Genomic DNA, 57671 nt, shown 5'->3' with positions numbered 1-57671 from the left:
CAACCAATGCCTTCGACCAGTCGCTCGGTATTTGACTAGATTGACTCGCGATCGAGCTGGCAGATTGAGCCTGTGACTCAAAGGTACTTACATTCAGGAATACAGTCGCGAGCAAAACAGCTAAGCAGGATTGTCGAGTCATGCTGGATTTGGACTTATTTCAACCAAGATCAGCGAACAAAAATGCCGAGACGCTGCGCTTGATCAAGAATTTTTCCTCTTCATTCATGGATTTGTCTCCGTGTCTGTCTTAACGGCGCTGACCGCTAGCGGAAATGCGCGCGCAGCAGCACAACGCCGTGACTGGGAACAAGAGTGGAGTACTCTTCCTTTTGAGCCGGGAGATCACTGTGTTTCCAGAGATCCCGCACCTTCAGCTTCTTGGGCGCCTGCTGAACGCCGACCTGCGTCCAGTTGAATGAGACTTCCGCATCGTTGTCGGCTCGATTAAACAGACCGATAGCCTTATCGCCGTTGGCAAGTTCGCGAACCCAAACTTCCTGGCCACCTGTTTGAGAAACACGCGTAGCCTGTTTTCCGGCCTTGTCCTGGTCAATTGCGATCACTTCGCGATCAGTCAGGATGTCGCGCGTGGCCGGTGTCATATTCCGAATGTCATTACCAGCCAGCAATGGCGCTGCCAGCAATGACCACAAACTCATATGCGTCTTGTATTCGGTGTCCGTCATGCCGCCGTTGCCCACCTCCAGCATGTCCGGATCGTTCCAATGTCCCGGGGAGGCGAATGGTGCAAGGTCCGCCTGGTTGAATCCAATCTTCGACATCGAATCCCAGGTGTCACGAATATCGCCTGTAGTGCGCCAGAGATTTCCGCCGACTGCAGGTCCCCATTTCCAGACATCGTTTCGTCCGTATTGACAAAGGCTGTAGATGATCGGGTGTCCGCTGGCGAGGAGCGCATCGCCCATCTTTTGGTAGACGGCTTGCATTTCCTCGTCACTGTAGAGGTTTCGGGCGCCGCACCAGTCGTATTTCAAGTAGTCAATGCCCCACTTCGCGTATGTCTTCGCGTCCTGCGCTTCGTGCGCGTAACTACCTTCGTATCCGGCGCAGGTGTTGGGTCCGGGCGAAGAATAGATACCGAGTTTCAGCCCTTTGCTGTGGACGTAATCCGCGAGAGCCTTCATGTCGGGAAACTTCCTGTTGCTCTCAATATTTCCTTCGGCGTCACGGCCGGCTTCCCATGTATCGTCAATATTGATGTACTGGTAGCCGGCATCCCGCATACCGCTGCTCACCATCGCATCGGCAATTTCGCGTACCACCTGGTCATCCACGCGGCTCTTGAAGTAGTTCCAACTGTTCCAGCCCATCGGCGGAGTTCTCGCCAGGCCGTTGTCGCGGACAGGATGGAGCGAGGGAGGATCGATACGGGGAGGCATAGCGCCCTCTCCAGCTTCCGTTCGATGTGCGACTAACTCGGTGAGAGGGGCATCGGGCCGCCGCCGAGTCGAAAGATGAAGTTCGTCGCCCACCAGCTTCCCCTCGTAAACGACATGACGTTCGTTTCTCCCGTCTTTCATGGTTCCGGTGATCGTGAAGTTATCGGAGTTTCCGGAACTCTCAGCGATTGTGTAGAAGAACTGCGTTACGCGAATGGAGCCGCTAATCCGATCACCCTCTTGCTTGAGGTTGAAATATGACTTCTGAACCGTCCCGTCGTTTCGTGGTGACTCAACCACCCAATTTCCAGTCACATCAGCCGCGAAACAGGAAGCTCCAAGAAGCAAAGAAAGAAATAGCTGTTTCATTAACTCAGTCCGCTCGTGAAAATTATTCTGTTGTTTCGACAGCAGACCGTGCGGGAAGCTCCAGCTTCTGTGGGGCGAAATTTGTAGGCACGATTCTGCAGGTTCAAACGCGACTGGCGCACCTTACACGATCGATCACCTCATTTCAATATAGAAAAATTTCAGTTCACATAGTGAAATATGTTTTAAGAGCGGACGCGTACGATGTTGGCGGCTGGTCCGCTGACCGCCGTAGAAGCCTTCGACAGGTCTCCACCATCGATCACAACCGCGGAGCCGTCGTTGCCCTCTGCCTGCAAGAAGACCTTGGCGGGCGTTAGCAGGCGAACCGAACTCAGAAGAACGTCGCGAGTGCCGATGAACCTGAGCACGGACTCCTCTTCTTTCGTCCCTTGCACGCTCAGGCCGTTGATGCCGGCATCCACGACGTGATCAAAAACGATCGCGGGTCTGGCTTCGGCGGCCGCTATCTCGAATCGCACGTTCTGCAACGATAGTGCACGCACATTTCGCGCAAAGAGCGCGTAAGACGGAAATATCCCGGCAGCATAGTATTCGCCAACTATCTTCGGAACGTCGCGAACGGCGGCTTCTTCCGCAGTGCCGCCGCCCGGAAAGACGAGGTGAACGTCATTGAGAGTGATTCGCTCAAGCGTGCCTTCCACCGCATTCAGCCCGATACAGGACTTGATCTCGCCTGGGTTATAGCGGCTCACGAATGTAACGTCCGGCAGAGGCTCGGGCACAACCACAGTCCCGTGGATTCCCGAGAACAAAATGTTCCGCACGATCCCCGGCTCCCGATTCTCTTCGCTGTCCTGAGAACCCTGTCGCCGAAATCCTGGTCCAATCTGAATCGAAATAGGGCCAGTTACATTCCGCATCACGATGTTGGAAAAGATCATGTTCTCAAAACGGGATCCCGGCCCGCAGCGCATCTTGATTGGGCAACCGTAGGTCTCGTTAATTACACAATTCGATACGACGATGTTCTCGGCAATCCCTCCTCCAAAACGGAACACTGACCATCGCGTACTGAATGTAGAGTTTGTAACCGTCACCCATTTGCAGCTTCCGAACAGTGCACATGCATCGTCCTGGCTCTGTACGTCACAGTTGTCCACATGAACGTACTCACAACTAATGAAGTGAAATCCGTCATTGTTATGGTTCACGCGGTTGTAGATATGCAAACCTTCGAACTTCGCATATGAGGACTGGATGACTCGAATCGAATGGAATGCGCTGGCTTTGAGAAAGATGTCACGAACCGCGAGATTCCTACACCGATAGAAAAGCAGATGGTACGGACGCTGAGCGCCGCCTCGGCCGGACGGCGGCGGAACACCACGCTCCGGGCTACGGAACTGTTCACCCTGGCCATCAATCGTGCCGTTTCCGTCAATCGTGATGTTCTCGGCTTCAACTGCGAATATCAGCCCAACGTTGCCATCTCCAAGCGTCGAATCACCACGCAGCGGGATCGCGTCTGCGGCGTAATACTGCTTCCCATCCGCGCTGCCGGTAATCTGCGCCGAAGCGGCAAGATGCAGCCTGACATTACTCTTCAACTGCACCGTACCGATAATGTAGCTCCCCGCAGGAACCAGCACGGTACCGCCCATCTCGCGATTACACGTATCAATCGCTTTCTGGAACGCCGCAGTGTCGAGGACCTTGCCGTCACCCTTGGCGCCAAAGTCGCGAACATTGTAGGTACGGGCGCCGGCTGTCTCATCATTGCCTGCGCTGGGAGTTTGAGCTTCTGCGCTCCGCAGACCCATCAATCCCGAGCCAATCGATGCGGCTGCAGCGGAGACCATCCACTTGCGACGCGAAACAGTGTTGTCATTCGATGAAGACATCGGGGCCTCTACGTTTTAAAATATGAAATCAATATTTTCTTGATTGAACTGTTCGATTCAGTTGTTATACCGTATTTGTCGTTTCATCGTATGTGCCGGACCCTTTCCCTAGTAATTCTTCCGCGGCCTTGTTCTCATCTTTATTCACCTACTTTTGTATCCACCAACCGACGGCGCTCCGTGCGCTTCAAGAGCTCACGTCGATTCATCAGACACACTCTTTCACTACGTTTGCCGGTCGGTCAGTGGAGGCCGTCTGCCACTCAGATCAGTCTGCCGGACCATCTTGTTTGCAAACCATGTTGTTTCGGAGGAAATTGGCAATGAGAAGCAATCAAGCGCAGGTCACACTGGGAGTCATGATGCTCCTACTGGGAACAGCCAGTCTAATAGCTCAAACTTCTTCCTGGGCCGTTTTGGGAACTGATAATCGTCTGCATTACGGAGCTGATGCGAACGGCAACCGAATCATGGATTTCTCCTCTGCGGGTTACGGCGGAGGGGGCGTTCAAATACCCAACGCTCCGGTCCGTGTCACGGTTGCTCCAACTGGAGCAGACGACACGGCTGCAATTCAATCCGCGATCGACAGCGTCTCGGCATTGCCGCTGGATAACAAAGGCTTCCGCGGTACAGTGCAGCTCGAAGCAGGGAATTACAACGTGAGCAGCACGCTCAACATTGCAGCAAGTGGAGTGATACTCCGCGGCTACGGCAGTGGCGATGGCGGGACTACTTTCACCATGACGGGTCCTCCGTTCTTATTCCTAAAAATTGCGGGTTCGGGCTCAGCGCAAGCCGTGGGCAGCTCGGCTTCCATCACCGACGCGTATGTCCCGGCAGGAGCCACTTCATTCGACGTGAATGACGCCTCAGGTTTCAGCGTCGGAGATACTGTGCTCATCAAGCGCATCGTGACCGCCGCCTGGATTCATTTCATGGGTATGGACACGCTCGTCCGCAGCGGTCAGCCGCAAACCTGGATCTCGCCCGGTACGAGCATCACGACCGACCGCGTGATCGCGGCGATAAATGGCAACCACATCACGCTCGATGTCCCGCTCACCGATAACCTTGACTCGCAGTTCGTGAATCCCCCGGGCGTAACCGTCACCAGGTACACCTTCCCGGGACGCATATCGCAGGTTGGAGCGGAGGGCTTTGCCGTCATCGCTCATCCACAGAACGTCGACATCACCAAGCCGCAATACAACGGTCTGAACATGAGCGCTGTCTTGAACGGATGGTTGCGCGACATCATCTTCAAGGACACCCAGAACACGATTACGGTCAGCGGCAACGTTAAGCAGGTGACTTTCGATCGGGTGAATGTTCAGCATACGGTTACTCACACCGGCGACGGTCCAGCAGACTTTGCGGTTAGCGGCACCCAGATTCTCGTGAACAAGTGTTCCGTTACGGGAAAGGGAGGCACTTGGGCGGCGGTGACGCAATCGCACGTCACAGGACCGGTGGTGCTGCTGAATTTCTTTGCCGACGATCGCGGCTTCGATCCGCATCAGCGATGGGCGACCGGTCTGTTGTGCGATAACTGCACGTTCAGCAACTCCCATACCGCCGATAAGGCGGGAGTTGCGTATTCCGATCGCGGCAATCTCGGGTCCGGCCAAGGTTGGGATGCAGGATGGAGTGTCGCTTGGAACGTGAACTCCACTACTTTTCTAATCCAGCAGCCGCCTGGAGCCAATAACTTCTGCATCGGATGCGTGGGGACGATCCTGACCGAGGCAGAACCGGGTAGATCGTCACCACCAGTTCCGAATGGGATCTACGATTCCTATGGCGTTCGAGTGAGGCCTTCGAGCTTGTACCTGGAGCAACTTTGTGAGCGCCTGGGACCGGACTCGGTAGCGAAGATTGGATACGGAGGAAGCTGCGCTCCTGGCGATTGGGCACAAGCTACTCAATGAATTTGCTCCGCTCTTCGGCGGAATGGAGACCACAAGTGCCCTCGTCCTTCGATGTACGCCACCATGCCGCAATAGAGACCGAGTAGCGGGATCTGTATTGTTCCGACTGCAAATCATTGCGTCGATCACGGCGTTTGATGCCGCTTCGCGTTTGCGTTGCAGCAATCCTCGGCAAAAAAAAAATGTGCAAATTTGGACGCCGGACTAGCGATAGTTATGCATTCTGCCGCTGGAGGATCTCCAGCACATCCTTGGGGTGTCGTGAGACATCCGCCGCCCACATTCCGAAACCGCCGTGTGTGTTCACGGCGGTCACCCACTCCGCAAGAAATTGCCGTTTCGTTTGTTGTTGCTGATCGTCTTGTCCCTTCACTTCAAGAATCAGCATTTTCCCATTGGTGAGCTTCACCAGATAATCCGGTCTGAATTTGTGAATCACACCTTTAAATGAATAGGTGATCTCAAAGTTGAGATGGTCGTTCTTCACCCACGCGCGCACGTTGTTGTTGCGATCGAGTTCGATCGCTTCGTTGGCCTCCCAACGGCTGTCGTAAACGCACATGTTTATGTGTGAGCGTTTGGTGTGTTCGCAGGCTTTGCCGGTATACCAGGGCAGCATGTCGCTCGTGGATCGGATGGGCACGACGACGCGCGGCGTCTTCACCAAACCAGACTCGATGGCATCATTGAGACCGAAGTCGCTCACGATCCAGCCGAACAGCGTTTCTTCTCCGCTCTTGCGACCCGTAGGAGCGAAAGGGGTCGCGGTCATGTCGTAGCACATGAGAATGCCTCGAGCGCTGTGGATGCGATCGAGTCCACCAACCCACTTCGTGGCTTCTTTTAACTCATCCTTCGAAATGCCCGCGATCTTCACTTTTGGTGGTACACGCCAGGCGTGATGCGCTTCATCATTGATGACGAGAATGTTCTCCGCAGTCGCCATCTCCCCTAGAACTTCGCGAACGTAAGCCTCGTCGCTGAGAGCCCCGCGCTTATCGACGCTACGACGTTTGGCTATTTGTTCGTCGCTCTCCCAATCCAGCTTGTGCCAATTACGAACAAGCACGCGGCAGCTTTGCCCTTGCCGCAGCTTGTCTTCGAGACCCGGAGGTACGATTTGGAATTCAGCATAGTAATTTCCGGAGCTGCCGGGGACGAGCACTTCCAACCGATTCCTCACCGTCAGGCCGGGCGCAATCACGAGAATGTTTTTCGAGAAGCGCTTGTCCTGCGGATAGGTGACCTTTTCAGCACCTGCCAGGCGATCAGCATCGACATCAGGATGGTTTTTCCTGATCCGGTTGCCATCTTGGCGCAGAGGCGAGTAAATGGCCCACCGTCGCCGGGAATCTTGATGCCAACGCGCTCGGACTCAGGCGATTCGGCGAGCCACATGAGCGTTTCGATCGCCTCAAGCTGACAAAAGAAGAATCGACGGAAGCTCTCGCGCTGCTCGCGATCGCGCCAGTGCTTCAGTAAGCGCTTTGTAATGCCGGTCGCGCCGGGATAGTCGGCCTCGCGCCACGCTTTCACGCGTGGACCAATTTGGTTGACGAGCGGCAGCTCGATGAATTCGCCGGGATCGTCAAAGGACTTCGACGCTTCCGAAGCACGTACATAACCAGCGGGACGGCGCCCCGGCTCGCGCGTAAACCTGCGCGTCTCGCGATCGTATTTCCAATGCTCGGTCGGCTCCTCGTACGGAGAAGTAATGATGAGCTGATCGATCGTCGCACTTGCTGCTGACGTGGCCGTAGTCATCCGCTGATGAGCCTTAATTCTCAAACAACTTTGTCATCCTGAGCCAAGGAGCGAAGCGACGCCGGCGAAGGACCTTGTGTTTGCTTTTGCCGTTGCTTTTGCTTTTGCAAAAAACAACCGCAACCCCAACCGCAAGGTGCTTCGGCATTCGCCTCAGCATGACAAAGTTTTATTTAGTTCACGTCTACTTATTTAGTTCACGTTTTTTTATTTAACTACACACACTTTGTTTTATTTAACTCACGCTTTGTCATCCTGAGCCAAGGAGCGAAGCGACGCCGGCGAAGGACCTTGTGTTTGCTTTTGCGGTTGCATTTGCCTTTGGTTTTGTTGTTGCCTCGCTCTGCCCTCATACGGCGGAATCGGCACAACAAAGTCGAGCCCGTATTTCTCTTCCCACTCCGCCATCAGATCGCGCCATTTCGGATTAATCGTCTCTACCAAAGCATTCTTCTTCGCCCGCGTCCATCCCTTGATCTCCTTCTCCCGGCGAATGCAGAGATGGACATCGGCGAACTCCTCGTAATATACGAGTCGAAAAGCGCGATACTGCGCAGTAAAGCTGCGCTTGTCCTCCCGCGACCGATGCTCATTCACGCGATCAATCACGCAGTTCGTCATGCCGGTGTAAAGCGCTCGACGAGAACTGCTGTTCAGCATGTAAACGAAAAAGCGATAGTCGCGCATAAAAACCAAAACCAAGCCCAACGGCAACAGCGACCACAACTGCAACCACAACTGCAACCGCAACCGCAACTGCAACTGCAACCACAAGGTGCTTCGGCATTCGCCTCAGCATGACAAAGTTTTATTTAGTTCACGCCTTTTTATTTAACTCACGCTTTGTCATCCTGAGCCAAGGAGCGAAGCGACGCCGGCGAAGGACCTTGTGTTTGCTTTTGACGTTGGTTTTGCTTTTGCTCTTGCTCCTGCAAAACCAACAACACCTCAGCACGGTTATTTAATTTCCACCACCTTCAAACTCTCAATGCCGCGATCGTCGATCACCTTCACCGCAATGCGCTTGTAATCTCCAGCTTCGAACGGCAACGACACGGTCTTGCGATATTGCTCGATCAGCTCGGGATCGATTTCAGCCTTTAAGTTCCGCGCCAACTTAGCCCAGCCCTCGTCGTCTGCTGCCATGGGAAAGAACACCTGCCGAGGATAGAGGCTGCGCCCGTCGTAATCGGTGTCGAGCAGCCACATGGCAATCTTCGAAGTGTCGCCGGAATCGATCGTGCCAGTGCGCGTGTTGTAGTAGTCGAAGCCGTGTACTTCCACTTCCCATTTGCCTTTTTGCTCGCCGCTGTTGATCGGTCGCAGTTCCACATCGGGACGTCCGACGAACCAGAAGCCCTGATTGCTGGCGCGCTTCTTCTTGAGGTCTTCGGTGAGCAGGTCGGCATTCATCTGCGCCGTAAGGAAAGTCATGCCGGTTTTTTCTTTCGTCAGCTCGTCGATGTCCTTGGCGGCTTCAGGATCGAACTCGAAGGCGGCAAAGACGATGATTGCCGGTTTGGGAATCAGCGTACGCGCCTCTTCCCACGCAAGCTCCACCTGACGTTGTTCGAGCAGGCTGTACGCCGGCCCGAAGGAGATCACGACGCGCTCAGGTTTCGCTCCTTTGGTTTCAGCATCGGCATGGAGCCAGCGCGTGTACCTCTGATGTTTAGGAGAACGAATGAGTTAATCACAGATTCGCGCGTTAGGAAACATCAGGATCGTTGCGATTCTTTTGAAGATTCAAGAGATCAAGATTCCAGAGAAGAGAAGTTGCAGGCGGCGGCAGCTCTCGATTTCTCGGTTGGCGGTCTGGGATTGGAGAGAGAATGGATGCCGGAGGATTTCAGACATGGCACAAGATGTTTCGAAAGGTCCGTCGTCGGAGCGCAGCACAGGTCAGGGAAACCAGAAACTCAACTTCCGTTGTGCCGACGTTGGCGCTAAGGATTGCACTTGGCAGACGAGCGGGAGCAGCGAAAGCGAGATCCTGAAACAAGCGGAACAGCATGCTCGCCAGGCTCACAACATGACCATGGACGAGAACACGCGGAATAAAGTGCGGTCGGCGATTCGTCCACAGGCGGCGTAAAGAAGCCGCGAAGCCGCGGAGTTACGAAGCTTCGGAGCTTAACGGCAACAGCAAGAGCAACGGCAAAACCAGCAAGACCGTCTTCAGCCTCCAGACGCCCCATCTGCAGTGGGGCGTTTTGCTTGTGGGGGAAGAAACGGCTCTTCGCAAAGGCAACAATAAAACAAAGCTTCCGGCTATCCGCCATGGGCTTGCCAAAACAACTCAAGAATCGAGCCGCCAATCCATGTTAATTAACGAACCGTTCTCACGTCTCGAACGTATATGGCGGGGAGAGCTGCTAGCTACTAGCTGCCAGCCAAAGCAACGACAGGAAACCGGCATTCAGCAGTCGGCAATCAGCATTCCCTGAGTCCCGGTAGGTGTCACACTCTTTTATTCATGTCACGGAAGGCATCGAGACGTGTCGTCCCTCTAAGACTCGAATCATTTGAGCTCTCTACCCAGGAATTCGTCCTGGGCTTTCACATTTCGTGCCTCCGGCACTTGGGCGCTGCGGCAGCCAGCAAATCGGCTAAAGCGCCGCGGAAAAAGTGGGGGCGCACAGTCACAATTTGTGACAGACTTTCGCTGCTCTTTCCGCTGTTACCGGCGTCGGCTCGGCAGAAAATGGCTGCAAACCGCTGATGGGAATGCAGTTGGACTCATTTTCCCGGACATCGCTGTTTTTTCGCTGGTCCGCGGGCAAAATTTGCAGATTTTGGGCGGAATTCGATGATTTTGCGTTTTCGTTCTTTCGAATTCGCTGTAAATTTCGCTGTTCGGCGAACAAGCTGCCAACTGCTGGCCGCTAGCTACTGGCGCAGACAACGGCAACGGGAAAGAAGTTACCGGCGGTCGGTACCGGCTGCCGGTCAACCATATCGCTGACCTTTGCGATTGTCCGTTCGCTTTTCGCGAGTCGAACCGGCCTGATGATCGTCTTTGACAAAGCCGGGAGGCTCGTCTAGTTTCCTGTACATTCAAAAAATGAAAACGGTTTCAGTTAAAGGGTGTGAATGGGGGATCTGAAGAAACTGCGCGAGGAGGTGCTGGAGGCGAATCTTGACCTGGTTCGTCAGGGGCTGGTGCTGTACACGTTTGGGAATGTGAGCGGCGTCTCTCGCGAGGATGGCGTGGTGGTGATCAAGCCCAGCGGGGTGCCGTATGAGAAGCTGCGTCCGGAGGACCTGGTCGCGACCGATCTCAAGGGGAAGGTGCTGGGGGGAACGCTGCGGCCGTCTTCCGATTTACCGACGCATATCATCTTGTACAATGCTTTTCCCGGTATTGGCGGGGTGGCGCATTCGCATTCGGCGTATGCGACTTCGTGGGCCCAGGCGCGGCGTCCGATTCCGTGCTTTGGCACGACCCATGCCGATTATTTCCACGGCGCGGTACCCGTTACCGAGTCGATGACCGAGAGTGACATCTCGGCCAATTACGAGGAAAATACCGGACATACGATCGTAAAAACATTCAGGGGCATTGACCATGAATCAATCCCCGCCGTTCTCGTGGCAAATCATGGTCCTTTTGCGTGGGGGCCTGACGCAAAATCCGCAGCTCACAATGCCGTGATTGTGGAAGCCGTGGCGCGTATGGCCTATTTCACAATCGGCATCAATCCCGATGCGCAATCCATCGGCCGCGGGCTGCACGACAAGCACTTCTTCAGAAAACACGGACGCCATGCCTACTATGGGCAGGTACGCAATTCGAACGAAGGACAATAAATGAACCCAATTCCGGCGATGTTTGTCGCTGAGCGATTGGTGCGCCTGTCGGGTGTCGATCTGGCCATCATCGCGATTTACTTCCTGCTGGTCCTGGTCATCGGCTTTTACCTGAAGCGCTTCGCCAACACCGGCGAAGACTTCTTCCTTGCCGGACGCGAGATGACGTCGTGGGTCGCAGGATTGGCGTTCGTCTCCGCAAACCTCGGCTCGCTGGAACTGCTGGGCTGGGCCGGATCGGCGTACCAATACGGGATCATGGCGGCGCACTGGTACTGGATCGGCGCCATTCCCGCTATGGTCTTCCTGGGATTGGTGATGATGCCGTTCTACTACATCTCCAAGACCCACTCCGTGCCGGGATATCTGCAATTGCGTTACGGCTCTGCTGCCAGTGGATTGAGCGCGATTACGTTCGCCTTCATGACCATTCTCATGTCGGGCGTAAATATGTACGCCATGGCCGTGGTCATGAAAGTAGTTCTGGGTTGGGACATTCACTTCAGCATTTGGGTTTCGTCATTGACCGTAGGCATTTACGTTGCGGCCGGTGGATTGTTCTCCGCAATCTTCAACGAAGTTCTACAGTTTTTCCTGATCTGGTTCGGCGCATTGCTGATTCCTATTTTGGGATTAGTCGAGAGCGGTGGATGGGCGGGCATGGTGGCGCGTATCCATCAGAACTTCCCAGGACAGAATTTCACCCACATGTGGGGACCGATGGGGTCGCCTGCCAATAATCCCATGGGCATTTCCTGGATCGGCATTGTCTTCGGACTGGGGGCGGTGCAATCGATGGGCTACTGGACGACCGATTTTCTGGTTGTTCAGCGCGTGCTTTCCGCGAAAGACATTCGTTCAGCGAAGATGGCTCCCATTATCGGTTCGTTTTTCAAGATGGCGGTGCCGTTGATCGTCATTGTTCCTGGATTGCTTGGCCGCGCGGTGTTGCCCATGCACCTGGTTCCTGCGAGTGCTGTGCAGGCGGGGCAGTACAGCTATAACGAAGTGCTTCCGCTCATGCTCGCGCGCTATTGCGGACCGGGTCTTCTCGGATTGGGAATCACCGCGTTGGTTGCTGGTTTCATGGCGGGAATGGCGGGCAACGTGAGCGCGTTCGCTACGGTTTGGACGTATGACATCTACCGTCCATTCCTTAACAAGACTGCCCCCGATCAACACTATGTTTCGATGGGACGTTGGTGCACGATCATTGGCCTCATCATAAGTATCGGCACCGCCTATCTGGTGATGGGTTTCGCCAGCATCATGGATTACGTTCAGGCGCTGTTCGGATTTTTCATTGCGCCACTCTTCGGGACCGTGCTGTTGGGCATGTTGTGGAAGAGGGTCACGGCTGCGGCTGGATTTTGGGGATTGCTGGCGGGAACAGTCTCGTCGGTCACCATGTTCTGCCTTATGAAGTTCGATCCGACCCACTGGGTACGCGTCTTTGCACTATCACCTTTGGCTCAGGCCTTAGCGCAGGACATGTATCAGGCGCTATGGTCTTGTGTGACGTGCGTTGTTGTGACTGTATTGGTGACTTTGGTGACAAAACCGAAACCCGACGAGTCACTCCGCGGACTGGTGTACAGCCTTACAGAAAAAGCGCACGAGGAGCATGTGAGCATGCTGCACCGTCCTTTCGTCTGGGGCATGGTCGCGCTGGCTGTGCTCGTAATTCTGCAAATCATTTTCTGGTGAGAATATGGCGACGGAAAAACATCGCATCATTCCGGTCTGGTTTTTTGTGGGACTCCTCCTCTTTATTTATGGAGTGCTCATCTTGGTTAGCGGGCTTACAGAATGGTCTCATCCTCCCGACACAGTGCTCTCGAATTTGCACGCGGCTGTCTGGTGGGGCGCGCTGCTCATTGTTCTGGGTGGCATCTACTGTCTGATGTTCCGTCCGAAGGACAACACCTAAGTCAGTACCGCCCGCGGTAGCGGGTGGGTGAGTGACTGACCCGTCTGCTACCGCAGACGGTACTGACCGCACGGGGCTCACTGATGTCCATCGTAGCTGGAGTCGATTTTGGAACACTGAGTGTCCGCGTGTCGCTGGTAGATAGCGAGCGCGGATTACTCGACTCGGCAATTGCCGAATATCCGCTGCACCGCCGCCGCGACGATCCCGAATACGCGACGCAATCGCACGAGGATCATCTGCGCGCCCTGGCTTCAGCGATGCGCGATGTGCTGAAGAAAGCCGGCGTTTCTGGGGATCAGGTTGCAGCCATCGCGCTCGACACCACGGGCTCCTCCGTCATTCCTGTCGATAAAAACATGCAGCCCCTCGGTGAGTACTACTTGTGGTGCGACCATCGCGCCAAAGGCGAAGCCGAGGAGATCACCAATGCTGCGCACCGCGAAAAGCTGAAGGCAATTGAGTGGTGCGGCGGCGTCTACTCGTCGGAGTGGGGATTCTCAAAGCTCCTGCACTGGCTGCGCCACAATCCTGACAAGCGCGCGCAGTTCGCTTCCGCATTCGAGCATTGCGACATGATCGCCGCCACGCTGTGCGGCATTACCGATCCAGCCAAGGTCAAGCGCAGCATCTGTGCCATGGGTCACAAGTGGCTGTGGAATGCCGATTTGGGAGGACTGCCGCCGGAAGAGTTTCTCGTAAAAGTCGATCCGCTGCTCGCCGGAGTCCGCGGAAAACTGCAGGGCGAGTACGCTACTTCCGATCAGATCGAGGGCAAGCTCTCGCCGCACTGGGCAGAGAAGCTGGGTCTCAAAGCAGGAATTCCCATTCCGGTCGGGGCCTTCGACGCGCACTGGGATGCCATTGGCGCGGGATGCCGCACTGACGACATGGTGAACGTGGTCGGCACATCTACCTGCATCATCGGCATCACGCCATCGGTGAATTTGGTACCCGGAGTTTGCGGAGTTGTGCAGGGTAGCGTCCATCCCGGTCGGACTGGCATTGAAGCGGGGCTGTCTGCTGTTGGCGATATTTTCAATGCAATTGCAACCCGGGCGGGCACAGATGTCGCCACGCTCACCAAAGGACTAGAGAGTTATCGCGCCGGACAGACTGGTCTGCTCCGCCTCACGTGGGACAACGGAGATCGCACCGTCCTGGTGAATCCCAATCTTCGCGGTATCACGCTGGGCTGGAACCTGCAAAGCACGGCGGCAGACGAATTGTTTGCTGCGATTGAAGGCACAGCCTTCCACACGCGCGTGATCCTTGATCGTATGGCAAAGCACGGCGTAATGATCAAGCGTGTAATCAATGCCGGCGGCATTCCGCAGAAGAATGATGTGCTGAATCGCGTGTATGCAAACGTTCTCGGACGGCCCGTCCTAGTGCCGGCGAAGTCGGTTGTGAGCCTCGGCTCTGCTATCTTTGCGTTTCTCGCTGCTGGGACGTTCAAGACAGTGGAGGAGGCGCAGGATAAAATCTGTCCGCCGAACAAAGTATTTGAACCCGATCGCAGCGAGCAGCCCTTTTACGAGCGTCTGTACAAGGTCTACAGCAGACTTTATTTCGACTTCGGACAACGCAGCGGCGTCTTCGGCGACGTGCTGCCGGCGCTGATCGAAGTCGCAGCTTCGCAGTCCAAAGCAGAACCGAAACGCAGTTCAGCCACTACGGAGAGCGCAAACTAATGCCAGTCTTTTTCAAAACAACTTTCGGGATGTTACTTTGCTTAACTATGTGCGCCGCTACCCTGGAAGCAAAGACCAGCGTCATAAAAAAGCCATTCGGCAAAATGCCCGACGGCACTCAGATCGATGCCTATACCCTCAGTGAAGGCAAGATTGAGGCGCGCATCATTACTTATGGCGGAATCGTGGTGTCGCTCAAAACTCCGGATAAGTCAGGAAAAGTGGATGACATCGTTCTCGGCTTCGACACTCTCGACGAATATGTGAAAGTGAGCAACGCCCCGGGAAATCCATTCTTCGGAGCGCTGATTGGCCGCTATGCTAACCGCATTGCCAACGCGGAATTCAAGCTAGAAGGTAAGGAGTACCACGTTCCAGCGAACGACGGGAAGAACTCGCTGCATGGCGGTCCACATGGATTCAACAATCAGGTGTGGAAAGGCAAAGAGATCCCCAACGGCGTCGAGCTTACCTACCTGAGCAAGGACGGCGAAGCCGGCTATCCTGGCAATCTCTCGGTCACAGTGCGCTACACGCTGAGCAACTCGGCGCTCCACATCGATTACTCTGCGACGACCGATAAACCGACTGTACTGAACCTGACCAACCACTCATATTTCAATCTCGCCGGACAAGGCAATGGCGACATTCTCAATCACGAGTTAACGCTACATGCTTCCAAGTTCACGCCTGTCGATTCCACGCTCATTCCGACCGGAGAGCTTCGCCCAGTTGCGAATACGCCATTTGATTTTTTGAAACCTCATCGTGTAGGCGAGCGCATCAATGTTGATGACGAGCAACTGAAGATTGCCAAGGGATACGACCACAATTGGGTCATCGACTCTCAAGGTGCAGGCAAACTCACCACCGCTGCCGAAGTTTATGAGCCGACCACCGGTCGCGTGCTGCGCGTATCGACCACACAGCCCGGCGTCCAGTTCTACACCGGCAACTTTCTTGATGGAACGTTAAAGGGGAAAGGCGGAAAAACATACGTTCATCGTGGCGGACTTTGCCTGGAAACGCAGCACTTTCCGGATTCGCCGAATCACCCGAAGTTCCCGACGACGGAGCTTAAGCCGGGACAGCGATTCCACCAGGTGACCGTGTTTAGCTTCTCGACGCGGTGAATCCGAAGAAGTTTCAGAATCGGCCAGGGATGCACATGAGAAGTCCCGAAGCGGATCCTGCTGGTCTTGAAGGACGAGTCTTAGCGGATCCCTACGCCCGGCCTGCGCCACACGATCTGCAGCTTTTCGGCTTCGACGATCTTCTGGATTTGTCCGCGGGCGTAGTTGGACCACGCGCCTACTGGGTCCATCTTCACATAGGCGCGCCAGTGGGGAAGGGCTTTGCGCGACCGGCGCAGGCGTTCGTAGGCTAGCGCGAGATTGTAGTGAGCGTCGGCGTAACTGGGTGAGATCAGGATTGCGGTGCGATATGCTTCGACCGCTTCGTTAAGCCGTCCGGTTTCGTCGAGGACATTGCCGAGATCGAAATAAGCGAGCGCGTAGCGGGAATCGATCTCGATCGCACGGCGGTAATGGCGTTCGGCTTCGCGGTAGTTCTGCTGGTTGTAGTAGATCGTTCCCAAATTGATACAGGCGGCCGCGTGTTTGGGATTGAGTTCGAGCACTCGCTTGTACATCTCGAGCGCTTCCTGCTGCCGCTCTGGGCTTTCCTCCATCGCGACTGCAGCGACAAACAGATCAGCAGGATTCTCCACCAGGCGTGGCTGATTAATCCGTGCTTCGACCAGTTTGGGACGATCGAAATCGAGGAGAAATTGTCCGGCCAATGGATCGAGTTCGTGTCCTTGATGCCGGAACGTCAGGCGCGATCCGTGCGAGGAGATACCAGCCTCAAGGAGAGGATTCTCCATGCCGGAAACCTGGCGCTGCATAGCGTCGATCGATGCGCGAATCGTACCCGGACGAACTTTCTTGGCGCGCAGCTCGCTCAATTTTTTGATTTGAAGAAGGTCGTAAAAGGAATAGCTTTCCGCTGCTGCGATCAGCCCCGCCCGCTCCCATCCTGCTAACTGGCGCGGAGTGATGCGCAAGATACGAAGCACTTCAGCTCGAAGATATCGTTCCACGTCTCTGGTCGATTCGCCTCTTTGGGGTTGGTCTCACGTTGCGTCTCGAGTTGACGGTTCGCCTTCTTTTCACTCGAATTATCGACGCGCTGAAGACGAATATCAAGTGGAAAATCAGCCAGTTACCAAGAAAGTATGAGGAAAAGTCGGGCGAAATTGATCGGCGAGGCGGGAACGGCAAGATTGAACACGGAGGACACGGAGGGAACGAAGGGCTTGTGGTTACTTTCCTCCGCTCCCTCCACCGCCTCCGTGTTCGATCGACTACTAGAACGCGCTGGTGTTCAGCGTGATTGAAGCTATGCAAAGCGATGCTAGAATCCGAGCATCTTCCCCTCTATGTTGTCTTTTGGAATCGCGAACAAACTGCGCAAGATTGTCGGATCCGACGCCGTACTTGATCGTCCGGAGGACCTCATGCTCTATGAGTACGACGGCTCCTTGGCGCGCGGCGCGCCCCGCTACGTGGTGTTTCCGCAAAGTACGCAACACGTCTCCGAAATCGTAAAGCTGGCGAATCGTGAAGGTCTGACCATCGTTCCGCGTGGAGCAGGCACTGGCCTGAGCGGTGGATCGATTGCCCGCAAAGGCGGAATCATCCTGGCCTTCGCGCGCATGAATCGCATTCTCGAGATTGATGTTCCAAACCTGCGAGCCACTGTGCAGCCGGGAGTCGTGAACCTTGAGCTCAGCAACGCTCTCATGCCGCATGGATTCTACTTCGCTCCTGATCCATCGAGTCAGAAGGCATGCACGATCGGCGGAAACGTTGCCGAGAACTCGGGAGGGCCGCACACTCTTGCGCTTGGCGTAACGGTCAATCACATCATGGGACTTGAGGTTGTGCTCCCCGATGGGCGCATTGCGCAGCTCGGCGGCAAAGCTGCAGCCGCACCTGGATATGACCTCACCGGATTCTTTGTGGGTTCCGAAGGTACGCTCGGCATTGCGACGGCGATAACTGTGAAAATCACGCGATTGCCGGAAGCAGTCGCGACTTTGCTCGCCATCTACAACGATGTCCAGGATGCGGCGAATACGGTCGTAGCTCTCACCAGCGAAGGAATTACTCCTGCAGCGATCGAAATGCTCGATGGCTGGACGCTGCGCGCTGTCGAAGCCGCAGTTCATGCCGGGTATCCACTTGATTCCGCCGCGGTGCTGCTGATCGAACTCGAGGGTCTGCGCGAAGTCGTGGATGAGCAGGCAGAGACTGTTTCAGAACTCTGTCGCAGGAGTGGCGCACGTGAAGTGAAGCGCGCGAGAGACGACAATGAACGCCAGCTCCTGTGGAAGGGACGCAAGACCGCATTCGGCGCGATCGGACGCATCTCGCCTTCATACTACGTTCAGGATGGTGTGATTCCGCGGACGCGCATTCCCGAAACGCTGCGCAAGATCGAAGAGGTTGGCAAAAAATATTCCCTGACCATCGGAAATATCTTTCATGCAGGCGATGGCAACCTGCATCCGCTGATTCTTTTCGATGCTCGCAACGAAGAGGAAACGCGGCGCACTCTCGAGGCTGGACGCGAGATTCTCGAATTCTGCATCGGCGTTGGAGGGTCGATCACGGGCGAACATGGAGTCGGGATGGAGAAGCAGGATCTGATGTGCACGCTCTTCAGCGACTCCGAACGTGAAGTGATGCATCGCCTGCGCAATGCCTTCAATCCCGATTCGGTACTCAATCCGCAGAAGATCCTCCCTGGAGTGCGCACCTGCCGCGAGGCCGTCGCTCCCGGTCACTCTAGTGTCGAAGCTCCTGTTCTCGCGAGTGCGGAGCAGCGGTGACTCAGGCGACGGGAACCCAGGGGGATATCGCATCGCGCCTCGAGCGGCTGCTCGGCGCCGATGCCGTCATTGGTGATCCTGAACGCTTGCAGAAGTACTCGATTGATGGCGGCGCTCCCGAAACGGTCCTCCTGCCCAATTGCCCCGAGCACATTGCGGCTGCGCTCAGAGTCGCTAACGAAGAGAACTGGTCGGTGGTTCCATTCGGCGGCGGTACGCGACAGCACGTCGGCCGCTCGGTGGAAGGAGTAGATGTTGTTATTTCCACCGAGCGCCTCAACCGAATCGAGGCGTACGATCCCGGAGACCTGACGATTTCACTGCAGGCTGGCGCAACCGTTTCTCACGTTACGGCAGAATGCGCGCATCACCGGCAGCTTCTGCCGATCGAGAGCTTTCCCGGCTCGACCATCGGTGGAGCTTTAGCGACTGCATCCTCCGGTCCGCTGCGCGCTGGCTTCGGAGGCTTGCGCGACTTCTGCATCGGTATCAGCTTCATCACCGCTGACGGCCTCAGCGGACGCGGCGGCGGACGTGTAGTGAAAAATGTCGCCGGCTACGATCTCATGAAGCTGATGATCGGCAGCTACGGCACCTTAGGCGTAATCACGTCCGCAAATTTCAAGCTCTTCCCATCTCCTCAGCAGACGCTTACGTGCGTGTGCCAATTTGAAACGCTGGGCGAGGCATTCAAGTTTCGTGATTGGCTGCTGAAATCTCCGCTTTCGCCGATCTCCGTGGAGTTCATCGGACCGGAAGCAGCCGAGTACCTGCACGATTCCCAGCCGCGCGATCCTGATGAATGGGCGCCCGACGCCAGAGTCACGAGCGAAAAACGCATTTGGGAAATCGCCGTGCGATTCGCGGGTAGCGACCGCGCGCTGGCCCGCTCTCGATCGGAGTTAGGTTTCCAAGTCGCTCGAGAAATCAGCGAAAAACATGAAGTCGATTTCTGGAACCGGCTCACTGGCTTCGAGCAGCGCCTGACCAGCCGACATCACAATCCAATGATCTTCGAGTTCGAAGTACCACCGGCTGAATCGGAAAAGGCGATCGCTGCGACATATGAGTCCGCGAGCGAGTACAACTTCGTGGCTGCAATCGTCGGGAGAGCGACGATGGGATCGTTTGTCGTTGGATTCATCCCGCTGGCGATCGATCCGCCTGCAGTCACGCAGTTCGCCGGCGCGGCTTCGGCTTTTCGCGGGCGACTTTCAAAAGATTCCTCCGCGGTTGTAGTCCGCTGCCCTAGAGAGGCGAAGCAGCACTTCGATGTCTGGGGTTCAACTCCCACCGATACTGCTCTCATGCAAGAAGTGAAGCGCGCGCTTGATCCCAAAGGCATACTGAATCGAGGACGCTTTCTCGTCGGATGACACCCTATACCAACATCGAAACAGAGCAGACCGCTGTCACCGGGCACACCCTGCAGATGGGCCAATCGAACTTCGCCGGAACTGATCGCCCCACCTGGGACCTTTATGCGACGTGCGTCCACTGCGGTCTGTGCCTGAATCACTGCCCGACCTATCGCGTGCTCGGCATGGAAATGGACTCGCCGCGCGGACGCATCTACCAAGTGCTCCAGGTCGATTCCGGACGGCTTGCGATCGGCGACTCGTTCGTCACCCATATCGACCGCTGCCTCGACTGTCGCGCCTGCGAGACTGCCTGCCCATCTGGCGTGCAATACGGACACATCGTCGAACGCGCCCGCGCGCAGATCGAGCAGCATTACAAGCGACCGTGGCTCACGCGTCAATTGCGCGCGTTCTTCTATCGTCATGTGCTCGGGAATCCGCAACGGCTCAGCGCCATCGCCAAACTGTTGCGCTTTTATCAGCGCTCAGGCTTGCAGACTCTGGCGCGATCTTCCGGACTGCTTCGGCTGCTGGGCGTGGCAAAGCTGGAGCAGTTGCAGCCGAAGATCGACGACAAGTTTTTCTTTGACCAAATCGGGAAAATATTCCCTGCGGAGGGAGAGCGCCGCGCGACCGTCGCCCTTCACGCCGGATGCATCGCCAGCGTTGCCTTCTCTGCTCTGAACGACGCTACTATTCGCGTGCTTAGAAAGAACGGCGTTGAAGTCTGGGTCCCCAAGAACCAGAACTGCTGTGGCGCTCTTCACGCCCATGCAGGCTACCGCGACGAAGCACGAAAGCTTGCGCACCAGAACATCGCGGCAATGCTCGATGACCGCTTCGATGCCATCGTGACCAATGCCGCCGGCTGCGGCTCGACGCTGAAAGAATATGGCGATCTACTACGTGAAGACGCGAAGCGCGATCACGCCGAGAAGTTCGCAAAAAAGGTGAAAGATATAACCGAGTTTCTGGACGAGCTCGGTCTACGTCCGCCCGCCCGGAAGCTAAACATCCGCGCGACCTACCAGGACCCATGCCATCTCGCCCATGGACAGCGCATTCGCAATGCGCCACGGCAACTCTTGCGTGCCATTGGCCTTGAGCTCGAAGAGATGCCACACTCCGATCAATGCTGCGGTAGTGCCGGCAGCTACAACGTCACGCAGAACGATCTGTCGATGAAAATTCTCGACGCAAAGATAAGCGACATCGGCTGCACATCTGCCGAACTCGTTGTCACCGCAAACGTCGGCTGTATGCTGCAACTGCGTGCCGGAATGGAACGCATGGGCCGCTCTGTTCCCGTTAAGCACGTGGTTGGAGTGCTCGACGAGTGTTATTGATGACTGATCAAGGCTCGTTTGGATTTCGCGCCTGGCGCAGCTCATACGCATTTGTTCGCTCACCTCTTAGCCACTGTCATCCCTCGCGCAGCCGCAAGGCTGATGGGAATCTCCATAATTTGCTTTCGCTGCGCGGGGGATCTGCTGTTTCAAACTGGCCGAAACAGCAGATCCCCCCGCTCCGCAAAAACAAAGCTTCCTGGAACCAGTGCGCGTTGCTGCGGAGCGAGGGATGACAGTCGTATTTCAGGGCCTTGATCAATAAAGCCGAAAGCTCATTTCGATCTCGAGTTTCACCGCGACAGGCTGGCCGTCTTTGGTCGCTGGCTCGAATATCCATTTATTAAGAGCAGCGATCGCCTGCTGATCGAGGCTGCGTTCCAGCGATTTCGTAACCTGAATATCGCGCACATTTCCACCTGAATCAACGACGGCGGAAAGCTGGACCGTGCCTGAGATTTTTTTCTTTCTTGCGCGCTCGGAATAGTCGGGCTCCTGTCGTCGAAGCGGTTGAGGAGGTTGGATGCCGCACCCGACGCGATAGACTGCCGATCCATCCTCAAGATGGGCAACGATCTCAGGAGTGCCGGAACAACTGGCGACATCGTGCGCGGGCACCTCGCGATAATCGGAGGGAACGTCGAATAGCACGGGATCAAGTGCGTCCGTCGAAATATCCGATGCCTCGGCGGTGAAGGCGGTCTGCAGTTCCTGTCCTCGGCGGCGCTTCACATCTACCTTTGCCGGAAGCAGGTCAGGAGTGAGCGTGCCATCGCTGCGAAGATAGTGATCCGGCACATCGAAGGCCCTGTTTGTGCTCGCATTTTTATCTTTGGGAGCAGGACACTCGGGCAGCCAGGGAACCTGGATGTACCATCCATCACGCTCCTGAACGAGTATCGAGGCGAGGGGCTGATTTTCCGGGCACGATTCCGGCACAGGGTCCTTGTAAATGAAGATGCGAACGTGCTGCGCGTCAAAGCCGAGGAGCTTCTGGAATTCCCCGGTCTCTTCGACTTCCCTCCTTGTTTTCATTCGGCACGATGATGGTCTCGTACTGGGAGCAGAATCGTCTTGGGCTGCCTCTGGCTCGGGTTCGAGCTCCTGTACACGATAGGTCTTCGTTTGTGGATCGAGATGTACGACGCGGTTCAGGTCGCACTGGCGGATATTCACGCGTCCGTTGTCGGGGAATTCGACGCGGATACGATCGCCATGCACATAGACGACCGTATCCGAAGTAGGCACCGGCCTTCCTGTCGTGTGCATTCGATATTTGAGATCGGCGAAGCAGAAGCTGGAGAGGAGAAGTGCTGCGACTACAAGATGGGTAGCCATAGAAATTTCCGAGACAGCGTACTGCTTCCAAAGCGGAACGTGAAGAGGAGAATTCGTTGACGGAGAGAGTGCCCTTCGGAGCCTCGGGGCGCGGTGTAGGTCAACGAATCGGAAGCCATTTACAATTGAGCCAGTTAGCTCATGGCTACAGTCACTCAAGCTGCCGCGGCGGGCGAGCGTTCGGCTACTCCTACGGTGATGCAAGCGGCCGTCTACCGCGCTGTTGATGATGTGCGCATTGAGACCGTTCCCGTTCCGGAGATTGGCGCCGGCGAGGTTCTAATTCGGGTCCACACTTGTGGAATCTGTGGGACCGACCTGAAGAAGATCCACACCGGCTCGCATTCGGCGCCGCGGATTTTCGGTCATGAGACTTCCGGCGTCATCGCTGCTGTCGGATCCGATGTCCAAGGATTTGCGGTTGGCGATCGCGTGATGGTCTTCCATCACATCCCCTGCGGAAAGTGCTTTTACTGCGAGCGCAAAGTCTTCGCCCAGTGCCCCGTGTACAAGAAGGTCGGCTGTACGGCTGGATTTGAGCCGTCGGGCGGGGGATTCGCCGAATATGTCCGGGTCATGGATTGGATCGTCCGCCGCGGGCTGGTGAAGATTCCGGAGGGGGTCTCGTTTGAGCAGGCGGCATTTGTCGAGCCTGTGAACACCTGCTTGAAAGGCGTCGAGGCGCTGCAGCTTGTCCCAGGCGAGACCGTGCTGGTCATCGGACAAGGGCCCATCGGCATCATTTTGGCTTCGCTGGCTCGGCGAGCAGGTGCCCGGGTGATTGCTTCCGATTTGTATGAGCAGCGGCTTACAATGTCTCTGGAGTATCAGATTTCCGAGACCATAGACGCCGCGAAGTCTGACATGGTCAAGGAAGTCCGCGCGCGAACCGACGGCCGCGGTGCCGATGCGGTGATGCTGGCGGTCGGCGGCAATGGTCTAATTCGGCCGGCAATGGAGGCGGTGCGATTTGGCGGACGGGTGATGCTCTTTGCACAGACGGCACGCGGTGAGGCGACAATCGATCCTGCTGCTGTTTGCGTCGATGAAAAGACGTTGATGGGCTCCTACAGCGCCTCGGTTGAGCTGCAAGACGAGAGCGCGCGCCTGGTTTTTAGCGGAGACATTGATTTTGCAGGCTTGATCTCGCACCGCTTTCCGTTGACCGAAGCGGTGCCGGCCTTGCATTTGGCTGCCAATCCGCAGCCCGATTCGATGAAGATTGTCATTCAGCCGGGCCATTGAGGAATGGCGAAGCGTCGCATCCGGCGCGTTCTAAGGACAAAGATTTGAACGGAACCATGAAGGCCGCCGTCCTCTACGGTAAGGAGGACGTAAAAATCGAGAAGGTGCCGATCCCCCGCGTGGCCGAGGGAGAGGTTCTGATCAAAGTCCAGGTGGCCCTCACCTGCGGTACCGACGTCAAGGTCTTCCAGCGCGGATACCACGCGCGCATGATCCAGCCTCCTGCTCTCTTCGGGCACGAACTCGCGGGGACGATCGAAGAAGTGGGCGCAGGCGTGAAGGACTTCCGCCCGGGAATGCGCGTTGTTGCGCTGAACTCTGCACCGTGCGGCGTGTGCTTCTTCTGCCTGAAGAAGCAGCCGAACCTGTGCGAAGACCTGCTTTTCATAAACGGAGCTTACGCCGAGTACATCAAAGTTCCCCGCCGCATCGTTGAAGTCAACATGCTGCGGATTCCCGATAACGTCAGCTTCGAAGCTGCGGCGATGTGCGAGCCGCTGGCGTGCGTCCTGCACGGATTAAACGAAACGCATCCGGAGCCGGGTGACAGCGTCGTTGTAATCGGCGCTGGTCCGATTGGGCTTATGTTCATGCAGGTTGCCAAGCTGAGCGGCACGCGAGTAATCGCGGTGGTCAAGCGCGACGAGCAGGTCAAAGATGCTCAGCGCTTCGGCGCCGATGAGGTCGTACAGATCACCGCGGTCGATGATCCTATCGAGGCAGTTCGCGCATTGACGCCGAAGCGGCGTGGAGCAGATGTCGTAATCGAAGCCGTAGGACGTCCCCAGGCCTGGCAGTGGGCTGTGGACATGGTTCGCAAAGGCGGCACCGTGAACTTCTTCGGCGGATGCGCCAGTGGGACCAAAGTGGAACTGGATACCCAGCGCCTGCATTATTCACAGATCACGCTGAAGGCGACTTTCCACCATACTCCCGAAATGGTACGCAAGGCGTTCGGTCTGATCACGCAGAACAAAATCCAGAGCTCCGACTACGTGACCGGCGAAGCGCCTCTCTCGAACCTGAAAAAAGTGCTGCAGAAGATGCTTGATCGCAGCGGCGAGATCAAAACGGCCATTATCCCGGGCCGGATCTAATTGCGGATGTCCTCGCACATGCAAAGCTCCCTCGCCCAGAGTGGAACCGGTACTGGATGGTCGGCTCTTCCTCCTGAATACGCCATTCCGCAAACCCCACCGTCGCTCGAAGAAGCGCGCGCGTATTGCGAGCGCCTGGCGCGCAGCCATTACGAGAACTTCAGCGTAGCTACATGGTTCTTGCCGGAGAAACTGCGGCCGCACTTCTACAGCATCTACGCGTACTGCCGAATCTCGGACGATTTGGGCGATGAAGTCGGCAATGCCCAGCAGTCACTCGCGCTGCTCGATGAATGGGAAGAAGAGCTGAACGCCTGCTATGCCGGAGCGCCGCGGCATCCGGTGTTTGTTGCGCTTCGGCCGACGATTCTCGAATGCAAGATTCCCCGCGATCCTTTCGCGAATCTGCTGGTTGCTTTTCGGCAGGATCAGACCGTTACTCGTTACCGCACCTTCGACGATCTGCTCGGATACTGCGTGAACTCGGCAAATCCAGTCGGTCGGCTTGTCTTGTATGCCTGCGGGTATTCCGATCCAGAGCGCCAGCAGCTTTCCGACTTCACGTGCACTGCACTCCAGCTCGCGAATTTCTGGCAGGACGTTTCGGTCGATTACCGCAAAGGCCGCATTTACCTTCCGCTCGAAGATCTCGAGCGCTACGGAGTGGCCGAAGCCCAAATTGCCGAGCGGCGTTTCACACCCGAATTCCGCCAGCTCATGCAGTTCGAAGTGGAAAGAGCGCGTGAGTGGTTCCAGCGCGGGCGTCCACTCATCGGAATGGTCGATCGCGAATTGGCGATTGATATTGAGCTGTTCAGCCGCGGTGGCGAAGAGATTCTGAACTGCATCGAGCGCCAGGATTTTGACGTGCTGCGCGCGCGTCCTGCGATTTCGAAATCGCGCAAGCTGGGCCTGGTCGCCAAAGCCGCCGCGCAGGCGCTCTGGAGCAGGCTGTGAGCGACCCGCGCATAAACATGGCGTATGCCGTCTGTCGCGGGATCGCACGACGCGAAGCGCGCAACTTCTACTACTCGTTCCTGGCACTTCCGCGCGCCAAGCGCAACGCGCTGTCGGCTGTTTACGCATTCATGCGCCATGCCGACGATTTGAGTGACGATCAAGCGCGCTCAGTCGAAGAACGCAAATCGCGGCTAAGCAGTTGGCTGGCGGAGTGGCAACGCGTCGAATCTGGGACTCCGAGCGACGATCCTGTTTTTATGGCTTTGGCCGATGCGCAAAAGAAATTCCAGATTCCGCCCAAACTTCTCGATCAGCTTGTGCAAGGAACCAGCATGGATCTTGAAGCGGCCAGGCGGGAAATCGCCCCTGAGCATCAATCGAGCGGAGGAACTGCGACTCTCGCTGTTGTTCGCGTGCACCGCACGTTTGCAGAGCTGTATCGCTACTGCTATCTCGTCGCGTCCGTCGTCGGATTGGTGTGCATTCGCATTTATGGCTATGAAGACCGCCGAGCTGAAGACTTAGCCGAGCGCTGTGGCGTGGCCTTCCAGCTGACCAACATTATTCGGGACGTGAAGGAAGACGCGTCTCTTGGCCGGGTGTATTTTCCTGAAGAGGATCTAGCAAAATTCGGCTTGGCTGTCGAAGATTTTCTGAACGATGGCGGAAAGCGCCTCGATGCGGAGCGTCTGCGCGCATTGCTCGCCTTCGAGGCAGACCGCGCGCGCGAATATTACAGATCCGGATTCGAGCTGATTCCACTCATTCACCGCGACAGCCGCGCAGCGCTGTGGGTGATGGTCACCATTTACAGCCGATTGCTAGAGAAGATTGCGAAGAGCAACTACGACGTGCTTCGTCGTCGCGTCCGCCTGAGTACTGCCGAGAAATTCGTGATACTTGGCCGCGGGGTTGTGAAGTCGATCTTTCGCACCGTGTAGCTCATCGAAATGGACAAACAACAGAGTGCCAGAGTGGGAATCATCGGCGGCGGCATTGCCGGGCTCTCTGCTGCATGCGCTCTGGCGGATTCAGGATTTGAAGTTACGGTCTTCGAGCGGCGTCCATTCGTTGGCGGACGTGCATCTTCGTACGAGCATCCGGGAACGGGAGAGACGGTCGATAACTGCCAGCATGTGCTGCTCGGCTGTTGCACCAATTTGCTCGACTTCTATCGCCGCATCGGGGTTTCCGACAAGATTCGTTGGTTCGACACGCTGACGTTCATTGAACCAGGCGGGCGCCGCTCCGAGATTGCACCGTCTGCATTACCAGCGCCGCTTCATACGGCCCCTTCGTTTTTAAAAGCAGCCTCACTCTCTGTAGGCGACAAGCTGGCAATCGCGCGCGCCATGCTCGCACTTATGGGACCGCTCCCTCCGGATAGTCCCAAGAGCTTCTTCGATTGGCTGCGTCAGCACAATCAGACACAACGAGCCATTGATCGCTTCTGGAAGGTAGTCCTGGTAAGCGCAATCAACGAGGACTTGGATCGCATCTCAGTCCGCTATGGCGCACAGGTCTTTCGCGAGTCGTTCCTGAAGTCTGCAGAAGCGGGAAAGATGGGCGTGCCCACTGTTCCGCTTTCGGACTTATACGCAAGCGCAATCGGCTACATCGAGCAGCGTGGCGGCCGCGTGTTATTGCGCAACAGCATTGAAGCCGTGGTTCCGAGCTCCGAGCAAGTTGTTCTTCAAGGGGCAGGGCTTTCGGAGTCATTCGATTACGCAATTCTCGCCGTTCCTTACTATGCGCTCGGCAAGCTACTACCTGCCCAAAATGGGACAGGATCCTTAAGCACCACACTGCGTCAGCAACTCGAGCAATTCGAGAATTCGCCAATCACAGGAATCCATCTCTGGTTAGATCGCGAGATCACCCAACTTCCTCATGCAGTGCTCCTCGACCGCACCATCCAGTGGATGTTCCAGAAATCGAAGCTCCAGCCGCAGCGGCAGCAAGAGAATTCGCAGGGCAGCTATATCGAGCTAGTCGTCAGCTCGTCGAAGCCGCTTGTCGAAATGGGACGGCAGGAGATTATTGACCTTGCCCTGCGCGAATTAGATGAATTCTTCCCTGCCGCGAAAACCGCTACGCTGTTGAAGGCGACGGTGGTAAAGGAAGTTCACGCGACGTACTCCGCGCTGCCCGGCTCGGACTCTTATCGGCCCAATTCGCGTTCACCGTGGCCAAGAATCTTTCTCGCCGGAGACTGGACTGCAACCGGCTGGCCGGCAACCATGGAAGGAGCGGTGAGGAGTGGATACAGGGCTGCAGAAGCCGCTGCTGCCTCGGCGGGCATTCAACAGCAATTCTCAGTGTTGGATTTACCTGCGAAGGGTCTGATGAAGTTGTTCGTCAGATGAGCTATCACCAGATCGTTTCGACAGCGCGACTTGCAATGATCGAAGCGTCCGCTGTTACGAGTGGAATGCCCAATGCCCGAGCCGTGGCACCGATCAATCTGTCTGCCGGATCACGCGGATATGGTTCCGGCAGTTCTGCAGCGATCGATACAATCTCGGGCGTAAGTTCCTGGATGGTAACCCCCAAACTCAATTCTTCAACAGCGGACTGCACAGTACGTGTCGTCTGAATTCTTCCCCGATAAAAGATACGTGCTAATTCCCACATGGTGATCGAGGCAATCCCGAGCCCATCGTCTTGCCGTGCCTTCTCCATCGCCAGCTTCGCCGCACGGGAGAGACGATCTGGATGCATCGAAGCCCACACAAGGATGTGAGTGTCGATGAGGATCACCGAGTCGATTCCCAGGCTTCGGGTGGATCAATCGGGGATACGATGTCTCCGACAATTTTCATTTCGCCCCGCAATCGACCAAACCACTCATCCTGCTCTTGCTCAACCGGCACAAGTTTCGCGACGGGCTTTCCACGTTTAGTGATCGTAATGGGTCTCCTAGTGCGCTGCACTTTGTCCATCAACTGCAGACACTTCGATTTGAACTCCCCGGCGGGAATAGTTTTCATGGGAGGAACTCCTCATAGTCATCTTAACATGACCATGAGCTATGTTCTGAGCAAAACAATCCCACCCAGCACCAGTATCCCCGAAATCCATCTACGCTTTGTGACGTGTTCCTTCAATATGAATTTCGCGCCAATCAGGTTCAGCAGGAAGCTCATCGACGCGGAAGCGGGAATCACGATGCTGAGGTCGATGATCGAGAGCGCGGCGAGCATGGTGAAGAAGCTGAGCGTCATGGCCGTGAGCCCGATGAAGAACCACGGTTCGGTGAGCACGCCGCGAACTACGCCCCAGAGTCCTGCGCGACGGCGGATCGCGCCGAAGTCGCCCACGCGGCGCATGGCTTTTGCCGTGGACATATCTCCCGCGGAGTTGAGGCTGACGAGCACGAGAATCATCACCCACGTGGTTAACAGGCTGTGGTGATTCACGATCGCGCCTCCGGCTTTATTTCGAGGTGGGGGCTCACGCCTTCCGGAGTCGGCACTACGGTCAGGGAGTGACCTCCTGTGATCAATCCGACACCGAGGCTGATCATCGCGATTCCAATCCAGCGTGTAAGGGGCACACGCTCGCCCAGCATGAAATGCGCGAGCAATGCGGTGAGCACGTAGCCGAAGGTTGTGGAAGGCATGATGTACGACAAATCCGCCCAGGAGAGCGAGGCAAGGTAAGAAAAGTAAAAGAGCGCCAGCAGGGCGATTCCGAGTGCTACGTAAGGATGCAGCGGAGCCAGAATCAGATCGCGCAAGCGATGGATGGAAATTTCTCCAATCTGCTTCATCCCCTTGGCGACATACACGTCACCAAACGTGCTGCCGATGACGATGAAGGCCAGCAGCAGATAACGCAGAAAGTTCATGCTGTGGACATGCCGGTGCGCAGGTGTGCTTTGTTCGACTTCTTGCATTCTCAGTGGTCGTAAAAAGGACTAGATGTGCAGGGTATCAGATGGGTTTCAATGGAGATCAAAAGCAAAACACGACACGGATCGCACGGATGTCACGGATTACACGGATTCAAAGAAACGGATTGATTTCGGCGAAGCGATTAGTAGGGAGCTGGGAGCTCATTTTGCGGATCCGTGGGATCCATAAAATCCGTGCGATCCGTGTCGTGTTTTGCTTTTAAACTGCCGACTCGGCGAACTTGGCGGGATAGGCGTACTTGCGGGCGTGGGAGTTGATTTCCTGGCGCAGGTCTTCCCAAATCGATTCGGGCATTCCCAAAAATATTTCAACCACTTTTGGATCGAACTGCCGTCCCGAGAAACGTTTGATCTCTTCGCGCGCCGCTTGCACGGTCTGGGCTGCCCGATACGGACGATCTGAGGTGATGGCATCGAGGGTGTCGGCGACCGCGAATAAGCGCGCCCCGATGGGAATGTCGTCACCTACGAGGCCGCGTGGATATCCAGTGCCGTCGTACTTTTCCTGGTGCGAATAGACGATTTCAGCGGCATCGGCGAGGAACGGAATCTTCTTCAACATGTGGTAGCCGCGGGCGCAGTGCTCGCGCATGATCATGATCTCGTCCTGCGTGAGCGCTCCAGGCTTACGGAGGATCGCGTCGGGAATGGCCATCTTGCCGATGTCGTGCAGGAAAGCGCCGCGTGCGATCACACGAATTTTCTCCCCCGACATTCCCATCGCGCGCGCCATGGCGATCGTGAATGCGGTCACGCGCTTGGAGTGGCCTTCCGTCTCGGCGTCTTTAAGATCGAGCGCATCGCCCAGGGCTTCGAGCGTGATGTCGTACGAACGCTCGAGGTCGGCCATGGTCTGGCGGAGCTGCTCCGTGCGGGCTTGAACCAGCGATTCAAGATTCGATTGATACGCGCGATTTTCCATCCGCAGCTTGCGGTGATCGAGGGCGCGCTTGACCATGGCGAGGAGCTGGTCGCGCTCGAAGGGCTTGAGCAGGTAGTCGTAAGCGCCGTTGCGGATCGCGGCCAGCGCGACTGAGATGTCGTGTACTGCGGTGACCATGATCGCGGGCATATCCGGATAGCAATCCTGCACGCGATCAAGCAGCGCGATGCCGTCCATCTCCGCCATCATCAGGTCAGAGAGCATGAGCTGGAACTCTTCGCCTGATCCCAGAATTTCCAGAGCCTGCTTGCCTGAGGATGCCTGCATGGTGACATAGCCGGCATTCTGAAGCATCGACGAGACGATCTCGCGTATCGCCTCTTCGTCGTCAACGACCAGAATCCGTTCAGGTGTCATGGATGGCTTGTGGAAATTTGGTGGAAGCTTTGTCATTCTAACCACTTTGGTCAAGGTTCCACCTCAAGCTTTTCACTGAGAGTCCCACCGGAAGTAACGCTAAGCAGAAACACAGGTGACGTTTCGAACTATCGCGTCTCTAGCCAGCCAAGCTGTACATCGGCAGACATCCTCTAAACCTGACTTCAGTCACGTCTAAAACTTATGGGTCATCTATGGATTTTCCGAATAGGCTGGTGATGAGGAAAAAGGTGATTCGGCCAGCTAATCAGCCCAGATTTGCCATGTAACAGTTACATAGAATAGAGATTATCGATGGACAAATGTGGTATCCGGATACCACATTTGACGCTTTGAGTGCCTGTGGAAAAGTTGTCCAATCCTGTGGATTGGCCCGGGCAAGTTCAAAAACAGCAAAACCTTAGACACCAAATCGACACATCTTGCGGTGCGTAGTCCTTCAAATCCACGATTATTCAGTCCCACCAGGCTACATCCAGAGCTGCACCTGAGGTGCTCCGTCCAGCAACATTCGATTGGCGACGAAACTGCTCTACTGAAAGAGGAACACGAGAAAGAGCCACGACCAAGAAGGGGTCCCCTGAATGTCCAGCCGAGTCGACGGAATCCAGCTAGCAGCTTTTCTCCCCATTATTCGTCATGCCGAGCAGGCTTCTGTCGATCATTATCGCGATGTTTTTGAAGGGAACCGCCATCGCGTGTACTCGCTTTCGTATTACATGACAGATAATGAACTTACGGCCGAGGATGTAATGTCGGCTACCTTTTGCCGCGCTTTTGCGGCCAGCCACAAGCCGGATGCGGAAACCATCGACCGTGCTCTCGTGACTGAACTGCGCGAACTCACTCCAATCGGCAACCTCACCGTCCAGTGCCAACCAGCAACTCAGGTGAATCAAGTGCGCCGCAATACCCGGCGCGCCGATCTGGAGCGCGCGGTCGTGCAACTGCCCTCGACCGAGCGGCTGATCTTCCTTATGCACGATGTCGAGAATTACGACCACGCTCGCATCGCCCGCACCATCGGAATTTCGGAAATGGAATCGAAAGCGGGCCTCTTTCAGGCGCGGCTCAAACTCAGGGAACTTCTCTCGAATTAAGCTCGGGTGCTCTGGCCATCCCGCAGGGCGAGATCGGACCAGCTTCGATCGCGCGCTGCGGGTTCACCCGATCTCCTTCGTCTTTCGCCGCTCTTCCCGCTTGCGTTTCGCCCACCCTTCCTTCACCACCTGCACGCCACGTCCAATCGCTAGCGAGTCCGCCGGCACCTCGGCGGTGATGCACGACGCCGCCCCGACATAGGATCCTTGGCCGATCTTCACCGGAGCGACCAGCGTCGAATCGCTACCCACAAATGCGCCGTCCTCGATCACGGTCTTGTGCTTGTGCACTCCGTCGTAATTGCAGGTGATCGTTCCGGCGCCGATATTCACGCCGGCTCCGATTTCAGCGTCTCCCAGGTAGGTCAAGTGATTGGCTTTCGAACCCTTGCCCAGGCGCGTCTTCTTGGTTTCAACAAAATTCCCGACGTGCGCGCCCTCGCCGATCTCGCTTCCGGGACGCACGTGGGAATACGGGCCGAGGATGGCGGCTGTGGCGATCGAGCTCTCGTCGATGATGCATCCGTACCGAACGTGTACATCGTTCCCAATTTGGGAATCGCGGATTACCGAGTACGAGCGCACCCGGCAGTTCTCCCCAATTGAAGTCGTTCCCAGGAGCTGCACGAACGGTTCGATCGTGGTGTCAGCAGCGACGCTCACTTCGTCGTCGATCACGCAGGTCTCGGGCCGAAAAATTGTCACCCCCTGGCTCATCAACGCCCGCGCCTTGCGCATGCGCATGTTGGCATCCAGGCTCACGAGTTCAGCGATCGTATTTCCGCCGAGCACTTCATCAGGATCTTCTGCGCGAATCGCCATCACTTTCTGACCTTCGGCTACGAGCAGCGCAGCCATATCCGTTAAGTAATACTCGCCGTGAGGATTGTCCGTCTGCAGGCGATCGATATGTGAAAACAGCCGCTTGGAATTGAAAGCGTAGAAGCCTGAATTGATTTCACCGAGGGTCGATTGCTCGGGCCGCAGCGACTTCTGCTCGACGATAGCGGCGACGCGATCGGTCGATCCTTCGCGCAACACTCGTCCATATCCTGTTGGATCTGCAGGGCGAGCAGTAAGGATGGTCATAGCGGCATCCTGAGCAGTGTGGAAGTCGCGGATGCGGCGAATCGTCTCAGGACGAATGAGCGGCGCGTCTCCCGAGAGCACCAGGAAGCTCCCGAAACGGGAAAGCTCGCTGCGAGCGCTCTGGATCGCGTGCCCAGTGCCTCGCTGCTCCGCCTGAAGCACAAAATTGACGCCGGTATGTGCGACGGCCGCCCGCACGCGCTCAGCTTCGTGTCCGATGATCACGAAGATGTTCCGTACCGGCACCACTTCCGCTGCAGATCGAATCACGTGCGCCAGCAGCGGCTTGCCCCCAACTTCGTGCAGAACCTTAGGCCGCTTCGATTTGAGCCGAGTTCCCTTCCCGGCAGCCATGATGGCAATTGCGAAATCCTGCGATGACATGGAATTCATGTTACGGCAAAGTGTGGCGCAGCGACGCCCCGGCCGACTCTTCAGGCGGAACTTGCGCAGTTCCGTTGCGGCACAGGGATGAAGGCTGTTTGGGTGGAAGCCCTCGACTTGAGTCGGGGGCTTGCACCAACTCGCACCAACTCCGCATTCGAACTCACCCCCAACTATTTGCATTTCTCTGCAAACGGCAGCAGCTCCCATGCATCTCACTATTTACTCCCGCGTTCTGCAACTCGGCGAATGGGGTTTGCGTATTGAGGGAGAGAGTTGTAGTTATGAGTTGCAGATTTCTTCCCGTTCAAATCTTTGTAGTCGCTGCGGTGCTGTCGATTGCCATGCTGCTCTTCGCGGCTACGCATCGTGAGAACGCGGCGGGCCCGCAGTACAAGACAGTGATCGATCTCAGCACTTCGATCCCAGCAAATTCAGAGACAATGGCGCCCCAGACGACTCTCGTGTCACCGGCTGAACTCGGCGGCGCATGGAATCTGGAAACTCTGCCCTCCACACGTCTTATCGCTCCGCTTGCCGTGATCGAAGCCGGGCACAAGAATTTTCCCGATTCGGAATCATTGATCACGATGGATGATGTCGCCACGTATGAGCGACTGCACGGCGCTGTGCCGCAAGGGGCGATGATCCTACTTGCCTCGGTGAAACCCGGAACTGATCCTGTGCTCAATCACGATGCTCTGCATTTTCTCGTTGAAGCGCGAAACGTGGTGGCGATTGGCGGCGCGGGAACGCAGTTCGTTTCCTCAGACGAGAACTCCTATCTAGCTCGGAAGGGCATCTACGAACTTGAAAACATCAGCAACCTTGCTGTTGTGCCACGGTCGAACGTAGTAGGGGTTGCAGCGCCAGAAAAAATCGCAGGAGCCAGCCAGGGGCCGGTGAGGCTGATGGCGCTGGTGAAGTAAAACCATCGGACGGCGGCTTGTCCTTGCGTAACCGCCGGCGAGACTTGGTTTCTCGCAGCGACGGATGGCTTCTTACGCTACTTGCGAATTGTTTAACAGATGCTTCTTCAGGACGTTCCCGTTGGGCAGCTTGCGATCGACGATTTCCCGGGCAGCTTTGATCGATTTCTTGATCTCGGCGGGATCGCGTTTCGAGACTTCTGCAATTTCAGGAACCGTAAATCCCTCGATGGCAAACAGAGTGAACGCCTCACGCTGTTCTGGAGGCGCTCCGGTGAGTGCCCGCTCCACCTGATTGATAAACTCATCGGAAAGCGCAACCGCTTCCGGCGTGCTGATTCCTGAATTGGGCAGAATATCTTCTTCGCTCAGCTTATCGTCCGGCTGATGGAATTGAAGATAAGCATCGTCGGATCCGGTTACGTTCTGCTTTCCCGCAGGTGCTTCGAGGCGAACGGTTGCGTTTTCATCGCCATTGCGCCGTGCGACGACCGGAATAGCTCGTAGCGCCAGTCCGTACAGCCATCGTTCTACCGAGACACGCTCGGGCCGATGCTCTTCGCCGGACAACGCACTGGCGATCGCTTCATCGACCACCTCTTCACGCCTCACCAGATTTGGTTCGAGCATTCCGGTAGCCTCGCGATAACGCAGTTCGCGGTCGATAAAGCGGTTTAGCCGAGGCAATTCGGTTGCGACGTATTGATCAATATCACGGTTGGTCAGAGTACCGCCCTGCAACGGCGTTCCGTTCGGATTGACCGCCGCCACAGTTTGCTCGAAAGGAACGCCTTTGTACTCGCGCGAGAGCCGATGCCACTTATGGCGATTTCGGAGCAGATCCTTGTGGGCGTTCAGTTGCGTAATTAGATCCCTGAAGCACGTCTTCATAGCGCCCACGGCCGTCGACGACGTATTCTGCGTCGCCATTTGTCCCGAGGGCAGCCTCAGATTTAGGGAGACGGTTATTCCGCCACCGTTTTGCGAGCTCTCGGCGACAATGCCGTGCAGATGGATAAGTTCCGGTCGAAATACTTGAAGACGTTTGGCTAGCTTTTCGGTTTGGCGTTGAACTTCTTGCTCTGTTTCTGGATTCTTCGAGGCTTTGTAGCTGAAGTGAACGTTCATGCGGGCGCCTCACGCCAGCCAGCTTGGTCCGAATGCTGCCGGACATCGAGCGCTGCCGACCGGCCCTAGCTCTTCGTGGCAGATTTTACACCTGCTCAGTGAGACGCAACCAGAAAACGCTCCGTTGCATTTCACAGTGGATAAAGGATTTCTTTCACTGGCTTAATATCCAGTTGACGTAGGCGGATCTAAAACGATCTCGGCAGCCACTGATGTATCCAAGTTCACGAGGAGGTCTTAGCGCTTGCTTCAGCGGGAAGCTAGCTGCTAGCAGCTAGCAGCTTTCCTGGCAGCTATTCAGCAGCCGCTCGCGTCTAACTGAAGTCCTGCGCAATCAGAGCCTGCGGTCCCGCAGCAGCATTGCGCCTGCCACCATCGAGGTACTCAGAGGAGAATCCGTTTGTTGCGCATCAGAGTGGCACGCAATTCTGCAGAAATCGATGGTCTACGGTCAGCGTGGGAATCCGTCGAGCGCGAACAAGGAAGCATTTTCCAGACATTTCGTTGGAACCGACTTGCAGCCAACATCTTCGCAGACCGCGAAGAGCCGTACTTCGTTTTCTGCGAGAACGACAACGGTCGTGCCTTCATTCCGGCAGTGATTCGCCGAGAACCGCAGACTCTAAGCTTCGCCGGAGAAACTTTGTTCGACTACCGCGACTATCTCGCTTGCGGCGATGCATCCGCGCTCGATTACGCTTGGCAACAGTTAAGCGCATCGGGGCTCTCGTTTACAGTGACTGCAATCTGCCACCCCGAGGCGGCAATCTGGAAGCACCTTCCCAAGACGTTCTATAGTCGCTCTCCGCACCTAAGTCCTGATGAGATCAGCGCAGACGTCTTTGCTCATAGCCACGCTCGCGCCTTCAGTCGCCTGCATAAACTCGAGCGAATGGGTCTTGAGGTCAGACAATATTCGGGCGGAGATGGAATGGTGCGCCGGATTTATGAAATGCGCTCGCGCCAATCGATTCCCGGAGAACTCTTCCACGACTCGCGCCGGGTCGAGTTTATGGTGGCGGCCTGTACGCAGGAGGGCAGCCGATGTCAGGTTTTCACCCTCGAACATGGCGGCACCCTCGCGGCAGCCGTGATCACATTTCGCGACCGGGAGCTTCGGCGCTTCTACACTACGTACTACGACCGTAACTGGGCACGGTACTCACCCGGAGTGAGTCTGCTCTTCGAGGTCGCCCGTCGATCGCTGCAGGAAGGCCTGAGCTTCGATTTGATGACGGGCGAGCAGCCCTACAAGCTGCGGATCGCACAACATGCACAGGACCTCTTCCAAGTGACAGCGACAGCAGAGCAAATGAAAGAAGCTTCCACTGCCGTGTTTGCTGCGGAACACGCCGCCTGACGGCGCTGGTGACGCCCGACCTCCTCTCCGCTTTTCTGGCTAGAGTCCTAGTCAGACCTCCCTTGCTATAGCCAGGAAAACCAGCGATGGTGTAAGCATGTCGGAAGAAAAACTGATCATCAGCACAGCTGGATCGCGCGATGAAGCTTCGCGAATAGCAAAGGCATTGGTGGAAGAGTCGCTTGCCGCCTGCGTAAACCTCACAGGCCCGATCGATTCTGTCTATCGATGGCAAGGCAAAGTAGAGAATGCGCAGGAATTCCTGTTGCTTATCAAGACGACCTCATCGAAGTCGGCAAGTGCGATTGCCCGCCTCCGCGAGCTTCATTCGTATGAAGTGCCGGAAGCAATCGAAATCGATATTGAAGGGGGAAGTGCCGAGTATCTGCGCTGGATTCGGGAGTCTGTCTGAACGGCGCAACTGACTCCGCTAAGCGTCGCGAATTTTGGCCATTCAGATTGTTACGTCAGGCCAATTGTGCCGAAACGTTTTGCTGTGAATCGTGTCTGACGCGAAATCGGTTTTTGCTCTCGGAATCTTCGGTCGCATTCTCAGTTGTCACTCCAGCTTGTATTCCCCGATACTGAGTCGGAGTTTCTTTCGTAATCTTCTTGAAGATTCTGCAGAAATACGCGACCTCTCCGTAGCCGCAGTTCGATGCCACTTCCTTCAGCGTCAGAGTGTAGTTTCGCAGCATGAACTTGGCGCGATTGATGCGGACCAGGTTTAGGTAGTCGTTAAACCTCATCAATCCTTGCTGCCGGAATAAACGCGAGATGTGATTCGGAGCCAGGCCGAAGTGCTCGGCGACACTTTCCCGAGTGAGCGGAAGTTGTGAATTCTCCTGCACGTACAAACAGATTGCCTCGTACGTGCGTGTAGCCTTGCGCGCCTGATGAGCGTTGGGCACCTTCAGCAGCCGCAAGCAGGAATGCAGCAGCGATTCAGTGAGTAAATGCGCCAGAGGCCCCTGTCCGCGATCGGCGGCGAAAACCATCAACGCCGAAAGCAGATTATGCGTAAGCCCGTCGTAGGCGCCATGAATGTGAGTTTTCACGGCGCTCACCGGCGTCTCTGATCCGCCGCTGTGCTTTACCAAACTGATGCCGATTTGTTTCGCACCAAAGAGAATCGTGAGCACCTGCAATGAGCTCGACCATTCAGGCTTGTCCCAGGCGTTTTCTGGAACAAAGACCGCCTCACCTGGTTGCGCCTGAATCCTGCACGAGTTGGAGTTCTGAGCGATCTGCAGATTCTGCGTTCCCGAAAGAGGAACATACAAGCGGGGAAAATGAGTAACGTAAGCGAGGGCCGGAGGAGCGACCGTGTCTTCGGCGAAATAGATCCGGCTCAGTCGCGCCTGCCGCAAGTAGCGTTCGAGTTGCCCAATGATCAGACTGGTGCCGCGACCGGCAGAAACAATCAATTCTCCGCTTTTTCGGTGCACGGATTGTTACCCTAGTGCAACCCCATAAACGTTGTCCACCCTTTTCTTTAGTCGGAATGGAGTAATCAATTAGTGACGAACGCGCCGGATTGTCGTATTTTTACCAGCAAGACTCCGAAAGCCAATATCAAGCCAGGGCCCCACTTCATGATTCAGTTCCTCAAGCAGCTTCGTCAGCATCTTTTAACCGGCGTCTCGTTCGCAATTCCATTCATTGCCTGCGGAGGCATCCTTATCGCTGCGTCCATTGCTTTCGCGCCGATGACTCCCCACGGCCCTGATTTCTCGCAGGCGCCCCGGCTAAAAGTAATGCTCGACATCGGCACGACCGCTTTCGCTTTGATGCTGCCGGTGCTCGCGGGATACATCGCTTATTCCGTTTCGGGAAAACCTGGGCTGGTTCCAGGATTCGTGGGTGGATATCTCTCTGGCCAAGTCAACGCGGGTTTTTTGGGAGCGATTCTCGCCGGCCTGCTAGCCGGTTACGTGGTGCAACTCATCAAGAAGATGCCGGTCCCAAAGTACATCCGCCCAGTAATGCCGATTCTGATCATTCCCATTTTGTCCGCGGGCTTTATTGGTGTTGTCATGATGAAGGTGCTGGGAGTGCCCATAGCACACCTGATGACGTCAGCCAGCGCCGCTCTGGCAAGCATGAGCACGGGCAATAGCGTGGTGCTGGCAATGCTTTTGGGAGCGATGATTGCTTTCGATATGGGCGGACCCGTCAACAAAACCGCATTCTTCTTCGGTGCGGCGATGATCCAGCAGGGCGATTATCGAATCATGGGAGCGTGCGCAGCTGCGATCTGCACGCCGCCTTTGGGAATGGGGCTGGCGACCATGGTACGCAAGAAGCTTTGGAGTCAGGAAGAACAGGAGGCCGGAATCGCGGGTGTGGCCATGGGTTTAATCGGCATCACCGAAGGCGCGATCCCATTTGCAGCTTCTGATCCTGTTCGCGTGATTCCTTGCATCGTGCTTGGCTCGATGGCGGCGGCCGTTCTCGCCATGATGGGTCATGTTGGCGATCATGCTCCCCACGGTGGACCAATCGTCCTGCCTGTCGTGGACCAGCGACTTGCGTATGTTTTTGCGATTGTCGTAGGCACGATCGTGACTGCCGTCTCGATCAATGTCGTGAAAAGCCTCTCGCGCAAGCGGGACCAGGCAGCGCAAGCGGCAGCCTAGTTACTTGGCAGCGACTGCCGCGACCTGATCTTTCTTGAACATCTGCTTGATTCCACGTAGGGCCTGACGCGTTCGCTCTTCATTCTCGATCAGTGCGAAGCGGACGTGTCCGTCCCCGTAATCCCCGAATCCAATCCCGGGACTTACCGCGACTCTCGCGTTGGTTAACAGCTTTTTCGAAAATTCGAGCGATCCCATCGAACGGTAGCCTTCCGGAATGGCAGCCCACGCGAACATGGTTGCGCGGGGAGATTCAATCTCCCACCCGATCTTCTGCAGGCCACCAACGAGACAATTACGTCGCTTCCGATACGTTTCGCAGATCTCGCGCACACAGCCTTGCGGACCTTCGAGTGCTGCGATGGCTGCGACTTGAATGGGCGTGAATGTCCCGTAATCGAAATAGCTCTTCAGTCTCGTCAAGGCTCCAACCAGTTTCGCGTTGCCAACCATGAAGCCGACGCGCCATCCCGGCATGTTGTAGCTCTTCGAGAGTGTAAAAAACTCCACGGCTATGTCCTTGGCTCCGGGAACTTGCAGGATAGAAGGAGCATGGTAGCCGTCGAAAACGATGTCGGCATAAGCAAGATCATGGACGACGTAAATTTCATTTTCGCGGCAGATGGCGATAATGCGGGCGAAGAAATCCAGGTCTACGCATTGGGCAGTAGGATTCGAAGGGAAGTTCAGAATTAAGAATTTCGGGCGAGGATACATCAGCCGAATCGCCTGCTCCAATTCCGCGGTGAAATCGACGCCTTCCCGCATCGGAATCGAACGAATGTCTGCTCCTGAGATGACAGGGCCATAGATGTGGATGGGATAGCTCGGGTTAGGCACGAGCACGGCATCGCCTCGATCCAGTACAGCAAGGCAAAGATGCGCGATGCCTTCTTTCGATCCTATGGTGACGATCGCCTCGGTATCTGGATTGAGTTCCACATTGAAACGCTTGCGATACCACTCACAAATTGCGCGCCGCAATCGCGGAATTCCCTTTGAGACGGAGTAGCGATGAGTGCTGGGGCGCTGCGCCGCCTCCACCAGCTTCTTGACGATGTGGCCAGGAGTGGCGCCGTCGGGATTGCCCATCCCGAAATCGATGATGTCTTCTCCGCGCCACCGCGCAGCCGCTTTGAGCTCTCCGATGACGTTAAAGACATAAGGAGGCAACCGGCTGATTCTGCTGAATTCGCTCATGTTTTCTAGAGTACCGGAGTCGGCACAGAACTATGTAAAGCACTCCCGGACTACTCGCCGAGACTTAACCATTTCGTGATTTCGCGATTTCGTGATTTGGCGATTGAAAATCACGCAATCACGAAATCACCAAATCGCGAAATGCGCAAAAACCCGCGCGACGGCGCGCGTCGGTCCAACCGATCCACTCAGTCCACTGTCGTGCTAGCTGTTTGCTTTATTTACTGCGCACCTCATGCGTTTCAAAAACAAGCTGCCGGATCCCGGCAAGCGAATGCTCGCCGCCGCTCTCATAATCAAAAACGACGACCTCGTTCTTACCTTTACGCATCCACTCGGCAGGCACAAAGAGGCTCTGCTGCGGACCGATTTTCCAATAACGCCCCACGTTGTGCCCATTCACCCAAACCAGTCCCTTGTTCCAGCCGCGCACATCGAGATAAGTGTCTCCGACCGTCTGCAGATTGAAGTTGCCGCGGTAGAACAACGGTCCTGGTTTGGGAGTCGAAGAGAATTTCAGCTTGGCGAAGTCGGTAAGCGGAAGAGGAACGATCTCCCAGCCAGTCAGAGTCTGGTCATTTAATGAGACGCTCTCGGTAATCCCTTTGCGCTCGCTGACCAGATTGGGACCGAAGTTCACTCGGCCCATGTTTTCAACCAAAATGTCCAGAGGCTGGGTCGCCTCCAACTCGACTTCTGCAGAAGTCTGATTCAGCCCCCGGTCGATTACCCCGAGTTGTTTCCTGTTTTGATACACAACGGCGTAATCGCGAGGCTCAGTGATCTTCAGCAGAGCCTTTCCCGAATCCGTCACCTTGGTTCGATACAGGATGAGCCCGTAACTCTGTCCGAGCATCTCCATACTTTTCACCTGCTCAGACGCTACTGGCGCGGGCAGCGAACTGAACAGACTGGCGGATTCCTTCAGCTCGAATCGCGGGATCTCGATCATCGCCGGCGCCGGAGGCGGATCAGGCAGCACGGTGCCGGGCGGCAGATGTTTCTTGATCACCTCGCGCAGCGCGAAGAATTTTGGCGTTGTCCGTCCAGCTTCATCTACGGGCGAATCGTAATCGTAGCTGGTGATATCTGGCGTATAGACGGCGTACTTATTCGCGCCGCTCATGTACCCAAAGCTGGTTCCGCCATGGAACATGTATAGGCTTACCGAGATTCCCTGACCCAGCATCCAGTCCAGCCCTTTGGCCGGAACATCTGCGGGAACGGTATGGTGATTCTGACCCCAGGCATCGAACCATCCCACCCAATATTCGCCGCACATTTTCGGAACGTTCTGGCGAAATTGATCGAAGCGCGCGAATTCCTTTTCGGGAGGATCTGTTGCTCCGAAATTGATTGCCGAAAGAACATCGGGCAGCGTACCTTGCGCAAGACGGCTGGCGCCATCGGCGGTGTAGAGGGTCACATCGAATCCCGAATCGACGATCATCTTGCGAACAGCGTTCATGTAGTTCTTGTCGTCGCCGAACGAACCGTACTCGTTCTCAACCTGCGTCATGATGATCGGGCCACCATGCGTGATCTGTAGCGACGCGAGTTCCTGCCCAACGCGCTTCATGTACCGCTCGGCCGCAGCAAGAAAACGCGGATCGGTGCTGCGGACTTTCATGGCCGGCGCCGCCAGCAGCCATGCAGGAAAGCCACCGAAATCCCACTCCGAGCAGATGTACGGGCCCGGCCGAAGAATCACCCACAGCCCTTCCTCCTGCGCAGTGCGGATGTATTCCGCAACATCGAGATTGCCGCCGAAGTCGAACTCACCCGGTTTCGACTCATGCAGGTTCCAGAAGACGTAAGTCGTCAACGTGTTCAAGCCCATCGCCTTCATCAGGCGCATGCGCTGCCGCCAGTACGGACGCGGCACGCGCGCGTAGTGCATCTCGCCGGAGATGATCTGGAAGGGTTTGCCGTCCAGCAGAAAATGCTGTCCGCTCCAGCTGAAGGTGCGCGCCGGTTGTTGCGATTGCGCGGCATGAAGCACGCTTGCGCTTACGATTATGAGCAGCAGGATCTGAATTCGTATCAAACGTCGCAACGGGATAGACATTCTCGAAGCAGCTCCACGTCAATTTAGTTGGTTCGACCAAGAATATACATGCCAGTGTTTGTGGGGATATGGAGCGCATCTTTTGCGCGAAGGATCTCCCGCGATGCTTAAGGCAGAAATGCCGTGAATTGGCTCTTGACCAAGAAACGCCACGCGCATGGGCCCAGAGCCTGGAAAGTGCAATCCAAGTGCAATCCAGTTTGAAATATTCCGGGAGATCCTTCGCGCAAAAGATGCGCTTCAGGATGAGAAGAGGATTGAGAGCGTTGCCAAACAACAGCACAGCTCGACGAGATTTACGCGGCGCTTGGAATGCCTGCTACATTATTGCGAACTGATATCAGAGCACACCGGACGATGAATGAGACTCGTTCATAACGCCACGAATGGCAAGCGATCGACCTATGTCGGCCTAATCACCGTCGTCGTGTTCCTGTCCGCAGTGCTCTGCATTGCGGATTCATCGCAGGCGGCAAAGATCACGATCGAGGGCACCGTGAGAACTGCAGCCGGTGATCCGGTTGCCGAAGCCCTCGTCACGCTGCGGCAAGTAGCTGAGACGAAAGTTGCAGAAATCCGTGCTGACGCTCATGGCTCTTTCGCGTTCACGATCTCACAGCCGGGCACGTTTACTCTCTCTGCGGAGAAGTCAGGATTTCGAAAAGGCGAGCCGCAGTCGATATCGGCGCAGAAGAGCAGGAACCATATTGATCTGGTGCTCACTCCGATCCAGTTGGAGTCGGCAAAGATGGAATTCGACGACAAGCCGAATTTCTCCATAGCCGGCGTGACCGACTGGAGCGGCGCCGGCGGACATGGTTCCGAAACGGGACTGCGCACGAGCGAAGCTCTAACCAGGCAAACGCTCGCTCTCAACGCAAACGCAGCGAACGCCGGGGAGCCGACATCAGGGAATCGCGAGAGCGAAGCGGCACTCCGCGACGAACGCGAACAGATTCAGAAGTCCCTTGCCGGAGGCGATCAGGCCGATTTACATCGCAGGCTGGGAGACATCGACGAGCGCCTGAACGACCCCGTTGCGGCGGAACATGAGTATGAACAAGCTGTCCGCATGGATCCGAGCGAAGGTAATTACTTCAGTTGGGGAACGGAGCTCCTGCTCCATCGCGCTTCTGCCGCCGCAGTTCAGGTTTTTGAGAAAGGAGTCGCGGGGCATCCGAAGTCGGCGAGGCTGCATGCGGGATTTGCCGCCGCACTGTATGCCAATGGATCAGTTGAGCAGGCAATGGCGAGTGCTTGTCGCGCTTCTGATCTTGAACCGGATCGTGTTGAGTTTTACGCGCTCATGGCCGAAATGGAAAAGACGGCGACCTCCACATCTCCGTGCATTGCTCAGGATTTGAAACGATTCCTGACTCTCCAGCCCGAAAACGCATTGGCCAATTACTACTATGCTATGACGTTGTGGAAACAGCAACGCACTTCGCCTTCATCTCCACAAGTCGCCAATGTGGAGCGACTCTTGGAGAAAGCAGTCAGCTTGGATTCCCATTTCGGTGACGCCTTTCTACAGCTCGGAATGCTTCACGAACAAAATGGCGAGGCGGAGCAGGCAGTCAACGATTTTGAGTCCTGCATTGCAACGTCGCCTAACTTGGCCGAATGTCATTACCGATTGGGCCTGGCCTACCGACGTCAGGGTGAAGCCGCGAAAGCAGACGCAGAAATAAGGAAATACCAGCAAGCGCAGTCGGCCGAAAACGCCAACATCGAGCGTAAGCGAAGCAGTCTCCGGCAATTTTTGGTAGTGCTTAAAGACAGCCGGAGTCAGTTCACGAAAACCCAGTTCATTAATCAAGCGAGGTGACTGAATGAGCAGTTTCTTGGGCAGGATGATGTTTGTGTTCGCGGTCTTCACAATCTTTACGGCGAATATCAATGCTCAATCCAGCTACGACCTCCGCTCGCCGGACAATCGCGTTGAATTAAGAATTCGCACCGCCGACCGCGTTCACTATGACCTTCTATTGAACGGCCGTGCGCTGCTGGCAAACTGCACGCTGTCACTGGATGTCGAGCACAAGAAGCTCGGCATTGCACCCAGGGTCCTCGATGCCAAGCAGCGCAGCAACGATCAGATCATCCGTCCAACGATTCGGCAGAAATTCGCGCAGCTTCGCGATGCGTACAACGAACTGCGCCTGACGATGGACGGCGGCTATGCCGTCACCTTTCGCGCGTACAACGAAGGCGTGGCGTACCGTTTTGAAACTTCGCTACCGCAGCAGCAGGTGAAAGTTTATGCGGAAGAATCCAACTGGAACTTTCCTCAGGACTCGATTGTTTACTATCCGCAGGAAGACAGCTTTTTCTCGCACAATGAGCGCAAATACACGCCTCAGCACCTGAGTGAGATTATTCCTGCCTATATAGCAAGTCTGCCCGCGGTGGTCGATGCCGGCGAAGGTACAAAGGTGGCGATTGCCGAATCCGATGCCCACGATTATCCCGGACTCTGGCTAAAAGGCACGGGGGCCAACGGCCTCGCAGCGACGTTTCCGCCGTATCCGCTGAAGGAGAAGCTCGAACGCGATCGTGATTTTCGCGTCGTCGAAGCCGCCGATTACATCGCGTCCACTTCAGGCAGGCGCACGTTTCCGTGGCGCGTAGTCGGTATCGCCGAGAAAGATGGCGATCTGATTACCAATCCCATCGTCTGGCTGCTTGAAAGCCCATCGCAGGTTCAAGACACGTCCTGGATCAAGCCTGGCAAAGTCTCGTGGGACTGGTGGAACGCGAACAACGTGTATGGCGTCGATTTCAAAGCGGGAATCAACACCGACACATACAAGTACTACATCGACTTCGCCGCGAAGTACGGATTGCCGTACATCATCCTCGACGAAGGCTGGTACAAGCTGGGCAACGTGCTTGAGGTTGTTCCTGAAATCAATATGGAGGAGCTGGCGGCTTATGCGCGTCAGAAGAATGTCGGCATCATTCTGTGGGTGGTCTGGAAGACGCTCGACGATCAGCTGATTCCCGCTCTCGATCAGTATGCCAAATGGGGAATTAAGGGCATAAAGGTGGATTTCATGCAGCGCAGCGATCAGATCGTGATGAACTTCTACGAGCGAGTCAGCCGTGAGTGTGCAAAGCGGAAGATGCTGGTTGATTTTCACGGTGACCAGAAGCCGGCGTCGATGACGCGCACCTGGCCGAATCTCATCAACGCAGAAGGCGTCCGCGGACTGGAATGGAGCAAGTGGAGCGCCGAAGCAGAGCCCGAGCACAACATGACGCTTCCGTTCACGCGAATGTTCCTCGGACCGCTCGACTACACGCCCGGCGCGATGCGCAACGCCTCGAAAACGAACTTTGCCCCAATCGCAGGCCAGCCGATGGCGTTGGGCACGCGCTGTCATCAGCTAGCGATGTACGTCGTCTATGAAGCGCCGCTGCAGATGCTCGCTGACAGTCCAACGAACTATCTGCGCGAGCCCGAAAGCATGGAGTTCCTCAGCCAGGTTCCGACCGAATGGGATGACACCAAAGTTCTCGACGCTCGCATCGCCGACTACATTCTCGTAGCGCGCCGAAATGGGAAAGACTGGTGGGTGGGCGCAATGTCAGACTGGACGGGACGGGATCTCGGCGTGGATCTATCCTTCTTAGGCGACGGAAGCTTCACGATGGACGCTTACCAGGACGGAGTCAACGCAGATCGCGCAGGCAGCGACTATAAGAAGACCACGAGCCGTGTCACAAAGAATGACAAGTTGAAAATCCATTTAGCTCCAGGAGGCGGCTGGGCCGCACACATTCAGGCGCGTTGAACAAAACTCTTAATCGCTGCACACCCAAATGGAAAAGAAGAAAATCGCAGTTAGTCTCATCCTCATGACATTGCTTTCGTCCCTTACTCTCGCTGCCCAGGATCGAAGCTATGGGCGCTCGATGGCGATCACACCCAACGGCATTGTTGCTACCAGCTTCACGTTGGCTTCGCAGGCGGGAGCGCACATTCTGGCCAAAGGCGGATCGGCAGTCGATGCCGCCATCGCGGCCAACGCCGTGCTCTCGGTCACCGAGCCGATGATGAACGGCATCGGGGGCGATATGTTCGCCATCTATTGGGACGCGAAGACCGGCAAGCTCACGGGTATCAACTCCAGCGGATGGGCACCGCAGGCGCTGACGCCCGAGCATCTGCGCGCCAAAGGCATCACTAGCATGCCGAGACACGGAATCGACAGTGTTACCGTTCCGGGTGCCGCCGCAGGATGGGCGGCGATGCACCGGCGTTTCGGCAGGCTGCCGTGGAAAGAGTTGTTCGAGCCGGCGATTTACTACGCCGAACACGGGTACGCCGTTCCCGAGATCATTCACGACTATTGGGAGAACCCGTATCTTACGGACGAGGGAAAGCGCGTCTTCCTACCCGACGGCCACGCGCCGGCGCTCGGCGAAATCTTCCGCAATCCTGATTATGCCAAGGCGCTGCGTCTTCTAGCCGATCAAGGACCGGACGCGGTCTATCGGGGCGACATCGGCAAGGCCATCGTGGCCACGTCGAACGAACTTGGCGGCACGATGACGCTCGACGATCTTTCCCAATTCACTCCGGAATGGGTGGATCCGATCTCGACCGATTATCGCGGCTGGCGCGTTTACGAATTGCCGCCCAACGGGCAAGGCATGGCCGCGCTCTCCATGCTGAACATCATGGAGCAGTTTCAGCCTGCAGCAGACGGTCCACAGGGCGCGACCGAGCTGCACAAGAAGATCGAGGCCATGCAACTGGCCTACGCCGACCTGAAGCGGTACGTGGCAGATCCTCGCCTTGCGAAAGTTCCCACTCAGGGACTGATTTCGAAGGAGTACGCGGTGCAGCGCGCGAAGCTCATCGATCCGAATAAAGCTCGCTGCGATTACGGACCGGGAATGCCTCCGGGCAGCGACACGACTTATCTCACGACCGTCGATCGCGACGGCAACATCGTTTCCTGGATCAACAGCAATTATTCCGAATTCGGCTCCGGCGTTGTGGTGAAAGGCATGGGATTCCCATTACAGAACCGCGGCGCGCTTTTTGTACTTGAGCGCGGACATCCTGACATCCTAGCCGGGCACAAGCGTCCTTTCCACACCATCATTCCAGCGTTCATGGAGAAAGGAGATCAGCACATCGGCTTCGGCATCATGGGCGGCTACAACCAACCACTAGCGCACGCGCAGTTCGTTTCCAACCTGGTCGACTACGGAATGAACATCCAGGGCGCGCTCTCAGCCCCACGCTTCACCGTGGGCCGCGATTTCTGCCACATCCTGATCGAAAGCCGCGTGAAGCCCGAGGTCATCGATCAACTGCGCGCAATGGGACACGACCTGCAAGTGCGCAAGGACTACTCAGCAGCCATGGGCCGCGGACAGGCCATCCTTCATGATTCAAGCAAGAAGATGAATTTCGGCGCCTCGGATCCGCGGGCGGACGGTTCCGCGGAAATGGAGATTCCGGATTTCTCCCGATAGCCCGTTTCGGGAATTAAAGACGAAGAGCACCAAGGAGACAAAGAAATTCGCGTCTCTGGCGCGTTCGAGTGCGGATTGGGCACTACGGCTAAGAATCTTCTGGGACGGCTGTGTCATTGGTGTTCAAACCTCGGTTGTGGTTCGTGAGAAAAGCAAGGCGGGCTGGCTCTCGCGTGAGTTGCTGGCTGCTGAACCCGGTGGCGGTCTAAGGCGTCCACCTCAAATCGCTGCAGGTTCCTTACCGTTCACCTCTAAAAAATTACCGCTCGACGGGACTCTCTGTAACTCTATGTTTAAATAGAACTTGAACCAATAGAATGCAAGAGAGACCTACTCCCCCGCAGCCGGTGTCTGGACTTCAGCGCGATGCTGCGGCCGCTAAGCGGCGCGCGCGCGAGCTTTGGATGATTGGCAAGGCGCTCGCCTCGACTGATCATCCCGTCATGGCGCATATCGTTCCCATGCGGCGATGCAATCTCTCCTGCGCGTACTGCAACGAGTACGACGACTTCTCGAAGCCTGTTCCCGTCGAGACGATGTACGAGCGCATCGACCGTCTGGGCGATCTGGGTACAACGATTGTCACCATCAGCGGCGGCGAACCGCTGCTTCATCCCGATTTGGACCTGATCATCGCGCGCATTCGCAAGCACGGCATCATCGCGGGCATGATCACGAACGGATATCTGCTCACGGCAGAGCGCATCCACCGGCTCAACAAAGCGGGACTCGATCATCTGCAGATCTCGATCGATAACGTGATGCCGGACGATATTTCGAAGAAGAGCCTGAAGGTTCTCGACAAGAAGCTGCAGTTGCTCTCGGAGCATGCGCTCTTCCACGTCAATATCAACTCAGTCGTCGGTGGCGGTATCCACAATCCGCATGACGCAGTGAAAGTCGGAACGCGCGCTCTGGAACTTGGTTTCACTTCGACAATTGGCATCATCCATGACGGTAGCGGACAACTGAAGCCGCTGCAGCCAGAAGAGCGCGAAGTCTATCGACTGATGAAGTCGTTCGAGAAGAAGAACTATTCGCGCTTCAATCACTTTCAGGATGCGATCGCTGATGGGAAGCCGAACACTTGGCGTTGTCGCGCCGGCTCCCGTTACATCTATATTTGCGAGAACGGACTCGTTCACTACTGCTCGCAACAGCGCGGCTTCCCGGCCAAGCCGCTCGCCGAGTACACCGTCGAGGATATCCGCCGAGAGTTCCTGACCGAAAAAAGCTGCGCTCCGCATTGCACCGTCTCCTGCGTGCATCAGATCTCCTACATCGATCATTGGCGCGCGCCGCAGACGATTTCGGCAATGCCGAATCGGGAACAGATCGATGTCGATGTTCGCGAACTGGTCAGGATGGAGTAAGGCAGCTTCTACGCTGCTAAGCTTCGCAAAAATCAACAGCAACACCAAACACAGGGTGCTTCGGCATTCGCCTCAGCATGACAAACCTGTTATTTACCAACCTTTGTCATCCTGAGCCAAGGAGCGAAGCGACGCCGGCGAAGGACCCTGCGTTTGCGGTTGCCGTTGGTGTTGTCTTCCCAAAACCAACACAACCGCAGGAGCAACGCCAACCATAAGGTCCTTCGGCAAAAATGAGGTCTCAGGATGATCACCTTCACCGCGATAAGGAATCAGGAACTCCTCATAGTCCGGTCCCTTTTCGCTGCTAGAACGCGTCGCCACCACCTCCGCCGAAACCTCCTCCTGAGAATCCGCCACCGCTGAAACCGCCACTGCCGCTGAAGCCAGAGTTGCTGTAGCTTGCGCGTGGGGTCGATACGAATGCTGAGGTCGTGTCTAACGCCATAGCGTTCAAATTGTGCATGAACAGCCAGGTGTTGAAGCTCGGCCCGTACGTGCCCTCATACCAAGTTGGCGGATTCTGCACGATCCCCTGAAATGCTTTTGCCCAGCGGTGCTCTACACCAAGCGCCATTGCATAGGGCAGGAACTTCTCGAATGTGTCAGGCGGCATTCGCTTCAGCCGGTCGGCATCGACCCGGTTCATAAACTCCTGGAAGCCTAGAATCTCCACGCGGGTGCGCACGCCTTTCATGCTCCGCGCCGTCATGATGCTGGCAAAGAGGACGATGATGATCACCGCAAGAGCAATCGCGCCGAACATCCATAGCCCGGATTGCGTGAAGTCAACATGGAGGAAATATCCCGCGAGCACAAATGGAGCGGCGGTGATCACAGCACCGAGAATCCAGTAAGCGTGCGCACTCTCAGGATCGAGCGTGTACATGCCTTTTTCTTTTAAGGACGACATTACATCGGTCTTAATAGGCTGAATGGCAACGTAGAAACGATTGCGCAGATCGGCGATGTGTGTTTCCGTTTGCCCGGCGGGAAATAAGTTCTCCATCATCACGCGCTCGAATGGAGCGAGGTCGTTCCACTGGTCCGGCCCTTTGAGCTGCACAAAGATGTAGTCCTTCTTGTGAAAGACGATCATCTGCGCGATTTCCTGTTCGCGAATCTTGATGTAGCCGCGCACAGCCAGATCGACAAGAGTCGACGTGATGTCGCGCGGATCGGTACTGTCATCGACTAGAGTTCCCACTTCGGCGGGACTCATGTCTTTCGGTGGCTGGTACATCGGCGCAACGGAAAGCCCGGAGCTCGGATCGCGGCCCTTGGTCCACCACAGCGCGAACATTACGATGAACGCAACAATGGGAAGAAAAATGATGGGATTACTCAACAGAAACCACAGAGCCCGCGTGAACTCGCTGGGCGACTGGAGCACTCCCTTGGGAATGAAAACGTCGACGGTGAGTCCGCCTCTGGCGGTTAGCGGATCTGATGTTTCGGCGACCACGTTCGCGCCCTGAATGTCGGTGACAGCCTTATCGTTCGAGTGGTAAACGCCCTGGAATGCCTGCGCGCGCAATTTGCCGTTCGCATCTTCCGGAAAGCGAACATATGCCGACGCCGCGTCGATGGGAACCGGCCATCCATTGCCCGTGATGTTCCAATAGAACTCGTCGTGGTCGTCGAAGAACTTCACGGCATTGCGAACCGAATAGATGATGTGAATGCGCTTGCTGGTATCGGTTGCGCCGGGAATGTAGATGGTCAGGACGCGATATCCACCCTGATTTTTGCTGCTGTACTTGAGTGGATTGCCTTCCTCGTCGATGACCTTTTGGACCTTGAGAAACAGCGAGTAGTTCGAGCCTTCCGGTCCGACGTAATCGACGGGAATGTACCTGTGAATCCCGTGGAAGCTTCCAGCGAAAGCAAGGGTGAGGCGTTCGTTAATATCGGCCGAGCCGTTCTTGTGAACGTCGATATCGGCACTGAAGTCAGAAATACGCCAGCTGCGCTGCTGTCCATGCGCAGGGAGGCCGCAGAACAGCAAGAGGACGGTCAGGAAGCGCGCAATTCTCAGTACGCGCTTATCTGATTGATGAAAGCGGGAACCTGTTTCATCCGCGCTCACGCTAGAACTTGACCACCGGCGTAGCCCGGTCCTCGGCGGTCTCGGTTTGGAAGAATTGACGTGGCGTGAAGTTGAACATTCCGGCAATGATGTTGCTAGGGAACGTTACGATCTTGGTGTTGAGGTCGCGCACCACGGCGTTGTAGTAGCGGCGCGAATTCTGGATCGCGTCTTCGGTTTGCGCCAGCTGGTTTTGCAGCGACGTGAACTGTTCCGAAGCCCGAAGCTGCGGGTAATTTTCCGCTACTGCGAGCAGACCGCGAAGGGCCTGCGTGAGCTGTCCTTCTGCCTGTGCCTTCTCATCGACCGTTGTGGCTGACATTGCTGCCGATCGGTAGCGGGCGATGTTCTCAAACGTACCTTTTTCGTGCGCGGCGTAGCCTTTGACGGTCTCGACCAGATTGGGAATCAGATCATGACGGCGCTTGAGCTGCACATCGATATCGCTCCAGGCAGAATCGGCGCGGACACGCAGTCCGGCCAGCCCGTTGTACAGAACAATGAGCAAGAAAACGATAACGGCGATCACAATGATCGCGATGATCATGCGTTTGCCTCCGGCTTACACCACGATTAACGTGAATCGCGGTCCTGAAGTTCCATGCGAATGCAGTTGGCCGGAAGTTATCACACGGGCGAGTGCAGCGCAATGAAGCCTGTGCCGCAATGATTACTTCCGAAAGCTGCGAGTGCGAACCACTCTTTGTGGACGAAGTGGACGATGTGGACAACGTGGACTGTCCATGATGTCCACTCGGTCCATAAAGTCCAGCGTGTGAGCCATAGGAATTCGGCGGATCCGTTCACTTTCGGAACGCGACATTAATCAGCAGCTTCTCGCCTGAAACATCTACAACGTTGCAGAATGACCGTTCGCCTTGTCGCGTGAAATCGAGCGAAACGCGGCTGTTTCCGATGCGCAGGTTGCGAAGATGCAGAAACTCGAGCCAGTCAGGCAAGGTTGGGTTCACGATGTTCAGTTCCTTGCGAGCGGCTGAGGGTCGTATTCCGAGCAATGAAGTGAGCAGCAGGAAAAACGCGCCCGAAGCCCACGCTTGCGGCGAACAGGAAACCGGATAATGTACGGGTTCGTCGTACTCGTTGCGCTGAACACCACAAAAGAGTTCGGGCAAACGATAGTCGCGGAAGTTAAGAGCAGCCTGATAGAGCGAGGTAAAAATTTTCTTCACTTCGGCGCGAAATCCATACAGCGCCATTCCGTGCGCAACGAGTGAGTTGTCGTGCGGCCATACGGAACCACGATGATAGCTTAGCGGGTTGAACACTCGCTCCGAAGCAGCCAGTGTTCGCCATCCCCAGCCAGATTCCATATCGTCACGCATAAATCGCTGGACGACGAGGCGTGCGCGATCCCGCGAGATTGCACGCGTGAACAGCAGGTGTCCGGCATTCGACGAAATCACTTCCAGAGGACGCTTGTGCGCGTCGAGCCCCATGGCGTAGAAGTTCTCGCTACTCACCCAGAAACTTTTCTCGATTTTTTTTGCAAGCTCTGCCGAAGATTTTCGCAGGCGGTCGGCGCGTTCCGTGTCGCCAAAGACGCGCAGCAGTTGCGACATCCGATACTGCGCTTCATAGCAATAGCCTTGCACCTCGACGAGCGCAATCGGAGGAGCCGCGACACTGCCGTCGCGATGCATGTTGGCATCCCAGGAATCCTTCCAACCTTGATTGGTCAGACCTTTCGGCGATCGCCGCTTGTATTCGACAAAACCATCGCCATCGAGATCGCCGTAGTTCTCGATCCAATCCAGCGCGGCGCGGGCAGCCGGGAGCAGATCCATCACGAGCTTCTCGTCGCCAGTCCAGTTGAAAGTCTCGCTTAGCAGGATGAGAAATAGAGGCGTGGCATCGACGGAGCCGTAATACGGTCCAAAAGGCATTTCGCCGGCACGCGTCATCTCACCGGTGCGGTACTCGTGGGGCATCTTCCCCGGCTCTTCGTCAAGCCAGTCGTTGAACTGTTTGCCTTGATAGCGGGCCAGTACTCGTAAAGTCTCAGCAGCCAAACGAGGATTGAGCAGCAGAGCTTGATATGCTGCAATCAGAGAATCGCGGCCGAACATGGTCGCGAACCAGGGAATTCCGGCAGCAACGATGTGCTGGTCCCCATTTGGGATTTGCAGCGCGTGAAAATCGGCGATGCAAGTACGCAGCGCCTGATCGAAGATGTCATTGCTGCTTTCGAAGCTGGTCGACTCCTGCTCCCAACGGTGAAACGCCTCGCGGCGGTCGCGAAATCCCTGGACTACGGTTTTGCCGGTCGGACGTGCGCTCTCGTCTCCAACGCGACAGCTCACGGTGTTCAGGAGTTCGCGAAATTGTGAGGCCGGAACTTTGAGTTTCCAGCGCGCGATGTTCTTCTCGATTTCATCGGGAGGCGTTTGGAAGCGAACCACGGTCTCGCGAGCCACCTCATCGAGCCCACGATAGAAAAAGACCAAACTGTTATCGCGAATGATCGGCTTATAGTACTGTCCGCATTTGTGGCGAGCGCATCCGCGCACTTGGAACACATCGACAAAATCAGACTCGAAGGCGATCTCGACCAGAAGCTCGGCATCCGATTGGTTGAAGTTTGAGAACGTGATCGAGTCATACAGCAACTGCGACGCCAGCAGTTGCTGCCGGCGAATGTGGATCGTGTTCTCGGGCAGATCGAATGAGTTGATCTGCGAAAGCGATCCAGTTGTCAGCTCGATCTTCGACGCGAAGGTCTTCTCCTCACTGGAGGACAGCACCACCGTGCGATTCCCGCCGACCTTCAACTCCATCTTGCTCAAAAAACGTGTGTCATCGTGAAAGAAGCCAACATCGGGTGCGCCCGGCGGAGTGATGTCTCCCGAAACCGTGGTTGAGAGAAAAGTCTTGCCATCGATGAGAGTAAGGTTGTTGACCTTTCTCGGTTCGTGAACAAGAAACCCGAGCTGTGGCTCGGGATACGGACATCCGACCTCCTGGAGTTCATCAGGAGGTATCTGCACTAGCGTGCTCATGCGGCGGCGGCTCCCGGTTCAGTGAGGATCGAGAGAGCGTCCGCGGAAGTAAGCTCAATGGGCGCTTCTACCGTACAGATCGATTCGTAAAGTTCCAGGTACTTTCTCGTCATCACCTCAACAGAGAAATTATCGCGCGCATATTCGTGAATGAGGAGCGGTGGAATCGATAAATCGCGAACGCAGTCCACCATCTGCTCAACAGATTCGCACACAAAACCTGATACTCCGTCACGTACCACTTCGGGAACGGATCCACGTTTTAGAGCGATGACCGGCGTCCCGCAAGCCATGGCCTCGATCATCACCAGGCCGAAGGGCTCGTTCCACTGAATGGGGAAGAGCATTGCCAGAGAGTTTCCCAGCAGCTCATTCTTCGCCGCGAGATCGGCCTCGCCGATGTATTCGATGAAGCGGCCGTCGATCTGCGGCTTAATCTCCGACTCGAAGTAGCTCTCGTACATGGGCTGAATCTCCCCCGCAAGCTTCAGCGGAATGCCAGTCTTCTTTGCTACCTCAATCGCGAGATGCGGACCCTTAACCGGCGCGAGCCTTCCGATGAAGCTCAAATATGGCTGCTTTTTGGGCTGCAGCCGGTAGTCGGAGAGATGGATCCCGTGGTGAATTGATCTGCAGTGCGGCATGGCCTCAAGCGAGCACTGAAACTCGCTGATTGCCACGTAGTGCACTTGAGGGAAATAGGAGTAGAAGTCGCTCAACGCCTGCTCGTGCGGATGATGCACTGTGTAGACGACCGGCTGATCGACGAACCGCGTGCTCGCGAGTCCAGGAGCGTTGTTCAGATGAATGATGTCGCAATCGCGAGCTGCGTCTGCCATTGCCCAGGTTGTGTGATTTACGTCTTTCAAGCTCCCGAAAATTTCGCCTTTGAGCGGCCACTCTGATTCGGGATACAGCGATCTCACTTCCACATCGACAGTGGAGTCTCCATTGGCGTACACGACTACATCAATTCCATTCTGCTTCAGGCCCTCGGCCAAATGTCCGATGAACAGCTCTGTTCCGCCGTATCGACGAGGGGGAACCGGAATGAAAGGCGGGGCGATCAGGGCAATTCTCATTCTTCTCCTTTAAGTGTTGGTAAACGCGAGAGTTGTGGAGGTCTCTTGCCGGGATCGAGCAATGCAAACTAGTAAGATGCCGGTGCCTCTGGCCCACGTTGGCGCACCAGGAGCGGGCAGATCATTGGTTCAGCAACTGAGAGAAGCGGCCCAGTCAGTTAATGTCCGCATCACCCAATCCACCTCCCCTCCCCCCTCCCCTCCCTGCCGTTCGTTGAACAAACGCGTTCCATCTAATGCACTTAGCCTTCAAGCGCCGGGGATCATTGCCATTTTGAGCGACAATATCTTGTGATCGCTTCTCTGCGATCAATACATATTGCGATTCCCACTTCTGTTTGCCTCTGCAGAGCGACTTCGCCGCAGCGCGGTTGAAGCGATCTGCAGGCCGTAAAGCAGCGTGCCAGCACGTTTGCTGTCCAACGTTTTGTCGGCGAGATCGCGGCAGACATTCATGGCCGCCACACGGATCGCGTCTTCGTCGCTTAGAAGCGGCACCTGATAAGACGTCGGCTTGGCTGTTTCAGAGCTCTTGCGCTTGCGTCCGTCAGGCGTCCGGCCATGGAAGTAGCAAAAAGGCCGACCTTTCAGGGCTGGAGAGCCACAGCCACCGCCATCATCCCTGGTGAATTGACACCGTGGCGCGTTCAGCACCGCAAGCTGCTTCAGCTCATTGCTATGAGTTTCGCCAGACACACTGATTCTCCTTTTGTTCGCTAACGAAATCCGACCACGTCTTGGCTATCAGAGTCAATACTTGATCCGTCGCTCGTTGTGGAAAACTCTGACTATGGCTGTTTCAGAGTTACTGTGTACAACAATCAGAATCTGTCATGTTGAGCGGAGGAGGGTCCCGCGCGTTTCCGGGGACCCGCCGAGCGCTGCAGTTGCGCTCGGTGGGGCGGGCGCGGGAGATGCGGGTCCCCAAGAACGCGGTTTTCGTTCTTGGGGTGCAGAGACGGGAGTCGAAACATCTTGCGTTTTGGCTTTCGAACGCAGCAAGCCTGAAAATGGTCTAGCCGTACCTAGTCTCGACAAAAAAATAGAAGGTTGAGGTCATTTCCAAGATGATCGTATGAAGGCTCGTCGGGCGAGTCATTGCTCTTGAAGGTGGACGTGAACGGCGAGACGGTGCGCGTGTTCGGCCGCACGGGAGAATTGGCGGAGCGTCTGGAAGCCAGCGGTTACGACATCCCGGGGGGGGGCGAGATCGAAGCCGGAATGGAACTCCATCTCCCTGCTCGGTGAAAGCCGGTCAGAACAACGGCGGATACAAGACCATCGAAGAGTTCTTGCCCGAAGCCGCTGCCTGAACTGATGCCATACCCACCTGTTCCGAGTCAGAGAGAAAAAGACGCCTCTGACTCGGATTCTTCTTCGATACCATCTCCCAAACCCAATCCACAACTTGCTAACCGGTTACTTCCAGAACTTTCGTCCTTAAACTCCCTAACCAGAGCTATACTAAGACGTCT

50 protein-coding genes (1 of these 50 running past the window's edge) are annotated in these 57671 nt (G+C 56.0%); 25 read left to right on the top strand and 25 right to left on the bottom strand.

Annotation, left to right across the window (positions count from 1 at the left end; translation table 11 throughout):
* From VFU50_07730 to VFU50_07720, 3 genes are all read right to left on the bottom strand, one after another.
* Positions 1 to 7, bottom strand: the beginning of a protein-coding gene (locus VFU50_07730) for a glycoside hydrolase family 88 protein (GenBank protein HEU5232731.1). It extends 1076 nt beyond the left edge of the window; the window shows 7 of its 1083 coding nt (coding positions 1-7); it begins with the start codon at positions 5 to 7; its stop codon lies beyond the left edge, outside the window.
* A gap of 259 nt (positions 8 to 266) precedes the next feature.
* Positions 267 to 1772 carry a glycoside hydrolase family 27 protein gene (locus VFU50_07725; protein ID HEU5232730.1) on the bottom strand — a complete coding sequence of 502 codons (1506 nt, stop codon included), beginning with the start codon at positions 1770 to 1772 and terminating at the stop codon, positions 267 to 269.
* 185 nt (positions 1773 to 1957) lie between these two features.
* Positions 1958 to 3637 carry a glycosyl hydrolase family 28 protein gene (locus VFU50_07720; protein ID HEU5232729.1) on the bottom strand — a complete coding sequence of 560 codons (1680 nt, stop codon included), beginning with the start codon at positions 3635 to 3637 and terminating at the stop codon, positions 1958 to 1960.
* A 323-nt stretch (positions 3638 to 3960) separates the two neighbouring features.
* Between VFU50_07720 and VFU50_07715 the strand changes: the two genes are divergently transcribed.
* Positions 3961 to 5568 (top strand): hypothetical protein, encoded by a 1608-nt coding sequence (locus VFU50_07715; GenBank protein HEU5232728.1) that lies wholly within the window; start codon positions 3961 to 3963, stop codon positions 5566 to 5568.
* Positions 5569 to 5782: 214 nt separating this feature from the next.
* Here VFU50_07715 and VFU50_07710 read toward each other — a convergent pair whose 3' ends face one another.
* The 4 genes from VFU50_07710 to VFU50_07695 all read right to left on the bottom strand — a co-directional run bounded on the left by VFU50_07710 (position 5783) and on the right by VFU50_07695 (position 8937).
* Positions 5783 to 6739: a hypothetical protein gene (locus VFU50_07710; protein HEU5232727.1), complete on the bottom strand. Its 957-nt coding sequence runs from the start codon at positions 6737 to 6739 to the stop codon at positions 5783 to 5785.
* Positions 6740 to 6768: 29 nt separating this feature from the next.
* Positions 6769 to 7332: a hypothetical protein gene (locus VFU50_07705; GenBank protein ID HEU5232726.1), complete on the bottom strand. Its 564-nt coding sequence runs from the start codon at positions 7330 to 7332 to the stop codon at positions 6769 to 6771.
* A gap of 240 nt (positions 7333 to 7572) precedes the next feature.
* Positions 7573 to 8019: a GIY-YIG nuclease family protein gene (locus tag VFU50_07700; protein HEU5232725.1), complete on the bottom strand. Its 447-nt coding sequence runs from the start codon at positions 8017 to 8019 to the stop codon at positions 7573 to 7575.
* Positions 8020 to 8289: 270 nt separating this feature from the next.
* Entirely contained in the window at positions 8290 to 8937 is a 648-nt protein-coding gene (locus VFU50_07695) for a hypothetical protein (GenBank protein HEU5232724.1), read from the bottom strand.
* 250 nt (positions 8938 to 9187) lie between these two features.
* On the opposite strand from VFU50_07695, the gene VFU50_07690 reads away from it, so the two are divergent.
* From VFU50_07690 to VFU50_07665, 6 genes are all read left to right on the top strand, one after another.
* Entirely contained in the window at positions 9188 to 9427 is a 240-nt protein-coding gene (locus VFU50_07690) for a DUF1059 domain-containing protein (GenBank protein HEU5232723.1), read from the top strand.
* Positions 9428 to 10425: 998 nt separating this feature from the next.
* The gene (locus VFU50_07685; protein HEU5232722.1) at positions 10426 to 11142 is read left to right on the top strand and encodes an L-ribulose-5-phosphate 4-epimerase; all 717 of its coding nucleotides are present in this window, start codon (positions 10426 to 10428) and stop codon (positions 11140 to 11142) included.
* Positions 11143 to 12849, top strand: coding sequence for a sodium:solute symporter family protein (locus tag VFU50_07680; protein HEU5232721.1), 1707 nt, complete (start codon positions 11143 to 11145; stop codon positions 12847 to 12849).
* A gap of 4 nt (positions 12850 to 12853) precedes the next feature.
* Positions 12854 to 13072: a hypothetical protein gene (locus VFU50_07675; GenBank protein HEU5232720.1), complete on the top strand. Its 219-nt coding sequence runs from the start codon at positions 12854 to 12856 to the stop codon at positions 13070 to 13072.
* Between the two features lie 83 nt (positions 13073 to 13155).
* The gene (locus VFU50_07670; GenBank protein HEU5232719.1) at positions 13156 to 14766 is read left to right on the top strand and encodes a ribulokinase; all 1611 of its coding nucleotides are present in this window, start codon (positions 13156 to 13158) and stop codon (positions 14764 to 14766) included.
* 47 nt (positions 14767 to 14813) lie between these two features.
* A complete protein-coding gene (locus VFU50_07665) occupies positions 14814 to 15899 on the top strand; it encodes an aldose epimerase family protein (protein ID HEU5232718.1) in 1086 nt (361 codons plus the stop codon).
* Between the two features lie 80 nt (positions 15900 to 15979).
* On the opposite strand, the gene VFU50_07660 is transcribed toward VFU50_07665, so the two are convergent.
* Positions 15980 to 16843: a tetratricopeptide repeat protein gene (locus VFU50_07660; protein ID HEU5232717.1), complete on the bottom strand. Its 864-nt coding sequence runs from the start codon at positions 16841 to 16843 to the stop codon at positions 15980 to 15982.
* A 363-nt stretch (positions 16844 to 17206) separates the two neighbouring features.
* On the opposite strand from VFU50_07660, the gene VFU50_07655 reads away from it, so the two are divergent.
* The 3 genes from VFU50_07655 to VFU50_07645 are packed head-to-tail and all read left to right on the top strand — an operon-like array spanning position 17207 to position 21368.
* Positions 17207 to 18661: an FAD-linked oxidase C-terminal domain-containing protein gene (locus VFU50_07655; protein HEU5232716.1), complete on the top strand. Its 1455-nt coding sequence runs from the start codon at positions 17207 to 17209 to the stop codon at positions 18659 to 18661.
* Complete coding sequence (locus VFU50_07650; protein HEU5232715.1) at positions 18658 to 20037, top strand: FAD-binding oxidoreductase; 1380 nt, start codon at positions 18658 to 18660, stop codon at positions 20035 to 20037. The genes VFU50_07655 and VFU50_07650 overlap by 4 nt, the downstream gene beginning before the upstream one ends.
* Positions 20034 to 21368 carry a heterodisulfide reductase-related iron-sulfur binding cluster gene (locus tag VFU50_07645; protein HEU5232714.1) on the top strand — a complete coding sequence of 445 codons (1335 nt, stop codon included), beginning with the start codon at positions 20034 to 20036 and terminating at the stop codon, positions 21366 to 21368. Before VFU50_07650 ends, VFU50_07645 begins: the two co-directional genes overlap by 4 nt.
* Before the next feature lie 258 nt (positions 21369 to 21626).
* Here the strand turns inward: VFU50_07645 and VFU50_07640 are convergent, their stop codons facing one another.
* A complete protein-coding gene (locus tag VFU50_07640; GenBank protein ID HEU5232713.1) occupies positions 21627 to 22706 on the bottom strand; it encodes an energy transducer TonB in 1080 nt (359 codons plus the stop codon).
* A 141-nt stretch (positions 22707 to 22847) separates the two neighbouring features.
* Here VFU50_07640 and VFU50_07635 point away from each other — a divergent pair, with 141 nt between their 5' ends.
* Genes VFU50_07635 through hpnE form a run of 5 tightly spaced genes read left to right on the top strand, consistent with a single transcriptional unit; the run spans position 22848 to position 28374 of the window.
* Positions 22848 to 23951 (top strand): zinc-dependent dehydrogenase, encoded by a 1104-nt coding sequence (locus VFU50_07635; GenBank protein HEU5232712.1) that lies wholly within the window; start codon positions 22848 to 22850, stop codon positions 23949 to 23951.
* Between the two features lie 56 nt (positions 23952 to 24007).
* On the top strand, positions 24008 to 25048 hold the full coding sequence (locus VFU50_07630) for a zinc-binding dehydrogenase (protein HEU5232711.1): 1041 nt from the start codon (positions 24008 to 24010) through the stop codon (positions 25046 to 25048).
* 18 nt (positions 25049 to 25066) lie between these two features.
* Positions 25067 to 26005, top strand: a complete 939-nt coding sequence (gene hpnC, locus VFU50_07625; protein HEU5232710.1) for a squalene synthase HpnC — start codon at positions 25067 to 25069, stop codon at positions 26003 to 26005.
* A complete protein-coding gene (locus tag VFU50_07620) occupies positions 26002 to 26949 on the top strand; it encodes a phytoene/squalene synthase family protein (protein ID HEU5232709.1) in 948 nt (315 codons plus the stop codon). Before hpnC ends, VFU50_07620 begins: the two co-directional genes overlap by 4 nt.
* Before the next feature lie 9 nt (positions 26950 to 26958).
* Positions 26959 to 28374 (top strand): hydroxysqualene dehydroxylase HpnE, encoded by a 1416-nt coding sequence (hpnE, locus tag VFU50_07615; GenBank protein HEU5232708.1) that lies wholly within the window; start codon positions 26959 to 26961, stop codon positions 28372 to 28374.
* Positions 28375 to 28378: 4 nt separating this feature from the next.
* Here hpnE and VFU50_07610 read toward each other — a convergent pair whose 3' ends face one another.
* The 5 genes from VFU50_07610 to VFU50_07590 form a co-directional block, all read right to left on the bottom strand.
* Positions 28379 to 28768, bottom strand: coding sequence for a type II toxin-antitoxin system VapC family toxin (locus VFU50_07610; protein HEU5232707.1), 390 nt, complete (start codon positions 28766 to 28768; stop codon positions 28379 to 28381).
* Complete coding sequence (locus tag VFU50_07605) at positions 28765 to 28998, bottom strand: type II toxin-antitoxin system Phd/YefM family antitoxin (GenBank protein HEU5232706.1); 234 nt, start codon at positions 28996 to 28998, stop codon at positions 28765 to 28767. Before VFU50_07605 ends, VFU50_07610 begins: the two co-directional genes overlap by 4 nt.
* A 39-nt stretch (positions 28999 to 29037) precedes the next feature.
* A complete protein-coding gene (locus VFU50_07600; GenBank protein HEU5232705.1) occupies positions 29038 to 29427 on the bottom strand; it encodes a hypothetical protein in 390 nt (129 codons plus the stop codon).
* On the bottom strand, positions 29424 to 29906 hold the full coding sequence (locus VFU50_07595; protein ID HEU5232704.1) for an EamA family transporter: 483 nt from the start codon (positions 29904 to 29906) through the stop codon (positions 29424 to 29426). The genes VFU50_07600 and VFU50_07595 overlap by 4 nt, the downstream gene beginning before the upstream one ends.
* A 217-nt stretch (positions 29907 to 30123) precedes the next feature.
* Positions 30124 to 31224, bottom strand: a complete 1101-nt coding sequence (locus tag VFU50_07590; protein HEU5232703.1) for an HD domain-containing phosphohydrolase — start codon at positions 31222 to 31224, stop codon at positions 30124 to 30126.
* Positions 31225 to 31829: 605 nt separating this feature from the next.
* Here VFU50_07590 and VFU50_07585 point away from each other — a divergent pair.
* Positions 31830 to 32345 carry a sigma-70 family RNA polymerase sigma factor gene (locus VFU50_07585; GenBank protein ID HEU5232702.1) on the top strand — a complete coding sequence of 172 codons (516 nt, stop codon included), beginning with the start codon at positions 31830 to 31832 and terminating at the stop codon, positions 32343 to 32345.
* A gap of 63 nt (positions 32346 to 32408) precedes the next feature.
* Here the strand turns inward: VFU50_07585 and glmU are convergent, their stop codons facing one another.
* On the bottom strand, positions 32409 to 33818 hold the full coding sequence (glmU, locus tag VFU50_07580; GenBank protein HEU5232701.1) for a bifunctional UDP-N-acetylglucosamine diphosphorylase/glucosamine-1-phosphate N-acetyltransferase GlmU: 1410 nt from the start codon (positions 33816 to 33818) through the stop codon (positions 32409 to 32411).
* Between the two features lie 284 nt (positions 33819 to 34102).
* Here glmU and VFU50_07575 point away from each other — a divergent pair, with 284 nt between their 5' ends.
* The gene (locus VFU50_07575; protein HEU5232700.1) at positions 34103 to 34747 is read left to right on the top strand and encodes a cyclase family protein; all 645 of its coding nucleotides are present in this window, start codon (positions 34103 to 34105) and stop codon (positions 34745 to 34747) included.
* A gap of 72 nt (positions 34748 to 34819) precedes the next feature.
* On the opposite strand, the gene VFU50_07570 is transcribed toward VFU50_07575, so the two are convergent.
* Entirely contained in the window at positions 34820 to 35875 is a 1056-nt protein-coding gene (locus VFU50_07570; protein ID HEU5232699.1) for a sigma factor-like helix-turn-helix DNA-binding protein, read from the bottom strand.
* Positions 35876 to 36275: 400 nt separating this feature from the next.
* Here VFU50_07570 and VFU50_07565 point away from each other — a divergent pair, with 400 nt between their 5' ends.
* Both VFU50_07565 and cutA read left to right on the top strand, forming a co-directional pair.
* The gene (locus VFU50_07565) at positions 36276 to 37235 is read left to right on the top strand and encodes a GNAT family N-acetyltransferase (GenBank protein HEU5232698.1); all 960 of its coding nucleotides are present in this window, start codon (positions 36276 to 36278) and stop codon (positions 37233 to 37235) included.
* 97 nt (positions 37236 to 37332) lie between these two features.
* Entirely contained in the window at positions 37333 to 37647 is a 315-nt protein-coding gene (gene cutA, locus VFU50_07560) for a divalent-cation tolerance protein CutA (protein HEU5232697.1), read from the top strand.
* 55 nt (positions 37648 to 37702) lie between these two features.
* On the opposite strand, the gene VFU50_07555 is transcribed toward cutA, so the two are convergent.
* Entirely contained in the window at positions 37703 to 38683 is a 981-nt protein-coding gene (locus tag VFU50_07555; GenBank protein HEU5232696.1) for a helix-turn-helix transcriptional regulator, read from the bottom strand.
* Positions 38684 to 38830: 147 nt separating this feature from the next.
* On the opposite strand from VFU50_07555, the gene VFU50_07550 reads away from it, so the two are divergent.
* A complete protein-coding gene (locus tag VFU50_07550) occupies positions 38831 to 39874 on the top strand; it encodes a fructose-specific PTS transporter subunit EIIC (GenBank protein ID HEU5232695.1) in 1044 nt (347 codons plus the stop codon).
* Here the strand turns inward: VFU50_07550 and alaC are convergent, their stop codons facing one another.
* On the bottom strand, positions 39875 to 41074 hold the full coding sequence (gene alaC, locus VFU50_07545; GenBank protein ID HEU5232694.1) for an alanine transaminase: 1200 nt from the start codon (positions 41072 to 41074) through the stop codon (positions 39875 to 39877).
* A 217-nt stretch (positions 41075 to 41291) separates the two neighbouring features.
* Positions 41292 to 43142: a glycoside hydrolase family 35 protein gene (locus VFU50_07540; protein HEU5232693.1), complete on the bottom strand. Its 1851-nt coding sequence runs from the start codon at positions 43140 to 43142 to the stop codon at positions 41292 to 41294.
* Positions 43143 to 43503: 361 nt separating this feature from the next.
* On the opposite strand from VFU50_07540, the gene VFU50_07535 reads away from it, so the two are divergent.
* The 4 genes from VFU50_07535 (at position 43504) to VFU50_07520 (ending at position 50008) form a co-directional block, all read left to right on the top strand.
* Positions 43504 to 44970, top strand: a complete 1467-nt coding sequence (locus VFU50_07535) for a carboxypeptidase regulatory-like domain-containing protein (GenBank protein ID HEU5232692.1) — start codon at positions 43504 to 43506, stop codon at positions 44968 to 44970.
* A gap of 4 nt (positions 44971 to 44974) precedes the next feature.
* Positions 44975 to 46939, top strand: a complete 1965-nt coding sequence (locus VFU50_07530) for a glycoside hydrolase family 97 protein (GenBank protein ID HEU5232691.1) — start codon at positions 44975 to 44977, stop codon at positions 46937 to 46939.
* Positions 46940 to 46967: 28 nt separating this feature from the next.
* On the top strand, positions 46968 to 48635 hold the full coding sequence (gene ggt, locus VFU50_07525; protein ID HEU5232690.1) for a gamma-glutamyltransferase: 1668 nt from the start codon (positions 46968 to 46970) through the stop codon (positions 48633 to 48635).
* 317 nt (positions 48636 to 48952) lie between these two features.
* Complete coding sequence (locus VFU50_07520) at positions 48953 to 50008, top strand: radical SAM protein (protein ID HEU5232689.1); 1056 nt, start codon at positions 48953 to 48955, stop codon at positions 50006 to 50008.
* A gap of 93 nt (positions 50009 to 50101) precedes the next feature.
* Here VFU50_07520 and VFU50_07515 read toward each other — a convergent pair whose 3' ends face one another.
* From VFU50_07515 to VFU50_07490, 6 genes are all read right to left on the bottom strand, one after another.
* On the bottom strand, positions 50102 to 50332 hold the full coding sequence (locus VFU50_07515; protein HEU5232688.1) for a hypothetical protein: 231 nt from the start codon (positions 50330 to 50332) through the stop codon (positions 50102 to 50104).
* Positions 50316 to 52097 (bottom strand): DUF2207 domain-containing protein, encoded by a 1782-nt coding sequence (locus VFU50_07510; GenBank protein ID HEU5232687.1) that lies wholly within the window; start codon positions 52095 to 52097, stop codon positions 50316 to 50318. The genes VFU50_07515 and VFU50_07510 overlap by 17 nt, the downstream gene beginning before the upstream one ends.
* 1 nt (position 52098) lies before the next feature.
* Positions 52099 to 52644, bottom strand: coding sequence for a LemA family protein (locus VFU50_07505; protein ID HEU5232686.1), 546 nt, complete (start codon positions 52642 to 52644; stop codon positions 52099 to 52101).
* A 256-nt stretch (positions 52645 to 52900) separates the two neighbouring features.
* The gene (locus VFU50_07500) at positions 52901 to 55114 is read right to left on the bottom strand and encodes a glycogen debranching N-terminal domain-containing protein (GenBank protein ID HEU5232685.1); all 2214 of its coding nucleotides are present in this window, start codon (positions 55112 to 55114) and stop codon (positions 52901 to 52903) included.
* On the bottom strand, positions 55111 to 56196 hold the full coding sequence (locus VFU50_07495) for a glycosyltransferase family 4 protein (GenBank protein ID HEU5232684.1): 1086 nt from the start codon (positions 56194 to 56196) through the stop codon (positions 55111 to 55113). Before VFU50_07495 ends, VFU50_07500 begins: the two co-directional genes overlap by 4 nt.
* A gap of 309 nt (positions 56197 to 56505) precedes the next feature.
* Complete coding sequence (locus VFU50_07490) at positions 56506 to 56892, bottom strand: hypothetical protein (protein HEU5232683.1); 387 nt, start codon at positions 56890 to 56892, stop codon at positions 56506 to 56508.
* 402 nt (positions 56893 to 57294) lie between these two features.
* Between VFU50_07490 and VFU50_07485 the strand changes: the two genes are divergently transcribed.
* Positions 57295 to 57444 (top strand): hypothetical protein, encoded by a 150-nt coding sequence (locus VFU50_07485; GenBank protein ID HEU5232682.1) that lies wholly within the window; start codon positions 57295 to 57297, stop codon positions 57442 to 57444.
* The last annotated feature ends 227 nt before the right edge of the window (positions 57445 to 57671 follow it).

Source organism: Terriglobales bacterium, from assembly GCA_035764005.1.
Lineage (GTDB): Bacteria > Acidobacteriota > Terriglobia > Terriglobales > Acidobacteriaceae > Gp1-AA112.
The sequence above is the reverse complement of the archived record's forward strand: the minus strand, read 5'-3'. Positions and strand labels throughout refer to the sequence as shown.

Excerpts from the sequence above, each read along its gene's own strand:
- VFU50_07675 (HEU5232720.1), top strand. The coding sequence starts at position 12,854 with ATGGCGACGGAAAAACATCGCATCATTCCGGTCTGGTTTTTTGTGGGA.
- VFU50_07520 (HEU5232689.1), top strand. The coding sequence starts at position 48,953 with ATGCAAGAGAGACCTACTCCCCCGCAGCCGGTGTCTGGACTTCAGCGC.
- hpnE (HEU5232708.1), top strand. The coding sequence starts at position 26,959 with ATGGACAAACAACAGAGTGCCAGAGTGGGAATCATCGGCGGCGGCATT.
- VFU50_07725 (HEU5232730.1), bottom strand. The coding sequence starts at position 1,772 with ATGAAACAGCTATTTCTTTCTTTGCTTCTTGGAGCTTCCTGTTTCGCG.
- glmU (HEU5232701.1), bottom strand. The coding sequence starts at position 33,818 with ATGTCATCGCAGGATTTCGCAATTGCCATCATGGCTGCCGGGAAGGGA.
- VFU50_07635 (HEU5232712.1), top strand. The coding sequence starts at position 22,848 with ATGGCTACAGTCACTCAAGCTGCCGCGGCGGGCGAGCGTTCGGCTACT.
- VFU50_07540 (HEU5232693.1), bottom strand. The coding sequence starts at position 43,142 with ATGTCTATCCCGTTGCGACGTTTGATACGAATTCAGATCCTGCTGCTC.
- VFU50_07690 (HEU5232723.1), top strand. The coding sequence starts at position 9,188 with ATGGCACAAGATGTTTCGAAAGGTCCGTCGTCGGAGCGCAGCACAGGT.
- VFU50_07670 (HEU5232719.1), top strand. The coding sequence starts at position 13,156 with ATGTCCATCGTAGCTGGAGTCGATTTTGGAACACTGAGTGTCCGCGTG.
- cutA (HEU5232697.1), top strand. The coding sequence starts at position 37,333 with ATGTCGGAAGAAAAACTGATCATCAGCACAGCTGGATCGCGCGATGAA.
- VFU50_07570 (HEU5232699.1), bottom strand. The coding sequence starts at position 35,875 with ATGAACGTTCACTTCAGCTACAAAGCCTCGAAGAATCCAGAAACAGAG.
- VFU50_07595 (HEU5232704.1), bottom strand. The coding sequence starts at position 29,906 with ATGCAAGAAGTCGAACAAAGCACACCTGCGCACCGGCATGTCCACAGC.
- VFU50_07680 (HEU5232721.1), top strand. The coding sequence starts at position 11,143 with ATGAACCCAATTCCGGCGATGTTTGTCGCTGAGCGATTGGTGCGCCTG.
- VFU50_07585 (HEU5232702.1), top strand. The coding sequence starts at position 31,830 with ATGTCCAGCCGAGTCGACGGAATCCAGCTAGCAGCTTTTCTCCCCATT.
- VFU50_07505 (HEU5232686.1), bottom strand. The coding sequence starts at position 52,644 with ATGATCATCGCGATCATTGTGATCGCCGTTATCGTTTTCTTGCTCATT.
- VFU50_07630 (HEU5232711.1), top strand. The coding sequence starts at position 24,008 with ATGAAGGCCGCCGTCCTCTACGGTAAGGAGGACGTAAAAATCGAGAAG.
- VFU50_07715 (HEU5232728.1), top strand. The coding sequence starts at position 3,961 with ATGAGAAGCAATCAAGCGCAGGTCACACTGGGAGTCATGATGCTCCTA.
- VFU50_07705 (HEU5232726.1), bottom strand. The coding sequence starts at position 7,332 with ATGACTACGGCCACGTCAGCAGCAAGTGCGACGATCGATCAGCTCATC.
- VFU50_07575 (HEU5232700.1), top strand. The coding sequence starts at position 34,103 with ATGAGTTGCAGATTTCTTCCCGTTCAAATCTTTGTAGTCGCTGCGGTG.
- VFU50_07530 (HEU5232691.1), top strand. The coding sequence starts at position 44,975 with ATGAGCAGTTTCTTGGGCAGGATGATGTTTGTGTTCGCGGTCTTCACA.
- VFU50_07535 (HEU5232692.1), top strand. The coding sequence starts at position 43,504 with ATGAGACTCGTTCATAACGCCACGAATGGCAAGCGATCGACCTATGTC.
- VFU50_07720 (HEU5232729.1), bottom strand. The coding sequence starts at position 3,637 with ATGTCTTCATCGAATGACAACACTGTTTCGCGTCGCAAGTGGATGGTC.
- VFU50_07550 (HEU5232695.1), top strand. The coding sequence starts at position 38,831 with ATGATTCAGTTCCTCAAGCAGCTTCGTCAGCATCTTTTAACCGGCGTC.
- VFU50_07590 (HEU5232703.1), bottom strand. The coding sequence starts at position 31,224 with ATGACACCTGAACGGATTCTGGTCGTTGACGACGAAGAGGCGATACGC.
- VFU50_07605 (HEU5232706.1), bottom strand. The coding sequence starts at position 28,998 with ATGAAAACTATTCCCGCCGGGGAGTTCAAATCGAAGTGTCTGCAGTTG.
- VFU50_07700 (HEU5232725.1), bottom strand. The coding sequence starts at position 8,019 with ATGCGCGACTATCGCTTTTTCGTTTACATGCTGAACAGCAGTTCTCGT.
- VFU50_07645 (HEU5232714.1), top strand. The coding sequence starts at position 20,034 with ATGACACCCTATACCAACATCGAAACAGAGCAGACCGCTGTCACCGGG.
- VFU50_07655 (HEU5232716.1), top strand. The coding sequence starts at position 17,207 with ATGTTGTCTTTTGGAATCGCGAACAAACTGCGCAAGATTGTCGGATCC.
- VFU50_07685 (HEU5232722.1), top strand. The coding sequence starts at position 10,426 with ATGGGGGATCTGAAGAAACTGCGCGAGGAGGTGCTGGAGGCGAATCTT.
- alaC (HEU5232694.1), bottom strand. The coding sequence starts at position 41,074 with ATGAGCGAATTCAGCAGAATCAGCCGGTTGCCTCCTTATGTCTTTAAC.
- hpnC (HEU5232710.1), top strand. The coding sequence starts at position 25,067 with ATGCAAAGCTCCCTCGCCCAGAGTGGAACCGGTACTGGATGGTCGGCT.
- VFU50_07500 (HEU5232685.1), bottom strand. The coding sequence starts at position 55,114 with ATGAGCACGCTAGTGCAGATACCTCCTGATGAACTCCAGGAGGTCGGA.
- ggt (HEU5232690.1), top strand. The coding sequence starts at position 46,968 with ATGGAAAAGAAGAAAATCGCAGTTAGTCTCATCCTCATGACATTGCTT.
- VFU50_07640 (HEU5232713.1), bottom strand. The coding sequence starts at position 22,706 with ATGGCTACCCATCTTGTAGTCGCAGCACTTCTCCTCTCCAGCTTCTGC.
- VFU50_07495 (HEU5232684.1), bottom strand. The coding sequence starts at position 56,196 with ATGAGAATTGCCCTGATCGCCCCGCCTTTCATTCCGGTTCCCCCTCGT.
- VFU50_07665 (HEU5232718.1), top strand. The coding sequence starts at position 14,814 with ATGTGCGCCGCTACCCTGGAAGCAAAGACCAGCGTCATAAAAAAGCCA.